This window comes from Acinetobacter seifertii (assembly GCF_000368065.1).
In the GTDB taxonomy this organism is placed as follows: domain Bacteria; phylum Pseudomonadota; class Gammaproteobacteria; order Pseudomonadales; family Moraxellaceae; genus Acinetobacter; species Acinetobacter seifertii.
The window spans coordinates 152,733-210,403 of record NZ_KB851204.1 but is presented as its reverse complement, the minus strand read 5'-3'; the positions used below and the strand labels follow the sequence as shown (position 1 = coordinate 210,403).

The following is a 57,671-nucleotide window of genomic DNA, read 5'->3' as shown; positions in this document are numbered from 1 at the left end:
GGACTGACGGAACAAGTAGTAGCCACGATTCAAGACTATGACAAAATTTGGATTGGCATGGCACCTGAAGGCACACGTAAGAAAGCAAAAAAAATGAAGAGTGGTTTTTATCATATTGCTGCAAAAGCCAATATTCCGATTGTGATGTTTTCTTTTGATTATGATCGTAAAACTATTCACTGCCTAGGACACTTAAATCCAAGTGGTAACTATGATGAAGATCTACAAAAGATTTTTGAACGTTATAAAGGAAAAATATCACCGAAAAATCGTAATTGGCTTGCGGAGCCTTTACAAAATCTTGTGAAAAAAACCTAGCAAAAGTTGAACGAATCTGGTCTGATGAGCCATCTTAATTTATCTTGCCATAGATTGTTTTTAAAGATGAAAATTGCTCAATTTGCCAGTATCGGATTTATCTCTTTAGCCCTATTCGGCTGTGATAAGTTCAGCAAAACACCAACACCGACCACTTCAGTTAAAGCACGCGAACCAGTAATCGCACTTGCCTTAGGTGGCGGTGGAGCAAAAGGATTTTCACATATTGGTGTTATCAAGGTTTTAGAATCACATGGTATTAAGCCTAAAATTGTTACGGGTACAAGTGCCGGCAGTTTTGTAGGAAGTATCTATGCCAGCGGACAAACACCTTATCAGCTCCAAAATCTTGCACTTAAACTGCAAGAATCTGATATTCGTGATTTAACGCTTAATCGCCAAGGTATTATTCTTGGGCAAAAGCTACAGGACTACGTGAACCGTAACGTTGGCAACAAGCCGATTGAGAAGTTCCCAATTCGTTTTGCCGCGGTAGCAACTCGCCTTGATAATGGTCAAAAAGCTGATTTCATTAAAGGTAATGCAGGTCAAGCCGTACGCGCGTCTTGTAGTATTCCAAACGTATTTGTACCTGCAACTATTGGTAATCAAAAATATGTAGATGGCGGATTAGTTAGCCCAATTCCTGTAAAAACAGCACGTGATATGGGTGCAGATATTGTGATTGCGGTTGATATTTCAGCACGTCCAGCAGGAAATCGCCCAGCGAATATGTGGGGATTACTTGATCAAACCATTAATATTATGGGTCAACAAAGTATTAATGAAGAGTTAAAGCTAGCAAACGTAGTCATCCAACCTAAAGTCGGACACCTAGGTACACTCGATTTAAAATCAAGCAATGAAGCTATTTTAGAGGGTGAGAAAGCTGCTCAAGGTCAAATTCGTCAAATTGAAACTGCAATTGCGAATTTCAAAAAATCTCCAGCCGCATTTAAGCCAGCACCACGTCCTAAATTTTAATTGAGGTGGTTTTTTTCTATCCACACCTACCATCATCTGCTACAGTGGTAAAAGTGATATGAGATCACTTTTACCCATCATAAAGATATATAAAAGAGCAGATCTATGGAGTTTGTTGTAGAACCTTGGCACTGGTTTGTATTGGGTATCTTACTTATTCTTTCTGAGCTGATTATCCCTGCTTTTGCCGCTCTCTGGTTTGGTATTGCAGCCATCATGGTTTGCTTTCTCTATTGGCTATTTCCAGATATTAGCCTCACAACACAAATTGTATTGTGGATTATTTTATCGGTGCTGTGCACTATTCTTTGGTTCAAATTTATTAAACCATTGTCGATTGATAAAACTAAAGCGGGTTTACCTCGTGAAGCCACCATTGGGCAAATTGGTATGGTGATTCAAACCGAACTCGCTCATGACCAAATTATTGTTCGTTTCCCTATGCCTATTTTAGGGGCCGATGAATGGAACTGTCGAAGCACCACCCCTGTGAAAGTCGGTGATCGGGTTCGAGTCATTGATATTTCGGGTAATGACTTAATTGTCCAGCCCCACAGTACTTCATAAACATTAAAGATAAAGAGAGGTTATTTTCATGCCAGTTGGTACCATTATTGTTTTAGCCTTTTTGGCTTTTGTAGCAGTTACCATTTTTAAAGGAGTACGTATTGTTCCTCAAGGTTATAAATGGATTGTTCAGCGTTTAGGCAAATATCATTCTACACTTAATCCAGGGCTTAACTTCGTTATTCCTTATATTGACGAAGTGGCATATAAAGTCACCACTAAAGATATTGTGCTTGATATTCCATCTCAAGAAGTGATTACGCGTGATAATGCTGTATTACTTATGAATGCAGTAGCATATATCAATTTGACTACTCCCGAAAAAGCAGTGTACGGCATTGAAAACTATACATGGGCCATTCAAAACCTTGTACAGACTTCACTACGTTCTATTGTTGGTGAAATGGATCTAGATGATGCACTGTCTTCACGAGATCATATTAAAGCTAAACTCAAAGCTGCGATTTCTGATGATATTTCGGATTGGGGTATCACTTTAAAAACCGTAGAAATTCAAGACATTCAGCCATCTTCAACCATGCAAGCTGCCATGGAAGCGCAAGCTGCTGCTGAACGTCAACGTCGTGCTACAGTGACTAGAGCTGACGGTGAGAAACAAGCTGCTATTTTAGAAGCTGATGGGCGTTTAGAAGCATCCCGCCGTGATGCAGAAGCACAAGTTGTCTTAGCAGAAGCATCTCAAAAAGCGATTGAAATGGTAACAAGCGCAGTGGGCGATAAAGAAACACCTGTCGCTTACCTGTTAGGTGAACAGTACGTTAAAGCAATGCAAGAGATGGCAAAATCAAGCAATGCCAAAACTGTTGTGTTACCTGCCGATGTTTTAAATACAATTCGTGGCATTATGGGAAAGCATAATTAATTTAATTGCTTCAAATAAGTCATTGAAATACAAACGGCGACCATCAAGTCGCCGTTTTTATATTGAGTATTATTGGTTGTTTAATCTTTTCTGATCTTTCAAAGGGAGCTTTTTTACAACCAAGTCATAAGAATCGCGAATCAAATCTTGAAGTAAATCACGTGTTAAGTTTTTATGCGGATTAATAGAGATCCAGTGTTTTTTATTCATGTGATACCCCGGAATAATAAAAGGATAAAGCTCCTGATATTCCTGACTTTTATATGGATCACATTTAACAGTAATCATTTTTGTGCCCGTTCCTTCCCCTACTAACAAAAACACCTTTTCTAAAATTTTAAAGACGTCGCATTCTGGACCAAAGGGTTGGCTTTGCTCACTAAAAGGAAGATTACACGCAATCTCTATTGCAACTTGATGGAGCTGATCACCATTCATTCTTATCTCCTTTATTCATTCAATATGAATACAAGCAGGATTATTAATTTGATTTTATATTAGTTGGTACGGGCTAAAAGGAATTGTGAAATCTCAACTAACTCTTTTGCATTTTCACCAAAATGCGCTAAAGCCTCAAAAGCTTGGTCATGCAACTCTTTTGCATAAACCTGTGCTTGCTCAAGTCCCATTAAAGCAGGATAAGTCGACTTTTGTACTTGTTCATCCTTACCCGCAGTTTTACCTAAAGTTTCAGTGCTTGAGGTAATGTCCAAAATATCGTCTTGCACCTGAAAAGCCAGTCCAATCGCTTGTCCATACTGGCGCAATTTCGGAATTGCTTGATCCGTTCCAGAGAAAATTGTCACTGCACCCATCATAATGGCAGCCTGAATAAGCGCTCCCGTTTTATTACGATGGATATTTTCTAGTTCGTCTTGAGAAATTTGTTTAGCTTCAGCTTGTAGGTCTAAAACCTGTCCACAAACCATTTTAGAGCTGGCTGTTGCTAAAATTTGAATTTGCTTTAATACAATTGCAGCATCAGTTCCCTGCCCTTGCTCATCAAATAAACGGCTACCTAAAACCTCAAAAGCCATTGATTGTAAAATATCGCCTGCAAGTAAAGCGGTATCTTCACCAAATGCTACATGACACGTTGGCTGACCACGACGAAGCAAGTCATTGTCCATACAAGGCAAGTCATCATGCGCTAGCGAGTAACAATGAATAAGTTCAACTGCAACTGCAGCACGGCGAGCCGCAGCAAAATTTGGATTATCTTGTAAAGAAGCTGTGGCGTAACACAAAGCCGGACGAACACGTTTTCCACCAAGCATAACGGCATGGTGTACTGCGCTTTTTAAAGGTTCAGGAATTGAAAATGCAGCGAGTGTTGTCAATAAATCTTGTTGAATACGTTGTTGAGCTTGTTTTAAAACATCCGCATTAACTTGAGAGAGTGATGACACAGTCGCCTCGTAAAATCAGTAGAGAAATTTTATTAAATGTTATGAAACATTCGTGTACTACATCATACACGATTCGCTGTAAAAAGTGCGTGATGTGTTATGGATGCCACATGCAAAAGAGCCTCTCTATAGTAGAGAGGCTCCTTCATTTAAATAACTTTTAGAAACTATCGCCCGGAACTCGAACCCAGCCTTCCATTAAGACACGTGCACTACGACTCATAATGGCTTTTTTTACCACCCATTGGCCATTTGCAAGTTCAGCTTGAGCACCAACACGTAATGTTCCAGAAGGATGTCCAAAACGCACTGCTTCACGCTCGCCACCACCAGCTGCTAAATTTACCAATGTACCCGGAATGGCAGCAGCCGTACCAATTGCTACTGCTGCTGTTCCCATCATGGCATGGTGAAGTTTACCCATCGACAAAGCACGAACCAGTAAGTCGACATCATTTTCTGAAACGTTTTTACCGCTTGAAGCTGTATAATTTTTCGGTTTAGAAACAAAAGCAATTTTTGGTGTGTGCTGACGCGCAGCTGCTTCTGAAATATCTTTAATTAAACCCATTTGTACAGCCCCATATGCACGAATTTTTTCAAAACGTGCCAATGCTGCTGCATCACCATTAATATGATCTTGCAACTCTGTACCTTGATAACCCAAATCTTCTGCATTTAAGAAAATGGTTGGAATACCTGCATTAATAAATGTTGCTTGAAAACTGCCAATCTCAGGTACATCTAGTTGGTCGACCACATTTCCTGTTGGGAACATATCGCCGCCTTCTTCACCATCATCGGCAGGGTCTAGAAACTCAATTTGAACTTCAGCAGCAGGGAAAGTCACTCCATCCAGTTCGAAGTCACCAGTTTCTTGAACTTGACCATTGCTAATAGGTACATGCGCAATAATGGTTTTTTGAATATTTTTTTGCCAAATTCGAACAGTACAGAGACCATTTTCAGGAATTCGATTTGCATCAACCAAACCATTTGAAATCGCAAATGAGCCAACCGCAGCAGTTAAATTACCGCAGTTACCGCTCCAGTCCACAAAAGGCTGATCTATTGAAACCTGTCCAAACAAATAGTCGACATCATGATCTGGCTGGGTACTTTTAGCCAAAATAACAGTTTTACTTGTACTTGAAGTCGCTCCACCCATTCCATCAATTTGTTTACCATAAGGGTCTGGACTACCAATGACACGTAGTAAGAGTTGATCTCTTGCTTGACCTGCCACCTGAGCTCTTTCCGGCAAATCATCAACTTTAAAAAATACACCTTTACTGGTTCCACCACGCATGTAAGTTGCTGGAATTTTAATTTGCGGTACTGAGCTCATATCAACTGTTATCCTTACTATTGTGTTTTTATATCTCGAAACAAACAGACTTGTTTAGTCATTCGCTTCATCTTAAATCGTTTTGTGATCTAGAGATAGCGTTATGCTTTTATACATCAATCGTATTGACGCAGACTTATTTTGAGAATTTAGATTCATGCTCGCAATGACCGAATTAAGCAAAATCATGAAAAAAAGAGTCTATCAAAAAATATATTTTTAGAATATTTTCCAATCATTTTTGCATTATTAAAAGCAAGTTAATGATTTTAAATATTTTTTATTGTTACTTTTCAGTCACCGCTTGTTAATTTGTAGTCTAGGCTAAAATAAATCCATCTATTAGAATAATTTACTTATTCATAGTGAGTGAAGACCTTTGACCAACGAATCTTCTACACTGCAACGAGGACTAAAAAATCGACATATCCAATTAATTGCTATGGGTGGAGCAATTGGTACCGGATTATTTTTAGGCTCGGCGCAAGTGATTCAATCTGCGGGACCATCCATTATTTTAGGATATGCCATTGGCGGCTTAATCGCATTTTTGATTATGCGTCATTTGGGAGAAATGATTGTTGAAGAACCTGTTGCAGGATCGTTCAGCCATTTTGCTTATAAATATTGGGGGAAATTTCCCGGATTTTTAGCTGGATGGAATTATTGGATACTCTACGTTCTGGTCGCGATGAGCGAACTTACTGCGGTAGCCAAATATATTAATTATTGGTGGCCTCATATTCCAGCGTGGACGTCTGTCTTATTTTTCTTTGTCGTGATTACGGCAATTAACCTAACAAACGTCAAATTTTATGGTGAGTCCGAATTCTGGCTCGCTATTATTAAAGTTGTTGCGGTTATCTCAATGATTATTTTTGGACTTTACTTGCTATTTACAGCAGATGTAGGTTCAAGCATTTCATTTAGCAACCTTTGGACACATGGTGGATTCTTTCCAAATGGCTTTAGTGGCCTGTTCTACATGTTGGCTTTCTTGATGTTCGCCTTTGGTGGTATTGAACTGATTGGTATGGCTGCGGCAGAAGCAAAAGATCCGAAAAAAACCATTCCAAAAGCAATTAACCAAGTTGTTTTCCGTATCTTGATTTTCTATATCGGTTCATTGGCAATTTTACTTTCATTAGTGCCATGGAACCAATTAGATCTTGGCGGTCTCGATAAAAGTCCATTTGTTATGATCTTTAGTCAAATGGGTATTGGTTGGGCTGCACACTTACTTAACTTTATTATTTTAACCGCTGCCCTCTCTGTTTATAACAGCGGGATGTTTGCCAATAGCCGTATGCTTTACGGTTTAGCTCAACAAGGTAATGCGCCAAAAATCTTCAAGAAAGTAAACAAACAAGGTGTACCTGTACCAGCAGTTTTGTTGTCTGCATTACTTATTTTTGGCTGTGTTCTGTTAAATTATTTTGTACCTGAAGATGCTTTAAGCCACTTAATGTACATTGTAGTTGGCGCATTGGTGTTGAACTGGGCGATGATCAGTATGACTCACCTTAAGTTTAAATCAGCAATGAAAAAACTCGGTCAAAAAACTCACTTCCCTGCACTTTGGGCACCATTTAGTAACTATTTGGTTTTAGGTTTCATTGCTGTTGTACTCTACATTATGTGGAGCCAAGGCTTTAAAGAGTCTGTAATGATGATTCCGATCTGGATTGTTCTTATGTTTATTTTGTTTAAAGTACTCAATGCTAAAGAACAATAATCTGAACATTTGTACTTAAAACATGAAAAAAGCCATTGTCTCGACAATGGCTTTTTTATTTAAGGCTCTAAGATTAAAACCATATTTGAATGTCTATTTAGAGCCACTGTTTCGTATCATCAGCGACAGGTGTACCATGAATAACATGCATAATCATTGCATGCGCAATACTGCCTTTAAATGGAATTTCAGGTAATTGATCAAGTTTGAAAAATTGTGCATCACTGAGCTCTTTCTCCTGAATTTCAATTTCGCCCGCTTCATATTCAGCTTTAAAAGCCAACATTAAGTTACTCGGAAATGGCCATGGTTGACTCGCCAAATACTGAATATTCTTAATGTGCAATCCAACTTCTTCTAATGTTTCACGTCGCACAGCATCTTCTAGTGTTTCCCCTACCTCGACAAAGCCAGCGATTAAACTGTACATCTGGGTTGTATTTCTGGCATTTTTAGCCAGCAAAATCTCGTTCTCTCCACGTGTAATAATAGTAATCACACAAGGGTTAACTCTAGGATATTGACTAAAATTACATGCAGGACAAGTCATAGAATATTCAGTCTTATGCTGCTGGGTTTTATGTCCGCAACGACTACAAAACTGATGATTACGACGCCACTCTAGTAACTGAAAAGCACGACTCGCCTGTTCAAACTGCGATTTAGTCCAATACTGCAAGAGTTGGCGGATAGGTATGAACTGATATCCATTTGGTATAGGTTCACCTTCTTGGAAATCTCTTGCTATTACTTGAGGGTCTGCTTGTATATGTAAATCATGTTCCTGCTGTTGAAGGCAAGGCAAATTAAAATTCGCATCAACCAAAAGTTGTTGCTGCTGAAAAATATAAGCAATAGGAAGGTTGTTGGTATCCATTTATATACTCGAGTGAAGAACCTTTCGACGGCCTCTATAGCTCCTTCAAAAGGATCAGACTTAAAACATATTTTTCAAAAATCTTACGCATACTGGCAAACATCTTCAATTTATTTAATTTGTATCTTTTTGATTAAAATCACATTTTATTCACGCATGCTATGCTTTTAAGTTATATCTATGACTTTATAGCTAACTGACCAGTGATGAACTTAGAAGCACTGCTTCACATAAAATTGATCTCTAAAAATTTAGACTAGTTTTAGTCCCATCTCATGAAGCAAAAATATGCGATTTGGTTTAATTCTGGGTGATCAATTAAATCACCAACTCGCAACGCTCAAGTATTTAAACCCAAATGAAGACGTTATCTTGATGGCTGAAGTACTTGAGGAAACATCTTATGTTGCTCATCATCCACAAAAAATAGCGCTGATTTTTAGTGCAATGCGACACTTTGCAAAAGAATTAAAAGCACAGGGCTGGAAAATCCTTTATCACACATTTAAGCGCGAAAGTCATATAAAAAAGTTAGTCGACTTTATTGCTTTGCAGCAGCAACACTTCTTCGCGAATGCTCTCGTCGTTACCCAATGTGGTGAGTATCGCTTACAGCATGAAATCGATACTTCATGGTCTAACTCACTAAAACTACCTGTTATTTGTTTAGAAGATGATCGTTTCTTTTGTACCGTAGAACAATTCAAGCAATGGGCAAACAAATATAAAACGCTAAGGATGGAATACTTTTACCGAGAAATGCGCAAGCAAACTCACTATTTAATGCATGACCAACAACCCGTAGGCGGGCAATGGAACTTTGATCAAGCCAATCGAAAAGCGTGGTCAGGCAATCCACCTTTGCCACCAAAATTAACCTTTGAGCATGATCAAATTGATATAGATGTTATTCAACTGGTCAAGAAAGAATTTTCTCAACATATCGGCAATATCGATTCCTTTCAATGGGCAACAACCCGTCAAAATGCCTTACTTGCTTTAGACCATTTTATTTCTAACAGCTTGCCCCACTTTGGCGATTATCAAGATGCTATGGTTTATGGTTCAGACTTTATGTTTCATAGCCTGCTCTCGCCTTATTTAAATTGTGGATTGTTATTACCAAAAGAGGTATGTGACGCTGCCCAAACAGCGTATTACAACGGACAGGCTCCCTTAAATGCAGTAGAAGGATTTATTCGTCAGATTTTAGGATGGCGGGAATATGTGCGTGGAATCTATTGGTTGTCTATGCCTGGCTATAGCGATCAAAATACCCTTCATGCCACCACGCCGCTGCCACAATATTACTGGACAGGTGATACAAAAATGGCATGTATGGCCGAGTGTTTCAGAAATACCTTTGAACATGGCTATGCTCACCATATTCAGCGTTTAATGATTACAGGCAACTTTGCACTTTTAGCAGGTGTAAATCCATCTGAAATTTGCGAATGGTATTTAGCTGTCTATGTCGATGCTTATGAATGGGTTGAGTTACCGAATACATTAGGCATGGCCATGTATGCAGATGGCGGCACCATGGCAAGTAAACCCTATGCTGCATCAGGTAATTACATACATAAAATGTCAAATTATTGTCAGCACTGTACATATAACGTCAAAACCAAAACTGAACCAGACAGTTGTCCATTTAACAGCTTGTATTGGTATTTTATGAGCCAGCATGAGGCCATATTTCGTCAAAATCCCAGAATGGCGATGGTCTACAAAAACCTTGATCGTATGAAAGATAAAGCTTCTGTTATGCAGCATGCAAAGTTACTTATTCATCAACTTGATGAGCTTTAAGATCATGAAAAAACAGCATCTAGCCCAGAAAATATGTGTCTATTGTCAACGCCCTTTTGACTGGCGAAAGAAATGGGAACGTTGCTGGGAAGAAGTAAAATATTGCTCTGAAAGATGTAAACGACAAGCCCGCTCAAATAAGTAAATATTTCACGCGATTGTTTTAACTGATTCAACACTACTCTTCATGTTGAATCAGTTGTCTTTCAATTGATTATATTTGATGCTCTTAAGCATATTTATACTGGCGAGAACAGTAAGCTCTTTCAACTTCTGGTGAACGTAATTGCTGATGCTTGGTTTTACGCCCTGCCATACGCTTGCGCCAGAGTTTAAAACTGCTCGATTTTAAGTTGTATCTCATTAAACGAATAACTTCACTTTCACGCAAGCCATACTCTCGCTCAATTGCTTCAAATGGGGTTCGATCTTCCCATGCCATTTCAATAATTCTAGATAAGTCCTGTTCATCAATTTTTTTCATGTTATGCCCTTTTAAATTATGCTGTAACCAAATCTGATTCTTTAACAAAGAACCTTTCTGAAATAGCTTCACTTACCCGATTGCTTGCCTTGAATGTTTTCGTGTTTTGCTTCAGATCATAGAAAGGCAAACATGAATTTTTTGTGATTTTTTAGCTTTATAAACTCTATTTTTTATATAAGACATAAACAGTTCTAAAACCTTTGAGTGGTTTAACTTTTTATTAACCACTATGGTAAAATTTTTAATACCTAAAACATGAAAAAAAAGCCATTGCCTTGGCAATAGCTTTTTCGTTTATAATCATTAAATTATGCGCCCTTAGCTTAACTGGATAGAGCAGTTGCCTCCTAAGCGACCGACGTGGGTTCGAGTCCCGCAGGGCGCACATATAATATAAATAGTCTAGTTGAAGACCATATATAAGATAATAATGAACATTTATCTTTTTGTAGAAAAAGATAATAGATAAGGAGTATCAATTATATCTTCTATAAAATTTTCAATATTCCTTAAATTCACTTTTGGCAATACAACCATATTTTCATAAAAAAAATATTGATTTGAATTTAAGTCATCTTCTATTGTTTGATTTAATCTGATTGGATCATAAAAATTGAAAGTATATATTTTATCAAATATCTTAATATCTACTGCAAAACATCCTTTCGACTCAATCTCCCAAGCATACTCAGAAAAATCATCGGATAAATTTAGAATATAATTTCTCATATAGTTCCAATTTTTAAATTTTCATATATAAATTTAATCACAGTAACTTAGATTTAAAATCCATTTTTTAGTTTCCAAGAGATCTTGTTGAATCTTTCTTTGATCATTTAAATATCTATTATCTATAAAATATTTAACTTGACATAAATTATTTTTATCATAAAGAGTTAAATCCTTTTCTGAGATTCTCCTCATATCTTGTGCAATAAGTAATAAAGGAACATATATATCCACATCTTTTTGTTTTTGTAACTCTTTAATTATATAGACATAATTAGCTAGATTCACAACAGTTGATACATTAAAACCTTGCTGAAAATAATACTCGTTATTGATTTCTGCAGCTCTACAACCACTAAGAAAAACAATCAAACATACTAAAAAAGCTCTCATATTATTTCCTTTATCTAAATAAAACCTGATAGCTTTATTTTAAAATACTTTTATTTCACATCTTTTATATAAAAATTTAGAACTATTTAGTTCCCATATCATAACCGTCACATTATATTTACCCCTAAGGCACAAGTACACTGTAGTGATGTCTATAGATGATAAACTATAGACCCAGAGTTCTGAACAATACTCGATTCAACAGCTCTTACTATTTACAACTATTTTATCCTCATTTAAATAATATAACCCACGTAATTATAGGCTATAATATTAATTTCATCTTCACCCATATTAAACTTCTATAACCCATTAATATTAAATAATTTTAACCTTTATCCTTAATGTAAACTCTATTAAGTAATGGAGAAACGCCCAATTTCTCTTCTACTACCCAATTACAAGTATCTTCATCTTTTAATTTATCAAGAATATAAATGGATACTATCTCATTTCCAGCTTTGTAAAGCTCTTCACTAATAATTTTTTCTCTTTCATTAGTAAAAACTATATCTTGAAAAATTTCTTTATTCGTTCCATTTACTTTAATTGTAATCATTATATTCCCCTCTATAAAAGGATTTTCTTCATTAATCCCAACTATTACTCCTTTTACACAATAAGTTTCTATATTGCCATTTTTGATATTTTCCCACCATTCAGCTGTTGCATATAAACCTTTGTCACCCTTAAGCCCCATAGTTGTTCCCTTATCCAACGTAGTTTTCTGTATATTTTTGATATAATTTTTATCCATCAAGATTGAAGAAGATGATCTTAAATCAAATACCAACTTATACCCTTGCTCAAGTAGATTTATATCTTCCATTTTTATCATTTTAATATTCTCCTATTTCTTACTTATTATGCTGATTTTGCATCATTTATCATTTTCAAATTTACACCTAATACATTATTTATTATAAAAAAAATAGGACTTAATAAAAGCCCTATTTTTTTAACCAGTATGTTTAATCCTTCACTTCAGCCAACAACGTTTCAGCTGCAAGTTTTCCTAAATTATTAGAAGCAAGCGGACTATCGCCTGTTAATAATTTACGATCTCTATGACATTGACCTGTAATGCCAGTGTTCAGAATCTTCACACCGAGTTTTTCAAGGTTCTCACCGACTAACCACGGTAAAGCTCCCGGCATATAACCGATATCAATATTTGCCCCCTTATCTAAGGAATCAGGGAATACACAAATTTGATAATCTTTAAAAATGTAATTCTCAGGTTGTTCATCTACTGCCGCAGCAAGCAGCGAAGCTGGACCATGACATAAAGTAATTATAAATTTGTCTTGTTCAACTGCCCATTTCAGAACTTTTTTGACATCCAAGCTATGTGGAATCTTAGCTAAAACACCATGCCCACCCGGAATAAATATAGCCGCATATGGAGAGTTTTCCCCCACTGCATTTTCTAAAATATCGCCAAGTTTTAGCGGATTTTTTAATTTATCTGCATATTTCTGGAAAGTATCTAATACTACCTGCTCTTGCTTTGGCATTGCCCACATTTCAAGTTTGGCTGGATTACCGGAAAGTGTCGCAACATCAATTTCAAAACCAGCATTATCTAAATGAAACATCGGCAAAAGCATTTCTACTGGATGGTTTCCGGTAGAAAAGAACTTACCGTTTTGCATCTGGATATAACGCTCATCAGTTGCAATCATTAAGACCTTTTTATTACCTGTATACGGCGTTGGGTAGGTCGTACCGTCGTAATCTGTTTTAGGAGAAGTATATTGGCTCAGTGAGTATGGTGATGGGAAGAATGCATTATCTTCTGCCAAATCTGGAGTCGGATTTTTATCATTTGATGCTGGGGTATTCATTGTTACCATCCTTTAGAATTGAAGAACGAAATAACAGCTTTAAGCCAGTTATTATTTCTTAGTACATGTATATTTAGATCAACAAACTGGTGCAACACGCCAATAGAATTTGGCAATTTTTATATAGAAATAGGCACAATTAATAATTATAAATTTCAGTTTAGGCAAACATGACGTTCACCTAAACTATCACAGATTAAATTAAGTATTAATCTCTAAAACGATCTTTCCAATATGGTCACCTTGTTCCATACATGCATGGGCACTTTGTACATCTGAAAAATCATAAGTTTTATAGATTTGCGGTAAGCACTTGCCTTGCGCTAATAACGGCCACACATGTTCATGTAATGACTGAGCAATCTGGGCTTTTTCTTGGCTATTACGTGCTCGCATGGTTGAGCCAGTAATGGTTGCACGTTTTAAAATCAGTTTCTGCAAATCAAATTCTTTTGCAATTCGACCGCCCATAAAACCAATAATCACAAGTCGACCATCACGTTTTAATAGATTTAAGTTTTTCGAGAAATATGAACCACCCACAATATCCAAAATCACATCAACACCTGGGTCTTGGGTGTGTTTCAAAATTTCTTGCTCAAAATCTTGGGTTTTATAGTTAATTGCAGTCGTTAAGTTAGAGAGTGCTGCAACTTTATCTTCACTTCCAACTGTAGCAAAAGTTTTAATCCCTAAAGCATGGCAAATCGCTAAAGCTGTGGTCCCAATACCACTTGCACCACCATGAATCAGTGCTGTTTCGTTTTCTTTTAAACGGCCGATATCAAACAGGTTTGCCCAAACTGTAAAGAATGTTTCCGGAATCGCAGCAGCTTGGGTAAATGTTAGATTTTCAGGTATTGGCAATACTTGCGTTGCAGTGACAGCACAGTATTCTGCATAACCACCACCGTTGGTTAAAGCACAAACCTTGTCTCCAACTTTGAACTGTTGCACCTGTTCACCTACAGCAACCACGACCCCAGCGACTTCAAGACCCGGAATTTGCGTAACACCTTTAGGCATTGGGTATAAACCCATACGCTGCAATACGTCTGGACGGTTAATTCCAGCAGCTTTTACCTCAATTAACACTTCATCTGCTTGAGGAACAGGAACATCTGAATCTTGAAGTTTTAAGACCTCAGGTCCGCCAGGAACCGTAATTTCAACAATTTTCATGGTTGTTGGAAGACTCATTGATATGCTCCATGTTTGGTTTATATTTTAAATGTATTGATTTACTTTAATTCATTGAAGATTTAGGTGGAACTCCAAACAGCCGTTTAAACTCTCGACTAAACTGTGAAGCACTTACATACCCAACCTGATAGGCGGCTTCAGCAACACCCATTTGATTATTTAAGATTAAATCACGTGCCTTATGTAATCGAGTAATCTTAATGTACTGTAATGGAGAATAGTTCGTGACTTTCTTAAACGCTTGATGAAAAAGAGAGACACTCATTCCTGCTTGTTTAGCAAGTTCCTGAACCGTTAAATTATGATAGTAATCTCTTTGAATAATTTCACAAATTGTATAAATCACACTATTTCGACTTATCATAGCCGAAAGATTTTCGATTAAATCGCGACTACCTGCCTGCAAAACCCGATAAATGAGTTCTCGTTTTATCTGTTCTCCCAATATCGCAGTATCTTGTTTAGAACGAAGTAAATTCAACAAGCGTAAAGCAACCTCAGATATTACCGTGTTCATGTCTATAATATTTAAACCACAACTGAGCTTTATATCTCTTTTTTCAAGCTCATCTATAGATGGCTGCTGGTCTTTATCCATTTTAGTGGCTAAATCAGCCATCATTTGCGTTTCAAACTTAATCGCAATTGCCAGCATCGGTTCATTTTCAACCAACGTATCGCAGTCAAAAGGAATAGCTATCGAGATGAGTAAACACTGGCCTTGTTGAAACTGAAAAGTATCTTTCCCGATATAACCACGCTTTACGCCTTGTATGACTAAAACAATTGAAGGCTCTTGTAATACAGCAACAGGTTGTGTGGAATGATCTACCCTCATAAGGGTGATGTTTGAAATATAGGTAGGATACAGCCCTTCTTGAGGAGCCAAATATAAAAAAGCCTCTACCAATCTTTTCATCAAATCATTCTGTTGCATTGCTTTATTTTTTACGGGCTATTTAAGATTTACTATATCAATCAAACTAAAAGGGAAAAGTATTTCTTGGTAGTACTTTGTATAAATAAGCAAGTTAAAGCTATTTTTAGGCATAAAAAAACCTAGAAGATTCTAGGTTTTTTTATTCAATCTGATGATTAAGCAGATAAGTTAAAGAACATTGCTGCAATCAAAATAATGACACCGAGCACAATACGGTACCAAGCAAATACGCGTAGCGTATGGCGTTCAACAAAAAGTACTAGTGCCTTTACTACAAATAAAGCTGCAATAAATGCTGCAACAAAACCAACACCAATATTAATCATATTGTCTGAGGTCAACACATCAGCATTTTTAATTAAGTCAAATGTCGCTGCACCTAACATGGTCGGCATTGCAAGGAAGAATGAAAATTCTGTTGCGGCTTTACGTGATAAACCTGCAAACATCCCGCCTACAATTGTCGCACCTGAACGAGATGTTCCCGGAATCATCGCAACACATTGAGCAAGACCAACTAAAAATGCCTGCTTAAACGTGATTTTTGTTGCATCTAATGTTTTATGCTCAAACTGTTTAGATTCAACCCAGAAAATAATCAGTGCGCCAACAATGAGGGCAATCGCAACCACAATTGGGCTAAACAAAACGCTTTTAATAAAATCGACGGCTAAAACACCAATAATCACTGCTGGGAAAAAAGCAATTAATACACTAAAAGCAAAATGACGCGACTCTACATCGCCACTAAAGAAGCCTTTAATCAAGTTAATAATTTTTTGTCGATATAACCAGCATACTGCCAAAATAGCACCTAACTGGATCACTACTTCGAATACACGACCACCATCTGAATGGAAATCGATAATATGACCAAATAAAATCAAATGGCCAGTACTGGAAATTGGTAAAAATTCAGTTAAACCTTCAACAAATCCTAGAAATAGTGCTTTTATAACTTCAAAATTTTCCATCACTTGCTCAAAAAGTTAATCACTAGAAAGGTCTAAAAAGTTGTTTTATATCATGGATAAACCAATACTTTGGCCTAATTCATGTTCAATATCAGATCATTTCTAGCATTTTGGTTATTGCCTTTAATTAAAGGCCGATTATTTAAAGTGCAATAATGTATCACATCATTATGACAAACTTAGGTTAACTATCGTAAAAAGATAAAATCTAATCAAAAACAAATCATCTTCTAGTTATACATAAAAGTTCTTACACTCAAGCAAGCCAAGAAACCATCTTAAAACATCAAACAAACATGATATTATTTCAAGCATATGTCATTTATATTTAAAATTTAAACAAAATGAAAAATACTAAAATCAACGCACGTCATCTGATTATCGATCTCTTTCTTTCCTCTGCTTACCCTCAACTTACGATTAAACAAATTTTGGTGGCTGCCAAACTGTTTAACTTAAGTGAAAACGGTATTCGAGTTGCGACAACCCGTTTATTAAATGAAGGTATGATTGAAAGCGTAGAACGCGGAATCTATCAACTTTCACCTTCTACGAAAGATTGGGCAAAAGTAATTCTCAATCGTAAAAATGGTATTAAACAAACTAAAGAATGGCAGCAACATTATCTTGCTGTTTTTACAGGCACACTGGGCCGTATAGACCGAACTGCTCTTAAAAAACGTGAACGTGTGCTGCGTCAATTTGGTTTTAAAGAATTAGAAACGGGTATTTACATCCGCCCAGACAATTTAGCTTATAGTTTTGAAAAAACCTGTGAGGAGCTTGTTTTAGCTGGGCTAGAGAAAGAAGCAAAAATTTGTATTATTCACTATTTCGAACCCTCAACGCTTAAGCAAATTTTTTCTTTATGGGATACCAAACAACTCGAAAAAAATTATGAAATGTATAGTCGAGATATCACACACTGGCTTGAGAACTATACTCATCTCTCCTTAAATGATGCTGCAGTTAAAGCCCTTCTTTTAGGTAGGGAAACGATTGCATTACTCATGAATGATCCCCTATTACCAGCTCCATTTGTAAATGAGTCTGCGCGTAATCAATTTGCTCAGGATGTACAGCAGCTAGACGCGATTGGCCAAAAACTTTGGAAAAAAATATATGAACAAGAATTAAACCTATAGTCATCTGATTTATTTTTTTACAAACAAATATTTCACTTTTTAAATTTTTATAACTATATTTGTAATATAAAATATAGATACCAAACTCTAATTTGGGAGAATAACAATGAATACACAGGTAAGTGTTACGGACCTATTTAGCAGAGAAGAAATACAAGAGCTTACCGAACCTTCAGATGCCTATGGTGCTTGGGCTGTTGCCAGTACATGGGCTGTTATTGGTGGAACATTCGCCAGCTTAATCATGATGTGGGATTACTTACCGAGTTGGGGTAAATTATTAGCATGTATGCTTGCCTTAGCAATCTTGGCGGGTCGTCAGTTATGTCTTGCAATTCTAATGCACGACGCGTCTCACAAAAGTCTGTTCAAAAATAAGAAAATAAATGATTTCGTCGGTGAATGGCTATGCGCCCGCCCCATCTGGAATGATCTTCAAAAATATCGTATACACCATGTTCGTCACCATGCAAAAACGTCTACTCCAGATGACCCAGATCTTTCTTTAGTTGCTGGTTTTCCTGTCAGTAAAAAATCTCTAACTCGTAAATTCTTACGGGACTTAACAGGTATGACTGGCTTAAAGTTTAGCTTAGGTCGAGTTTTAATGGATCTGGATGTCATGAAATGGACTGTTGCCAATGACCAAATTTGGTTAGACCGCAGTCATAAAAATTTCGTTGACTATGCAAAGAGTATTGCAAAAAACAGTACGGGCGCTATTGCAACCAATCTGGCACTTTATGGTGTTCTAAAAGCATTTGGTCAGCAACGTTTTTATTGGTTATGGCCTCTGGCTTATTTAACCCCATTCCCACTTTTTTTACGTATTCGCTCTATGGCAGAACATGCTGGAATGCAAACCAGCAATACTGCTTTAACCAATACTCGAACAACCAAAGCTGGGTGGATCGCGAGAAGTTTTGTTGCACCAATCCACGTAAACTACCATATGGAACATCATTTAATGGCTTCAGTGCCATATTTTAAATTACCGCGTATGCACAAAGTATTAAGAGAACGAGGTCATGTTCCAGTCCCACCTAGCTATTTTGAAGTGATTCATTCACTTTCATCAAAACAAGAATCATCAACTTAATGCTTATTTAGAAGACCACTTTCAAATTTGTGGTCTTCTTTATTATTCACGTATATCTAATTTTTTTAGTTTTAACTGAGTTTGATAATACTTCGGTGTCACTCCCATCCAGCGTTTAAATGCGCGAGTGAAATGGGATGTATCTGCATAACCTAAACTTAAAGCCACAGCTTCAATTGATATTGCACTATTTTCTAAAAGATCTTGTGCTTGCTGCTTTCGAGTTAGATCAACTAATACTGAAAAACTTGTATTTTCGGTTGCCAAATACCGCTGTAGGCTCCGCTCTGACATATTCATCATGTGAGCGACTTGCTTAACTTTTAACATTTCCCCCTGACTATTGATCAATAATTTTTTAATTAGGTGGCTAATTTCTACTTTCCATCCGCTGCGTAACTTCAATTTATCGATATCTTTTTTACACTGTGCTTTTAGTAAAGGTGTAAGCATCGGGTCGGCAGTTAGGATAGGCTGCGATAAATATTCTTTTGGAAAAATCCAGAAATTCTGTTTTTCATTAAATAAACAATCTACACCCAATTCGTCTTTTAGTTTTGAAAAACCGACGGGTTCAGACATATTTAACTTAACGGTACCTAAAAATGATAATCCTGTTAGATGCTTCGCGATTTGAACAAAACCTAATAATAAAAAAATACTAGCATTTGGACTCAACTGAAAAGCTTTCAAAGGCTGGCGTATAGACCAGTAAATATAATCTTGTTCTTGTTTTAACTCTGGCTTAAAGGGACTGTTCTAAATTTTGTGTAAGTACTTAATTTTCATTTATCCTTCAGAGGATAATTACAAAAGGTACTTCACATGGATGAAGCAACAATCAAAAGTATGGCTGCCGAATTGGCTAAAGGTCTAAAAACACCAGAAGACTTAAACCAAATGACAGCAGTCTTTAAAAAATTCATGATTGAAACTGCACTCAATACTGAACTTTCAGACCATCTCGGTTATGAAAAGCATCAGCCCAAGAAAGGCTCAAATAGCCGTAATGGGTTTAGTTCTAAAACCATTACAACTCAAGATGGACAACTGGCTTTAGATATTCCCCGTGATCGAGAAGGTTCATTTGAGCCACAAATTATCAAAAAGCACCAAACACGCATCACCAGTATGGATGACCAAATCCTCTCACTGTATGCAAAAGGAATGACTAATAGGGAAATTGTAGCCTTCTTCAAAGAAATGTACGATGCCGATGTGTCAGCATCTCTCATCAGCAAAGTTACCGATGCTGTGATTGAGCAAGTGACTGAGTGGCAAAATAGAGCCTTAGATAGCCTTTATCCTGTTGTCTATCTTGACTGTATTGTTGTCAAAGTCCGTCAGCACTCCAATGTGATTAACAAGTCCGTATACCTTGCTTTAGGCATCAATATGGATGGGCAAAAAGAATTACTGGGTATGTGGATTGCTCAGACAGAAGGTGCCAAATTCTGGCTGTCAGTCATGACAGAGCTAAAAAATCGAGGAGTACAGGACATTCTTGTTGCCTGTGTAGATGGATTAAAAGGCTTCCCTGACGCGATAGCCTCTGTTTACCCTCATACTGATATTCAACTGTGTATCGTGCATGTTGTACGCAATAGCCTGAGATTTGTAAGCTGGAAAGACTACAAAGCTGTTACGTCGGGTCTGAAAGCGATTTATCAGGCAAGTACAGAGGAAAATGCTTTAAAATCCCTAGACATCTTCTGTGATCAATGGAATCACCAGTATCCCAAAATTGGAGAATCCTGGCGGGCCAATTGGGAAAATATCCGAACGATCTTTAGCTATCCAGCCGAAATACGTCATGCAATTTATACAACAAATGCGATTGAGTCGTTGAATAGCGTAATACGCCATTCAACGAAGAAAAGGAAAATCTTTTCATCTGATGACTCAGTAAAGAAGGTCATTTACTTAGCAACATCAAATGCTGCGAAGAAATGGACGATGCCAATTCAAAATTGGCGTTTAGCAATGAATTGGTTTACGATTCAGTTCGATGATCGATTAAAAGATCATTTATAAAAAATGGAACTTACACAAAATAATTTACAGGCTCGGCTTAAATGCATCACAACGTGATCCAATAAATTGTTCAAGTGTTTTTAGGGCTTCTTCTAAATTTGCACAAACCATGGCCGCCATACCTACCGAACCATAACAAGATGCTTTCATTTCCAAAGCCAAATAACCCGCTAATGCTGGCTCATGAATGAGTTCAATAGCATGTTCAAAAAGTTTGTTTAAAGCATTAAATTCAACATACCAATAGGGTTTGGTTAATTGTTCTAATGTTATGCCACTTCCATCTAGAAGCTGATCACCCGAGATATTCCATTGCTTAACTATATCGACTAATAAATTAATATAAGTTCCAGGTAATTCTGGATTCATGCATGGTCCACTAGCAATCATAATTGTGGCGTCAAATGGTAAAAACTGTCAGTTCATGAACTATGCCACGTTTTTAAATTGATGCATAGTTGTTCAAAATGGAATCCAGTGAATCGCACTAGACAGCACAATTTCTGAAAAGAATACAGGTCCCCTTATGAATATTTTGATCGTTCATGCGCATCCAGAGCCACAGTCTTTTACAGCTTCATTAAAAACGACAGCTCAGCAAACATTTAAAAAGTTGGGTCATCGTGTAGAAGTTTCTGACTTGTATGCAATGCAGTTCAACCCTGTAGCTTCCAAAGAGGATTTTTTAGAACTCAATCAACCTGACTATTTCAATTACGCATTAGAACAACGTAATGCCACCAAGAAAAACCTTTTAGTACCTGATATTCAAGCGGAAATTGAAAAAGTAAAACGAGCAGATTTGATTATTTTAAACTTTCCTCTTTACTGGACTTCTGTCCCGGCAATTTTAAAAGGATGGATTGATCGCGTATTCGTTTCAGGACTTTTTTATGGCGGAAAACGGTTTTATAACCACGGTGGTATGGCGGGTAAAAAAGCGATGCTCTGTCTAACATTAGGCGGTAGAACGCATATGTTTGGCGAGAACTCTATTCACGGACCAATAGAGCATTATCTATCACCTATTCAACGCGGTACCTTGGCTTATAGCGGTTTTGAAGTTCTTCCACCATTCATTGCCTATCATGTACCTTATATTAGCCAAGAAGCACGAAAAACCATTCTTGAGGACTATATAACGTACCTTACCCACCTCGACCAGCTTGAACCTTTAAAGTTTCCCAAACTTGAACAATTTGATGAAAAGTTATATCCCCTTTAACGGTTTGTTTTAACTCTAAATCGGAAGAATTGTATTCATACTTTTAATTTGGTTCATTCTTTGTATTTTAGACGGTTAAACTTATCTGCTGGAAACACCCCAAAATTGATCAAATGGTAAAAAAATAAATACTGACTTATGCACTATTATGAATAATATAAAATGGAATCAATAATATACACATGTAGATAAACTAGACTTATCCTGTAAAAATGATAACTAATACTCACTTCATGATCAATCAACTCATATTTTTACAAAAAAATCTTTGACCATTTTTCTTGGATTTTTGACAAAAATGTCATAAATACATGGCTTATTACTAATAGATTAAAAATATAAATATCAATTATTTAAAATAGTTTAATAATGTAAAAATTTCTCCACATTTCATTCTTTATTGACTTTTTTTGTATAAAAAATGAGTACTCCCCAGTTCATATAACAGATTTACTCTTAGTGTAATTATGCTATTTTTGTTACATGGAGTTATCAAAGCTTTGAAACTTGTAATTAAAAGCTTTGAAGGCAACACAGTTTAAACGGTTTAACTCTGTTACTTTTAAAAAAATGTCTTGAAGTTCAAGGAAAGATTAAAATGAAATTAAAACATCTGAGCACTGCAATGATTTTGGCAACGCTGCCTGCAACTGGGGTTTTCGCAGCAGCTTTGGATCGCTCTGGACAGTCAATGTCTGCATTCTTACAACCAGGTAACTACTTTGAAGCGGGTATTTCTGTTTTAGACCCAACTGTAGAGGGTAAAGAAGCAGGATCAAGCGCAACTCGTCGCGATATTGGTGATATGGCTAATGATTATTATTTTCCAAATGCCGCACTAAAATTACAACTCAACGATAAATTTTCTTTTGGTTTACTCTACGACCAACCATTTGGAGCTAATGCTGAATATAGTGGTCAAAATGTATTTGTCTCTGACCCATCTAATACTATTTTAGCTCCAGCAGCCCTAGATAGTATCCGCACAAACACTATTAATACAGCTTTTAATAATTTAACAGCAAATCAACGTGTTGGTGCAGCACTTCAAGCACAAGGTGTTAACTTATCTACTCCAGCAGGTCAAGCACAATTTGCTGCAACTCTAAATGCATACAATAATGACCCAACAACTAAAGCTGTTATTGATGCAGGTGTAAAACAAGGTGTTGCTGCACAAGTAGATGCAGGTTTGAAGCAAGTGAATGGTTTACTTGGAACTGGTGCTACAAAAGTTAAAGTTGATACTCAAAACTTATCTTTTGTATTTGGTTTCCAACCGACTCAAAACTGGAACATCTATGCAGGTGGTGTCTATCAGACAATTAAAGGCAATGTAAGTTTACGCGGACAAGCTTATAGTATTTATAATGGCTACGATGCTGACATTAAAGAAACAGGTGGAGCTGGTTGGTTAGCTGGTGTTGCTTATCAAATTCCTGAAATTGCCCTTAAAGCTTCTGTGACTTATCGTTCTGAAATCGATCACGATGTAAATATTCGCGAAAAAATCCCTACCCTTCCAGCTTTATCACTTTTAGGACAAGATGCCGCAGCTGCTGCAATTGCAAATAGCTCAGCTGACACAAAAATCACGACACCTCAATCAGTAAACTTTGATTTCCAGACAGGTATCATGGCTAATACTGTTGCGTTTGCTAACGTACGTTGGGTGAACTGGAAAGATTTCGCGATTCAACCATACAAATTTGGCCAACTTTCACAAGTTGTTGGACCTCTTGTTGGACGTCCAAATGGCTTTAACTTAGTTGAATATGCTGATGATCAATGGACGGTGAATGCTGGTGTAGGTCGTAAGCTTAATGAAAAATGGGCAGGTAATGTCTCTGTAGGTTGGGACTCTGGTGCAGGAAACCCTGTAACCACATTAGGCCCAACGGAAGGTTACTGGAACGTAGGTTTAGGTGTTCAATATAGCCCTACTCCACAAACTTTCATTGCCGGTGGTGTAAAATACTTCTGGTTGGGTGATGCTAAAGCACAAACTGGTGCACAAGCTGGTACCGATCAATATGTTGCAGAGTTCTCAGACAACAACGCGATCGCTTATGGCTTAAAACTTGGTTATAAATTCTAAGCCCAAAAATTATCACATATAAAAAAGGCGCTTAAAGCGCCTTTTTTATTGTCCATTCTTAAGCAGGAATATTACGCTGCGAAACTGAACGGATTGCTTCTTTTAATGCATCATAGCCATGAATTGCTGGGAACTGAGGGAACTCAGCAATCACATTTGCAGGTGCATCAAATAAGAAGCCATGATCAGCTTCACCAAGCATGGTTGTGTCGTTATATGAATCCCCTGCCGCGATTACACGGAAATTTAAACCGTGAAGTGCTTTAACAGACTCACGTTTTTGATCTGGTTGACGTAGTTTATAAGCAGTGATCATTCCTTCGTCATCTGTCTCTAACTTATGACAGAAAATTGTTGGCCACCCTAATTGCTTCATTAGAGGATGAGCAAACTCATAGAAGGTATCTGACAAAATCACAAGTTGGAAATGAGTACTTACCCATTCAACAAACTCTTTGGCACCTGGTAATGGCCCCATCTCAGCAATCACTTCTTGAATGTCATTTAGGCCTAAACCATGTTGTTTTAAGATATTCAGACGCTGAGTCATTAAAACATCATAATCCGGAATATCACGAGTTGTTGCTTCTAGTTCTTTAATCCCTGTTTTTTTTGCGAAATTGATCCAGATTTCAGGAACTAAAACCCCTTCAAGATCTAGGCATACGATTTCCATGAATGCTTCCAACGTTGGTTAAAAATTGCTGTATCATACCATTAAGATTTTCAGTTTTGCGTTGTTATTGATCAAATCAATTTTATTCATAAGGATTGAAATTAAAGTGCTAAGCAATTTATTTACTATCCTTTAGAATATTTTTCATAACTCAATGCGCCCAAGCCTTTTGCCAGGAACACCCATGACCGTTATTCCGACTATTGATATTGTTGATGCTCTCGCAGCTGAATATGCAGCTAAAAGCCCACGCGAGATCTTAGAACTTGCATTAAGCCAACAAGGTGAAATCGCAATTTCATTCTCAGGTGCAGAAGACGTCGTCTTAATTGATATGGCTTCACGTTTAGGCAAACCTTTCCGTGTTTTTAGCCTTGATACCGGACGCTTGCATGCTGAAACATATCAATTTATTGAAACTGTTCGTAAGCATTACAATATTAATATCGAAATTTGCTTTCCTGAATCTGAAGCTGTGCAAAGCATGGTGAATGAAAAAGGCTTATTTAGCTTCTTTAAAGATGGGCACCAAGAATGCTGTGGTATTCGAAAAGTTCAGCCTTTGCGTAAAAAACTTGCAACCTTAGATGGCTGGATTACAGGCCAGCGTAAAGATCAAAGTCCGGGTACACGTACCGAAATTCCTGTCGTACAAGCTGACGTAGGTTTCTCTGGTCCAGACAAACAACTCATTAAATATAATCCGCTTGCGAACTGGTCTAGCGCTGAAGTATGGAGTTATATCCGTATGATGGAAATTCCATATAATCCTTTACATGAGCGTGGTTTTGTTTCTATTGGTTGTGAACCATGTACTCGTGCGGTACTTCCAAACCAGCATGAACGCGAAGGCCGCTGGTGGTGGGAAGAAGCAACGCAAAAAGAATGTGGCTTACATGCAGGCAACTTAAAAAAATAGTCTGGTATAAAAAAACCACTGATGAATCAGTGGTTTTTTTTACAGTTATATCTCGTACACAAAGTCATATTTAATCTGTAATAAACGCTATATACTAAATTTTACGGTTCTATAATTCTAATAAGAGCTCAGTTAAGGGCTTCTTAGAAAAAAGCATGAGGCACAACAAGTTATGCGTCCATTACACCCTATTGATTTTATTTTTCTATCACTAGAAAAAAGACAACAACCGATGCATGTTGGCGGATTGTTTTTATTTGAAATTCCTGAAAATGCCCCTGAAACTTTTGTTCGTGATTTAGTAGAAGAAATTCGCCAATCAAAAAGTATTCCTGTCCCTCCCTTCAATAACCGTTTAAATGGTTTATTTTGGGATGAAGACGAAGAGTTCGATATTGATCACCATTTCCGCCATATTGCTCTGCCTCATCCTGGTCGAATCCGTGAGTTACTGGTTTATATTTCGCAGCAGCATAGTTCTTTAATTGACCGAGCAAAACCGCTTTGGACGTGCGACATTATTGAAGGAATCGAAGGTAATCGTTTCGCGATGTACTTTAAGATTCATCATGCCATGGTAGATGGCGTTGCGGGTATGCGTTTAATTGAAAAGTCTCTATCTAAGACCCCACAAGAAAAACATGTAGTTCCCCTTTGGTGTGTAGAAAGTAAAAGAACAAAGCGCTTAAAAGTGCCAAAACCAAGTACCAGTAAAATCAAAAGTATTTTGGGAGGCATCAAGTCACAACTTGAAGTTACACCTAAAGTCATGCATGAGTTATCACAAACCATTTTTAAAGAGATGGGGAAAAATCCCGACTATGTATCGACTTTTCAAGCTCCAGTTTCAATTTTAAATCAGCGTGTAAGTGCTTCACGTCGCTTTGCAGCTCAATCATTTGAATTAAGTCGTCTTAGAAAGATTTCTAAAGCCCTTGGTGTGACCATCAATGATGTTGTGCTTGCTGTATGTTCAGGTGCGTTACGTGAATACCTGATTAGTCATAACAGTTTGCCTAAAAAGCCTCTTATTGCCATGGTCCCTGCTTCACTGCGCACAGATGACTCTAATGTGAGTAATCGCATTACGATGATTCTAGCGAATTTGGGGACTCATAAAGATCAGCCTTTAGAACGACTCGAAATTATTCGTCGTAGTATGCAAAATTCGAAGCAACGCTTTAGCCGCATGACTGCAAATGAGATTTTAAACTATAGTGCTGTGGTTTATGGTCCGGCAGGTCTAAACATCATGTCTGGGATGCTTCCTAAGCGCCAAGCGTTTAATTTAGTGATTTCTAATGTACCAGGTCCACGTGAGCCACTTTATTGGAATGGTGCGAAATTAGATGCGCTTTACCCAGCTTCTATTGTCATGGACGGGCAAGCACTCAATATTACGATGACGAGCTATCTAGATAAGCTTGAAGTAGGTTTAACAGCATGTCGAAATGCTTTACCTAAAATGCAAAACCTTCTGACTCATCTTGAAAACGAGATTCAACGTTTTGAAGAGATTATTGAAGAGAAACAACTAAAACATCATTCGGTTGGTTAAGAAAAACTAAGGGGCTTTGAAATGGCCCCTTATTTTTTAATTGTGCGGCACTGATTAAGTAACTGATGACATACTGAACGAATCATTGCAGTTGTGATCGGTACTTCTTTACCTTGGTCATTCAACATATAGCAGCTATTTACTGGCGTGCTTTCTAAAACATGTTTAAGACCGTTGCTAATTAAGTTTTCACTTACATTCATGGGTTATACCTCTTATTGTTTGCTAAGACGTTTTAAATAGGGAGAACGTCTAGGGCTACTGTATGTAAGTAGTATTTAAAATTCATGAATGAAAGTAAAATTTCAGTTGTAACAAGGATTAAGCGATATCTTGTTACAACTTTAACTTAAAATGATATCGTATTGCTCTTGCGTATATAAATTTTCAACCTGAAATTTAATAACTCTGTTGATAAAATGCTCTAAATCAGCCACTGCTGGGGCTTCTGCAGTTAATAATCGGTCAATCACCGATGGATGCGCAACAACAGTAAAGCCACTCGTAGACTCGAAAGCACGGGTATAACGTAATATCTCACGAAATATTTCGTAACATACTGTCTCTGCTGTTTTGACAAAACCACGTCCTTGACACGTTGGACACGACTCACATAACAAGTGCTCGAGTGATTCTCGCGTCCGTTTACGCGTCATTTCTACCAAACCAAGTTCAGATACCTGAGTAATTTTGGTTTTCGCATGATCGCGTTCAAGCATTTTTTCAAATTGACGCATCACCTCTTCACGGTGAATGGCTTCTTGCATGTCAATAAAATCAATAATGATGATACCGCCCAGATTTCTAAGTCTGAGCTGACGTGCAATAACCTGAGTCGCTTCCATATTCGTCTTAAAGACTGTGTCTTCCAGACTACGACCACCGACATAAGAACCAGTATTCACATCAATGGTCGTCATGGCTTCAGTCTGGTCAATCATTAGATAACCACCAGACTTTAGAGCAACACGGGTTTGTAACGCTTTTTGAATATCTTCTTCAACGTTATAAAGATCGAATAATGGGCGTTCACCTGGATAATGAATCAGGCGACTTTGCATATTCGGTACAAACTCATCTACAAATTCACGGAGTTTTCCATGAATCTCTCTCGAGTCGACATAAATTTTTGCAGTTTCTTCACTTGCTAAATCACGAATAATTCGTTGTGGTAGCGGTAATTCTTCAAAAATTAAGGAAGGTACTGCAACGTCAACTTGCTTACGCTGAATGTATTCCCATAACTTACTGAGGTAACACATATCCTGCGCAATCTCAGCATCATCTACGCCTTCAGCAGCAGTACGTACAATCACACTCCCCGGTAGATTGTGCTCTGCCTGAATACCTTCGATGATATTACGTAAGCGCTCACGTTCTTCTTCTGACTCAATACGCTGAGAAACCCCGATATGATTACCATATGGCATGAGAACTAAATAGCGAGAAGGAATTGAAAGATCAGTACTCAGGCGGGCACCTTTTGTACCCAGCATATCTTTCATAACCTGAACGGTAAGCGTTTGTCCTGGATGAAGTAATTCAAAAACGTTAGGAGTTGGTTGAGAACGAGGCCAAACCATATCATTAATATGTAAAAAGGCTGTTCTAGATAAACCGATATCAACAAAAGCCGCTTGCATACCAGGCAGTACACGAACAACTTTACCTTTGTAGATATTACCGACCAAACCACGTTTAACTGTACGTTCTACATACAGCTCATTAACAGTTCCATTTTCGATTAATGCCACCCGACACTCCATAGGCGTGACATTAATAAGTAGTTCTTCTGACATACATAAACTCAAAGCATTATAAAATTTTTATTAAAGAGTCAGAGAGACTGTTAACGTAGCTTTGTCCACTATTCATCGACAATGCAATTCAATCAAGAATTATCAACAACCCCTTATGTCTTCACTCTTTTGAATAACTGTGAAAATTCGTACAAAGGAAGTCCTACCACATTACTATAACTTCCTTGAATTTTGGGAATATATTGCGAAGCAATTCCTTGAATTGCATACGCACCGGCCTTCCCTACAGGTTCTCCTGTGGCCCAATAGTCTTCCATATCTTGTGTAGTTAAGGCCGCAAATTCAACTTGTGTTTGCACCACCTGACTCAAGATTTGTTGCTGTGTCGCAATACAAATTCCGGAAAACACATCATGCCAACGACCAGATAATTGTTTCCAAATTTCAAAAGCATGCTGTTTTGAGTCAGGTTTACCAATAATCTGACCATCAAGCCCAAGACTTGTATCGGCCGCAATAACCACGGCATCTGGAAAAATATTTAATACGGCTTGGGCTTTTTCTCTAGCTAAACGCTCAACATATTGATAAACCAGCTCACCGTCATGAACAGATTCATCAATATCAGGGCTATAAATTTCAAAATCTAAACCCAACTGCTGCAACAGCTCTCTCCGACGCGGAGAACTGGAAGCTAAAACTAAATGCGCCATTTTGCTAAACAATAATAAACTACTGGCCAAGTTAGAACACTGGTCATTAATGGTTGCCAATGGCGAGCAATTGAGAAGTGAGTACCTCCCATGGTTTGGGTCACCCACATAAAGGCTAAATGAGCAATAATAACCAAAGTGGCAATTGTCCATAAATTACCGAAAGTCAAAATACGACGCTCGCGTATTAAAAACCGGGTAACAAAGGTAACAATAACAAAGCTCAGTGCATTTAGTCCTAATGGAGCATCAAGTAGTAAGTCTGTAAAAAGCCCCATACCAAATGCAAACCATACTCCACACCATGTTGGTTGGCAAACGACCCAAAACAACATGATCATAAGCATGAACAATGGTCGCCAGCCAGAAATATCGTAGGATAATGGGTAAACCATGAGTACTGAACCCACGATTACAGAGAGTATAATTACCCATAATGGATCATTACGCTTCTCACGTTTCAATTTAGCGATCGGCATATGGCTGCTCCTTCGCTAATGAGTCTGAGAAAAGTACAATAACATGATGCCCTGTTGCGAGCTGAGCAGCTGGAGTAATATCAATTTCCGCAAATTCACCTGAATTATGACGGCGTATTTTAGCTACTGTACCCACTGCGTAACCTGCTGGAAAATGCTCACCTAAGCCAGAACTCAGGACTTTATCGCCAACCTGAATATTTGCACTGGTTGGAACATATTCCATTTTCAAGCGACCTAAATCGCCAGTACCAGAAACAATCGCCCGCATACCTGTACGCTCTAGACGAACAGATAGTGAATGCTCTTTATCAGAAAGTAACATCACACGTGAACTATGAGGGTACACATTAATAATTTGCCCCATAATCCCTTTATCATCTAGAACCGTTTGACCAACCTTAAGATGATCCATTGAACCCCGGTTAATAATGATGATATGACGGAGCGGATCGGCATCTGTTCCAATTACTTCAGCAATTTCCATACGACCATCAATAATTAATGGTGTATCAAGTAAGCCGCGTAATCGGGTATTTTCAGCAGACAGCTCTGACAGCTTCTGCAAACGAACCTGAGCCTGTAACAGCTCAGCCTGCATTGCAGTGTTTTCACGGCGCAGTTGTGTTTCAGATTTAGTTTGTTGATTCAGCCATTCTCTCGACAGTACCGGATAACTTGCAAGCGCATAAATTGGGTTATATGCAGCGTACAAGACATCCCTTGCTGGCTGAATTACATAAGGCATACGCCAATCAAAGAAAAGCACAACCAAGCATGTAATGACCGCAATAATGAACGAGCGGAAAGATGGCGGCTGTCTTGAAAAAATATTCGGTTGCACCGCCTAATCCTTAAACTTAACCGACGAAAAGCATGTCATGGTTCGGGTTGTCGAAGAATTCTAATACTTTACCACCACCACGGGTTACACAAGTAAGAGGATCTTCAGCCACAACAACTGGTAAACCAGTTTCTTGAGCTAATAATTTGTCGAGGTTGCGAAGTAACGCACCACCACCTGTCAACACAATACCGCGCTCAGCAATATCTGAAGAAAGTTCAGGAGGAGTTTGTTCAAGAGCTGATTTCACCGCGCTTACAATGCTTTGTAATGGGTCAGAAATCGCTTGAGTAATTTCGTCAGAAGTTACGGTAATTGCACGAGGCACACCTTCTGCAAGGTTACGACCACGTACTTCAATTTCTAATGTCGTACCATCAGAAACAGCCATACCTACTTCTTTCTTAATAATTTCAGCTGTGGTTTCACCAATTACGCAACCGTGAGCTTTACGAACATAATTAATGATTTGCTCATCAAATACATCGCCACCAATACGTAAAGAATCAGCATAGACACAACCTTGCAATGAAATAATTGCAATTTCAGTTGTACCACCACCAACATCCACAACCATAGAACCACATGCTTGTTCAACTGGCATACCCGCACCAATTGCAGCCGCCATCGGCTCTTCAATTAAGCGCACATCACGGGCACCCGCATTAAATACGGCTTCACGAATCGCACGACGCTCGACCAAAGTTGATTTACATGGTACACATACAACTACACGAGGTGCAGGTGGGAACAAACGTTTTTCGTGAACTTTACCAATGAACTGATTCAGCATGGTTTCAGTCACTTCAAAGTCTGCAATTACACCGTCTTTCATTGGACGAATTGCAGAAATATTTGCAGGCGTACGGCCTAACATTTGTTTCGCATCCAGCCCTACAGCAGCAACAATTTTTTGTGAACCACTGTGACGAATTGCCACAACTGTTGGTTCATTTAATATAATGCCGCGGCCTGGTGCATAAATAAGTGTATTTGCTGTACCTAAATCAATGGCTAGATCCGGCGAAAACAAGCCAATTAGTCGTTTTAGAATCACGGTTCGTTCTCAGTTAAACTTTCATGTGGATGCAAGGTGGCAACTTTAAACTAAATGTGATGATTTGAACAAGTCAATCGCTTATTATAACGCACGATATTTTGAAAATTTTTAATACTGATTAGGTGATGTTATGTCTACATCGGATGCACAGCATTCAGCAGATTTAAATGCACAAACAGTTTCAGCAATCGCCAATCTTGCTCGATTGTCGCTCAATGATACGCAATCTGCTGAATATGCTCAAAGTCTAAATAAAATTTTAGGCATGATGGAAACCTTAAAAGGCATTGATACGGAAGGCGTAGAACCTTTGAAGAGTCCTTTTGACAATCCTCAACCTTTACGTGCTGATGTGGTAACTGAAAGTAATCATCGAGATGAATACCAAGCTGTTGCACCTGCAACTCAAGATGGTTTGTATCTTGTCCCTCGCGTGATTGAATAACTTTTAGTCAATTAATCCATCTTCCCAATTTTGAATGTAAAGAAATTTTACTCATGACTGATTTACATCGCTTATCAATTCGTGAACTTGCTGAAGGCTTAAGCCAAGCGAAGTTTTCATCTCGCGAATTGACTGAACACTATTTAAAACGTATTGCTAAAATTGACCCACTGGTAAAAAGCTACGTGACGGTTACACCTGAACAAGCGCTTGCTGAAGCCGACGCAGCCGATGCAGCTTTAAAAGCGGGTAATGCAACTGCTTTAACGGGTATTCCACTTGCTCATAAAGATATCTTTTGTACCAAAGGCATTAAAACCACTGCTGGTTCAAAAATTCTAGACAACTTCATCTCTCCTTACGATGCAACTGTTGTTGAAAAAACTAAAACAGCTGGTCTTGTCACTTTAGGTAAAGTGAACATGGATGAGTTTGCGATGGGTTCAACCTCTGAAAGCTCATATGTTGGTGCAACAAGCAACCCTTGGGCACTTGACCATGTACCTGGTGGTTCATCAGGTGGCTCTGCTGCGGCTGTAGCAGCTGATTTAGCACCTTTTGCTACAGGTACCGATACAGGTGGCTCAATTCGTCAACCTGCCTCTTTCTGTGGTTTAACAGGCTTAAAACCGACCTATGGTCGTGTATCTCGTTTCGGGATCATTGCTTATGCATCATCTTTAGACCAAGCGGGTCCAATGGCACGCTCTGCTGAAGACTGTGCTTACCTCATGAATGTAATGGCAGGTCACGATGCAAAAGACTCAACTTCGGTTAAAAAGGAAGTTGATGACTACGTTGCAAATTTAAATGGCACATCTGTAAAGGGTTTACGCATTGGTATTCCTAAACAGTACTTTAACGTTGCAGGCTTAGATGCTGACGTTAAAGCACGTGTTGAAGAGTCTTTGAAAAAGCTTGAAGAAATGGGTGCAACCCTTGTTGAGATCGATCTCAACATGACTGAAGCTTATGTACCGACGTATTACCTGATTGCGCCAGCGGAAGCATCTTCTAACTTGTCACGTTACGATGGCGTTCGTTACGGCTACCGCTGTGAAAACCCAGCAGACTTGATGGATCTTTATAAGCGTTCTCGTTCAGAAGGCTTTGGTCCAGAAGTTCAACGTCGTATTTTGATTGGTACATACGCGCTTTCTGCAGGTTATTACGATGCTTACTATGTGAAAGCACAAAAAGTACGTCGTTTAATTCAACAAGACTTTTTAAAAGCATTTGAAAATGTGGATGTGATTGCGGCTCCTGCTGCTCCAACAACTGCATATAAAATTGGTGCGAACTTAAGTCCAACTGAAATGTATTTAGGCGATATCTATACACTTGCAGTGAACTTAGCAGGCTTACCAGCGATTAATGCTCCTGTTGGTTTTGATAAAGACAGCTTACCTGTAGGCTTACAATTAATTGGTAACTACTGGTCAGAATCGCAATTATTGTCGATTGTTCATCAATACCAACAAAATACCGATTTCCATACTCAACGTGCGGCAATTGCTGAGGAGAATGCATAATGGCTGAAGCTCAAAAGTTGAAATTGATTGACGGTTGGGAAGTCGTTATTGGTATCGAGATTCACACTCAGCTTGCAACCAATTCTAAAATTTTCTCTGGTTCATCGACTGAATTTGGTCAAGACCCAAACACACAAGCGAGCCTTGTAGACTTGGCTATGCCGGGTGTATTGCCTGTTTTGAATGAAAAAGTAGTTGATCTTGCTATTCGCTTTGGTTTGGGTATCGATGCTTACATCGACCAAGCATCTGTGTTTGCACGTAAAAACTACTTCTACCCTGACTCTCCAAAAGGCTATCAAATTAGCCAAATGGATAACCCGATTGTGGGCTTGGGTCACATTGACATTCAACTTGAAGATGGTACGACTAAACGTATTGGTGTAACTCGTGCCCACCTTGAAGAAGATGCTGGTAAATCTGTGCACGACCAATTTGAAGGCATGTCTGGCATTGACTTAAACCGTGCTGGTACACCTTTACTTGAAATCGTTTCTGAACCAGACATGCGTTCAGTTGAAGAAGCGGTTGCTTATATCAAAGCGATTCACACATTAGTACGTTGGTTAGGTATCTCTGACGGTAACATGGCGGAAGGTTCATTCCGTGCAGACTGTAACGTGTCTTTACGCCGTCCGGGCCAACCATTTGGTACACGCTGTGAGCTTAAAAACCTCAACTCATTCCGTTTCATTGAGCAAGCGATCAATGTTGAAATTGAACGCCAAATGGAAATTTTGGAATGGGGCGGTGAGATTGACCAAGAAACTCGTTTGTTTGATCCAAACAAAATGGAAACGCGTTCAATGCGTTCTAAAGAAGAAGCAAACGATTACCGCTACTTCCCAGATCCAGACTTATTACCAGTAATTATTGCAGATGAGCAAATCGAAGCTGCTCGCGCTGCACTTCCAGAGCTTCCTGCTGCACGTCGTGCACGCTTTATCGCAGACTTTGGTGTAACTGAGTACGATGCTCACGTACTTACGCTCTCACGCGAAATGGCAGACTTTTATGAAGCTGTTGTGGCTGCTGCTGGCGGTGCGAAACAAGGTAAAGTGTCTGCAAACTGGGTAATGGGCGAATTCTCAGGTGCTTTAAACAAAGCAGGCCTAGATTTGGCTGACTCACCTGTTTCTGCTGAACAGCTTGGTGGCATGATTGCTCGTATTGTTGACAACACCATTAGCGGTAAAATTGCTAAACAAGTCTTTGGCTTTATGTGGGAATCGGAAGGTAAATCTGCCGATGACATTATTGCGGAAAAAGGCTTAAAGCAAGAAACCGACACTGGTGCAATTGAAGCAATTATTAAAGAAGTACTTGCAGCCAATGAAAAAATGGTTGAAGAGTACAAGTCTGGTAAAGAAAAAGCCTTTAACGGTCTTGTTGGTCAAGTCATGAAAGCGTCTAAGGGTAAAGCTAACCCTGCTCAAGTAAATGAATTAATGAAAAAATTGATTGGTTAAACTAATCTATTTTTTAGAGAAACCCGCTTTAGAGCGGGTTTTTATCTATTTCAAAAACTCAATCAATCCAAAATAATTTTTAAACTAAAACCATTCTGATAGGTTATCCATGACAAATAAATTACTTATTACGACTTCTTTATTGTTAATAAACTCGACACTTTTTGCTCAAACAGTTCAAGTCCCAAAGAGTGAAGTAGCATCTATTTTTAAAGCTGCAAATTTCAAAAAAACAAAACATGGCTGGAAAGGTAACTGTGATACTGGTGAAATTATTATTTATAAAGATTTAAATGGTGATGGTCATAAAGATGCAGTTATTCAAGATAGTAGCACTATGTGTTATGGCAATACGGGTGTTGGCTATTATATAGTTTCACAGCAAAAAGATGGTCAATGGAAAAAACTATTTAGCGACTCTGGCATTCCCACCTTTTTGAAAACTAAAGGCAAAGATGGCTGGCCTGATATTGAAAATGGGGGAACAGGCTTCTGTTTTCCTATTTATCGATGGAATGGTAAGGAATACACTCTTAACCGTCGTGAATATGAAGGTAAAGCTTGTGAGTTATAAAAAGCAGACCCCATAAATTTAAAAGCCTCTATTTATCGAGGCTTTTTTTATATCACTTACGAAACACTCTTCGACTAAAGAATGGGCTTTTTTCTAAAGAATTGCTCAGTGACTGTGCTAATTTAAATTAAAAATTGAAATCACTTATATTTTAAAAAGAGGGATAAATCATGTCTAAAAAGATTTTAATGTTAGTCGGTGACTATGCTGAAGATTATGAAACTATGGTTCCATTTCAGTTCTTAACAGGTTTAGGTTATGCCGTACATGCTGTTTGCCCGAATAAAAAGAACGGTGACCATATTGCGACAGCTATTCATGATTTTGAAGGCGAACAAACTTATAGCGAAAAACGAGGCCACAACTTTGCAATTAACTATGATTTTGATGCCGTTAATACCGAAGACTATGTAGGCCTAGTCATTCCGGGTGGTCGTGCACCAGAATATTTACGTATGAATGATCGCGTTGTCGAAATTGTACGGGAGTTCGATCGAGTGAAAAAACCAATTGCAGCTGTATGTCACGGCGCTCAGTTACTCGCAGCGGCTGACATTTTAAAAGGCCGCCTCTGTTCTGCTTATCCAGCATGTGCTGTCGAAGTAAAACTCGCAGGTGGTCAATATGCAGATATTGCTGTGACTGAAGCCGTTACAGATGGACATTTGGTGACAGCACCAGCTTGGCCTGCACATCCAGCTTGGTTAGCTCAATTTGTGAAAGTTTTAGGCGCTACGATTACGATCTAAATAAATCACTTTATCCCGTATACAATAAAGCCTGCACTTAAATAGCAGGCTTTATTGTTAAAATAGAAAACTAGATTTTTATCTTGTAATTCCCAGCTTATTCCAAATCTCTGGTGTTAAAAACGTTGTCACCAATTTGTTTAGGTCGATATAGCGTAATGTGCCCTGCAACTGTTGTTTAACGGCTGGGTCTTTAACAATATCTTCACCAGCACTCTGACCTAACTGTTGGAAAGCTTCTCCAACTGCCTTAACACCTTCTGCCTTAATCACAGCTTTAGTTTGGGTAGAACATTGCTCTACAATCACGCGTTGTAAAACCTGAGCCAGTTTTTGGTCTAACTGGTCTTTTTGCTCAGGTGTTACATTACTAAATGCTTTTAAATCGGGATGAGCTGCTAAAGCCGTAAATGTCCACTGAAGCACTGTAGTTTTATCTGAAGCTGTTGTAGCTTTAACCAGACAATCACTGAGCTGATCGACCGTTGGACCCGCCATTGCAATTTGTGTGGTGCCTAGTACAGCCGCCGCCACACATATTGAACGACTCAGATGTGAAAACTTATGGCGAGCAATAGCGTAAAGATGACGTGACATAGGTCTAGCTCCAATAAACAATCTGTTCTTTTTATCACAGAGTCACCAAAGTTACCTGTTATGACTCTGTAACCGCAAAGTAGTTATTTCACCACAGACTCTATTCGATCAAGCTCCCACACCCCACCTGCTGCCAAGCCTTTACACATCCCTGTCCACATATCCTTAGTATGCACAAAGCTCTTGCCATCCCACACCCATTCTTCACTTGCCCAGCAGTCTCCTATGCCTCGTCCCTTTTGAGAACTGCTGATCATACCGCTATCGAAATCTGAAGCAGACTCGGTCACAAAAGTTGCTTTACCATTTAAAGACTCATCGAGCACCCAAGCCCCATAGCCTTCGTTATAAGCTCCTCGCCAACACAATGTAGTCGCCAGAACTTTCTTATTGGTTAATTTATATAGGTCAATTTCTTGTGGTTCAGCTCCATCACTATTACCGCCATACACTCCCTCGCAAAAGCCGTCTTCTTTCGGATTCGGTTTAGCTGCCATCAGACTACGGTATATTGCTTGGTACTGTTTACTTTTTGGCTGTAAAGTTAAGTAAGGTTTGGTTGCCGTCTTAATACGTTTTACAACTAGTTTTGTCTCAGGCATCAGCACTTGATTTTCATTGGCACTGCCCTTTTTGACTAAAGCACCAACGGTCCCGATACGCTTCTGAAAATCATCCATTTTTAATAACACAGCGGTCATTCCTTCATCGGAAATTTTCCATTCATGTTGCGCATTTTTAAATGTAATTTCAGTTTTTTGCTTAGATTGCTGTAGTAGAGCATTGGTTTGTAAGCTACTTAGTTTACCCATAATTGGCAGCTCAGTGCCATCTACAACCACAAGCCCTAAATCTTTGCCATTGATATAAAAATGGATATTTTTAAGCTGATTTGCAGGCATGCTTTGTTCATAGTCAGACAAAGCAAACTCAACTTGCACAGGTTGTTTTGGCCCTGCTTTACGCGTTATTAAAATTGAAGCTGGATTATCACCATTGTCTTCATTTTGATAGCCAGCAGCCTTACAAGTACCCGTATTACTACAATAGATTTCCCACTCTTGATGAGAAAATGAAATGCCTTTAATGTCTTGAGCAAAACTATAAGAACTTATTGCCGCTAAGCAGCAAATTGAAAGTATATTTTTCATTTTCCATATCTCTATAAGTCTGTTTTTATTATGAAGTTAAAAACAGTATTCAATTTTGAATTACCTTATAGTTTAAAAGAATATGTTAGATTTATATAAGATTTTAAATTGATTACTTTCTAAAAATGAAAAAATTAAATTTTTTATTATGCACAGTATTGGTAAGTCTCACTTCAACTGCTTATGCAGAAGTAAAAAGCTTTACTCCTCATTTTCCAAATTTTTATAGCTCTGCTGCAACACGCAAAGCAGATAATCAGTTCTATAAGCTTGGAGAAGCAAATTTTTTAAACGGCGTTACAGTCCCTTTTTATGGAGTAACGGCACAAAACCCTATAGAAGATGGTTTACTTAAAAGTTTTAAAACCTGTACGCCTAAAAGCTGCCATTTTAATTTTAAACTCGATGCTCAACATGCAAAACAACTCAAGCTTCTTGCATTACCTGAAACAGGATTGGTGCTGGTTCCACGTAACTGGCAAGATGTACAAGCAAATGCAGGTGCGAATGGAACTGGTTTTGCTTTAGTAATGAGTCCAGATCAAAAACAAGCGATAGAGCTTTATGACTCTTCTTTTTGCGTTGGGTGTGGATTACCAAATGCAACGCTGTATTTTCCTGAACTGTTAAAAGAAAGTGTTGAAGATGATTTTGGCGGATTCAAAGACTCTAAAAAATTCATCAACATTGTTCATCCCTCAAAAAAAGTGGCTTTTTTTAGTTATCAAATTCCACAAGTGAACAATAAAACCCATGGTATTGCTAAATATTATGATGAAGACACTTTTAACTATAAAGAGATTCAAGTCACCTTAGATAAATCGCAGCAGTCTTTAGTTGGCCCTATCCTTAATTTTTATAATGCAACGCACTAATCCAATACTTATAAAAAAACCCGCTTTCGCGGGTTTTCTTAATCACCAAATAGTTACCCGCTTCTCTGGTGGTAAATACATCTGATCATCTTCGTTTATTTTAAAAGCCTCATAAAATGGTTTTTGATTCATTAAAGCTCCATTGCCACGTACTTTATCAGGAGAGTGAGGATCTGTTTTTAAATAGATAATCGCTTGAGCTTCGCGGGTTTTCGCACGCCAAACTTGAGCCCATCCCATATAAAAACGTTGCTCCCCAGTCTGTCTATCAATTACAGGAGCTGGCTTACCGCCTAGTGCAATTTGGTAAGCCTTATAGGCAATTGCTAACCCAGAGTTATCTGCAATGTTTTCACCTAATGTCAATTCACCATTAACATGATAACCAGCAATCGGTTCATAACGGTTATATTGTTCAATCAACGCTTGTGTTTTAGCTTTAAAATGCTGATGATCTTCAGCATTCCACCAGTTTCTCATATTGCCCAATTCATCAAACTGACTACCCTGATCATCAAAGCTATGACTAATTTCATGGCCAATCACAGCACCTATACCACCATAGTTCACTGCATCATCTGCCTTTATATTAAAAAAAGGTGGTTGTAATATCGCTGCTGGAAATACAATTTCATTCAATGATGGATTGTAATAAGCATTCACCGTTTGTGGTTTCATATACCATTCATCACGATCAACCGGCTTACCTAATTTATTAAGTTCATATTGGTATCTAAACTCACTTGCGCGAATTATATTCCCAACTAAATCATTTTTAGCGATGTGCAGGTCAGAATAATCACGCCACTTTTTTGGATACCCGATTTTTATTGACATGTGAGAAAGCTTTTTACGAGCTTGTATTTTCGTTGCAGGACTCATCCAGTCCAACTCTGTAATGCTTTGGTCATAAGCACGAATCAGATTTTGCACCAATAATTCCATCTGTTGTTTTTTCTCAGCAGGAAAGTATTTTTCAACATAAAGTTTGCCGATACCATCTCCCAGCACCTTATCAACAAGCTGTACACCACGCTTCCAACGCGCTTCTTGTTCAGTAATATCTCGAAGTGTCTTGTTATAAAAATCAAATTTATTATCTACAAAAGCGCTATTTAGTAATGGAGAAAAATTATTTATCAAATGCAATTTAAAATAAGCTTTCCATATATCTAAGGGTGTATCTTGAATAATTGTATTTAAGCCCTGAAAGTAGTCTGGCTGATTTACCTGAATAGTATCAATTTTTCCTTTTAATTCAGTTGCTGTTAGATAACCTTGCCAATCAAATACAGGTGTTAGTTTATATAAATCTTTGATTTTGTATTTATTGTAGCGTTTTGCAAGATTACGATTTTGTACATTACTCCATTGTATTTTTGCCAACTGAGTTTCAAGTCTTAAAATTTCCTGAGCATGTTGTGCTGCTTGCGAGTCTCCAACAAGTGTTAAAGTTTTTTCAATATACTTTAAATACTGTGCACGAGTTTCAATAAATTTTTTATCATCTTTCAAATAATAATCACGGTCAGGTAGACCCAAACCACCTTGCTCCAATCCAGCCACCATTTCAGTAGATTGTTTCATATCCTGTTCAATGCTTAGACGGATTGGGCTATTGACATCAATACGAGCAAAATGTGCCATTAAAATTGCAATTTGATTCTTATTTTTCAATTTATCAATTTGATTTATCTCTTTTTTTAGAGGACTAACACCTTGCTTTTCAATACTTTTTTCATCCATAAAGCTAGCATATAGAGTAGCTATTTTCTGCTCTAAACTACCATCCACCCACTTTTGACCAGATAGCTCTTCTACAATTCCATGTACTTGGCTGATTGATAACTCACGGAGCTGATTAAAAGCTCCCCAACTTGCTTTATCAGCTGGGATTTCAGTATTTTTTAACCAAATACCATTTACATGTGAATAAAAATCGTTCTTTTCATTAATAGAGGAATCAATATATTGTTGATCTATACCTGATATTTTTTTGATTTGAGAATTTGTTACTAATTCCGCACGTACCAAATTAGCAGAAGTCATAAGTGCAATCGTAAGGGCACTTTTAAGTAAAATAGATTTCAAAGACTTAACCTCATATTCAAATATTTAATGATCTAAAACAATGACTTAAAATGATTATTTTTTATTAATTAAGCGAATAGCGAAATTAAAATCAATATAGAAGCAAATTTTATACCGTGAAAATATAATATTTCAAAAAATGTATTTTATTATATAAATCAAAATTATAAATAAAAAGATATACATAACAGATTATTTTAAAGGTGCCCTGACTTGAATCAAGGCATCTTAAAGAACGATGATTGCTTTTTAATTTAAAGTCTCCTCAAATGTTCTTAAACGCTTATAAATTGAAAGCAGTTCAATAATCGTTTTCCATGAACTAATTAAGTATTGGAAGGATTCACGGACCTTATCGAATACACCACCGATTTGGTTAATCAAGCCTAACGTCATCTTCCCACTCGCAATTGCAGGGAATAAAACAACTAGACTATATAAAATGTCTAACTGCTTATACCAAGTTGCGACCAAGTTAAAGTAAGCATAATGAAAATAGAGTCTGAAGTAGTTTTTACGAACTCTGCTAAATAGTTCTTTTAAAGTAGCTGGTCTTGCACGTTCCGCATGATCTTCACCATAAACCAATTCTTTACGATAAGCTGCTTCTACTTTTTGATTGTTAAATTGTAGACCAGGTAATTTAATACCAACAACCATTAATAAAATAGTACCGAAAGCAGCCCATACAATTGCAGCCCATACTAGAGAATGTTCTAGTTCACCAACAATTGGTAAAACAGGAACGTGTTTAGAGAGCTGAAATAAAATAGGTAAAAATGCGATTAAAATCATCACAGCTTTTACCAGTTCAACACCTAGGTCCTCCATAATAGTCGCGAAACGCATCGTATCTTCTTGTACACGCTGCGAAGCACCTTCAATATGGCGAAGCTTTTCCCAATGTTCCGTGTAGTACTCATTCATTGCCGTACGCCAACGAAATACATAGTGACTTGTAAAAAAAGCATTAATAACAGCTAAGGTTACAGCGACCATTGCAATATAAAGAAAAACTAGAGTTTCACTGTATAGTGCAGAGAGATCTCCACCTCCACTAGAAAGCATTTTCTGAATTAAGTCCCAAAACGGTACATACCATGCATTAATGGCAACACTGACCTGAACACCAAACCAGATGTTAAACAGAATAAAAGCAGAACCCCAAATGGACCATCTTTGCCAAGGATTATTAGAAACAATTTTCCAAAAACCAGCAAACAATGCTGTGGAGACTAAAAACCAGACATAAAACCATAAGAAAGTTGGAGACCAAAAACGGCTAACACCAACAGGTAATTGAGCTTGATGATAGCCTTGAGCAAAGCCGATAAAAGTTCCCCATGTGTTTCCACCTGTGTACCAGAGCACCATATTTAATGCGATCCAAATAACCGCCGATATAAAAAAATACCGTGGTGACGGAAAAAATGATTTGAACATTGAGTGTTGTTATCCCTATATTTCTTCAAATTTGCAATGAAGAGAATACTAAAACCTAAACCTTAAAATTGTGAAGGGCAAAGTTTAGAGAATTGTCAGTTTTTCCCATTTCATTGAAGGATTTGATCGTTTTTTTGTAAATTCATCCTTTTTGCAATTTAATCCATTTAAATTGCTTCGTATATGACTCCCTTAAGAGCCATATACGGCTTTTATATCATAGTGATATCTGTGTTTAAATCTCTTCTTTACGAACAATATAACCTTCAAGCTGCATAGCCTGAATTAAAGGTTCCAGATCTGGAGCACTTTTTAACTCGACATCAACACTGACCGCACTTTCTTTGGCACGACTTGTGGCAGCAAAGCGTTCATGGCGCAGTTCGTAAATGTTACCGCCTTGCTCAGCAATAATTGCTGTTAAACGCGCTAAAGCACCTGGATTATCTGGTAATTCGACACGAATACGAACCATACGCCCCGTACGCGTCAAGTGACGCTGTAATACGGAAACCATCACTCGTGTATCAATATTGCCTCCAGATAAAACAACCCCGACTTTATGACCTAAAAATAGATCTGGTCGAGACATAATTGCAGCAATACCTGTCGCCCCTGCTCCTTCACATACTGTTTTCTCAATATTAAGTAACAGCGCAATTGCTTCTTCAATCATGTCTTCAGTGACAACAACAATGTCATCAACGTATTCTTTAGCGACTTGGGTCGTCAGCTCACCCGGAGTTTTAACCGCAATGCCTTCAGCTACGGTTGAACCTAATGAAACTGCAATTTGATAGTTACAAAGCAATTTCGCCATGCTTGGGTATACAACTGACTGAACCCCGATGACCTTAATTTTAGGGTTTATCGATTTTGCTGCAATCGCAATACCAGAAATGAGACCACCACCGCCAATTGGTACTACTAAAATGTCTAGTTCAGGAACAGCTGCAAGCATTTCGAGCGCAATGGTTCCCTGACCAGCAATAATTTCAGCATCGTCAAAAGGATGAATAATGGTTAAAGATTCTTCTTGAGCGACACGGTGCATTTCAACAGCAGCTTCAGAAAAGTCTTGACCATGCAAAATAACGCGTGCGCCGTATTCACGTACTCGTTGTACCTTCACATTAGGCGTCGATTTAGGCATGACAATAGTGGCTGTTACGCCTGTACGCTGAGCATGATAAGCAACCCCTTGTGCATGATTACCTGCTGAAGCAGCGATTACACCATGTTGCTTTTCTTGTTCGGATAAACTCAAGAGTTTATTCAATGCGCCTCTTTCTTTAAAAGAAGCCGTAAATTGTAGATTTTCAAATTTCAGCCACATTTCTGCCCCTAGGGTTTTAGAAATGGTTTCTGAAAAAACAAAGGGGGTTTTAACCACTAAACCATCTAAACGCTCTGCAGCGGCATGTATATCTTCTAATGTTGGAAACTCTTGTTTTACCTGTTGCTGAATCATCTAATTAGTCGGCCTCAATATGTTACAAATCAATTATTTTTTTGAAAAATAGCATGAATTTCTCACATCTGTCATGAGGAGTTTTCAGCATAGCTCCACTATACAAAAATTTTTATCAGCACATACAAATCTTTTATTTTTCAACAAAAAAGCCCGAACAGGGCTTTTATTTAGTTTTCATATACTTGCTTTTGATTTATTTGGACTGGGCACTTAAACCATCGGTAGAAAGATTCTGTTCAGCTATTTTTTCATCAATTGCAAACTGAATATCAGACAGTTTTGCATTTGCTGCATCTATACCTGCTTTCATGGTAGCTTCGCGGCCTTTCACATCAAAAATATGTGCTTTTTCTCTTAAATCTGGTTGAATCACGACATCTGCATATTGAAGTTCTTCAGCAGCTAAACGCCCTTGCATAATATTAATATTCTGGTTGAAGAGCCCCCATACATTCGAAGTTTCTGTATAAATCGGTTGGGCCAAAATATCGACAGCAATAATAACATCAGCACCTAAATCACGTGCAACTTCAACAGGTACCGGACTGACTAAACCACCATCTACATATTCAGATTTACCAATTTTAGTCGGTATAAACATACTTGGAATGGATGCAGAGGCTCTTACAGCTTGACCAGTATTACCGTAATTAAATACGGTTTTGGTACCATGCTTAAGCTCTGTTGCAACCACGTACATTGGTATTTTCATTTTTTCGAGTGGTAAGTTATTTACTTGTTGATTTACGTAGTCTTCAACTTTTTTACCCTCAAAAAAACCTTTTAAACCGATACTAATATCACGCACGTCGCCTGCTTTCATTTTCAATGCAGTATCACGCAATTCATCGGGTGTTTTTCCACTCGCATAAATTGCCCCAACAATACTGCCTGCACTGGTTCCTACAATAAAATCAGGACGAATACCATGCTGTTCTAAAACTTCAATCACGCCAATGTGCGCATATCCACGTGCACCACCACTACCTAACACTAGCGCGACAACTGGCTTTTTCTGCTGTTTCTTAATTTTTGCAAAGGGTTGGTCAACAAAACGAGAGTATGCCTCTGCCGTCTGTGGTTTTAAGGCAGATAAGTGTGAGGTGGTCTGGCAGCCAGCCAACACCATAGAAAGTCCGATAATCCACAATTTAAGCTGTTTCATGACCCATCTTTGCACTATGACGTTAAATTTCGAACTGCAAGTTTAGTTGCTCGTTCTGTGAAAAGCTGTATTGAATTTATTTAATTTGTCATGTTTAAAATTTATACTCAAGTGTTTTTATGGTGTATAAAAAAAGCCCCTTATTTCTAAGAGGCTTTTTTGAAAATTACCAAATATCTGAATCGACTTTTTTCTTCAGCTCTGGATATTTATTAATTTTAAACTCTGGTTCTTTAATACCTTGTTTTAATTGCTCACGGTAGTCTTTCAACAAAGTACGTGCCACTGGTGTTAATAGTAAAATTGCAATTAAGTTAATCGTCGCCATGATACCCATAAACAAGTCAGCCATTGACCAAACGAGTGGAACACTACCAATTGCACCGAAATACACCATTACCAATACAAAAATACGGAAGATGAACATGACTTTCGGATTGTTATTAATAAACTGCACATTACCTTCAGCGTAGGCATAGTTACCTAGTACAGCTGAATAACAGAACAAGAATAATAGAACTGCAAGGAAGTCCGATCCCCAATGCCCAACTTGAGTTTCTAAAGCACGTTGAGTTAATTCAACACCAACGAAGCCCGCATCATGGTAAACACCAGAAACCAAAATGATAATTGCAGTACTTGTACATACAATGAAAGTATCTACAAACACACCAAGCATTTGTACTAAGCCTTGGTTTACAGGATGTTTTACATCAGACGCAGCAGCAGCATTTGGCGCAGAACCCATACCAGCTTCGTTTGAGAACAAACCACGCTTAATACCTTGCATCATTGCCATTGATACGGCAGCACCAAAGAAGCCACCTGCCGCAGACTTAAAATGGAAAGCTTCAGTCACAATCAGCTTTAAAATATCAGGCAAAATTGCATAGTTGCTTAATGCAATATATAGCGCAACAGATAGGTAAAGACCTGCTTTTAAAGGTACGAACATTTCTGCAAATTTAGCGATACGTTTGATACCACCAAAAATTGCCAATGCAACCATAACGACAAGCGCAATACCAACCCAAGAGATTTCTAAATCAACACCACCTAAATGAGCAATAAGATTGGCCTTGTCCCAACCCCATGCATGTGAAGATGCATTAGCAATTGCATTGATTTGAACTGAGTTAAATACAAAACCGTAAGTAAAGATTAATGCCAGTGCGAAAACTACACCGAAGGTTTTACTACGTAAACCTTGAGTAATATAGTAAGCCGGTCCACCACGGAACTGCTTGCTCTTGCTATCTCGAACTTTAAATAACTGAGCAAGTGTAGACTCAATAAAAGCCGAGCTCATACCAAGAACAGCTGTTACCCACATCCAGAACACTGCACCAGGACCACCAATTGCGATCGCGATTGCTACACCAGCAATGTTACCTACCCCAACACGGCTCGCAAGACCTGTTACAAATGCCTGAAAAGGTGTAAGACCATGTTCGTCTTCGCCTTCAGTACGACTGCTTTTCATAACACGAATACTTTGCAAGAACATGCGAATTTGCACTGCTCCAGTTAAGACCGTATAAAAAATACCGACAGCCAGCAAGAAAATAACTAGGAAATCCCATAAAGGGTCATTAAAAAATTTTACCCACGACATCAATGTCGCATTGAGTTGTTCATTCATACTCGGTCCGCTTACGTTCTTGCTAATGCGCTATTAGCACAAGCCAAAATACTGCAATAAACAAAAAAGCCCCTCAAAATTGGGACTTTTTCAGTACATTTAAGAAAAAACTTTTAATGTCAATTGAATAGCAATTATCGTCACAAGTTTAAGCAACATGATGCCCAGCACTAAGCCTTTGAAGGTTGCATGAGAGAAAGCACTCTTCAAATAAAATGAATTCATCGCATTACTGAACATAGTCCCATTGGGATGAACAGCATGCATCGACTCGGCTACAAACTTGGAAACTAACAAATGACCACCGCTAAATCAGCTCGCTTAATGATTCACATCAATTAATCGAGTTATAAAAAATCTGGATTTAAGCCATAAGCATATTTACATATACTTTTGAGCGAATGTCTAAACTGCATATAAATTTCAAAGACTGTAACAAGCCAGCGCTATAACGCGACTATCTGCGCCCCGATCCTTGCTACTCAAGAAGCGTGCGTTGAGATGCGTACCAAGCTGTTGTATTTTTTTTAGCCTAGTCGTTGCGTGAGTTAAGTTCATTTTCATGGTCGCAATGGTAATCGCCAATCCTTGTTTCATGAACTGCTTGTTGATGAGCGGTAAACTCATGTAAAGCTCCTTATACCTCGTGTATTTCTCCACTTCTGCATAAAAATCTTTTTGTAAAAGTATTTATTATGCAGCCACTACTTTTCCTAACGTGAGTATGGAGAAATCATACCTGCGTAAAAAAGTCGGTATTATGCAGAAATTTAAACTTTTGTGTATGTTTTTCATTAAAACTTTATATGAAAATTGGTTATTTTTTATATAAAGTCATCCGTTTTGTACTGTTTTTAAACATATTCTACCTTTTTTCTAATTGAATATTTTTCGCTCACCCAAGCTTAATCTTTGTTTTTTATAATCGACAAACTCGCACTATTTTGTGCATTTAAGTCAAAAGTGGCATATTCGAATTATAATTAATCAGCCATTATGTCTAAACGAATCGCATCATCATACATATAAGGATATCTCTTTTCTAATATTTTTTGCTTATAAATGCAGCAACTTCAAGATGTGAAATGAAGCATCAAAACGTATTGGATTTTAGAGAATAAGATCAGGAGTAATCATGAGTTTGGAACAAGTCCATCTTGTTGACGAGGCTATCACCTCTCGACATTCTGTACGTGCCTTTTTAGACACTCCAGTACCACAGCAAATCATTAAAGACATTTTAACAGTCGCAAGTCGCGCTCCTTCCGGAACGAATACTCAACCGTGGAAAGTCTATGTTGTGACGGGGCAAAAACGTGATGAAATGGTAGAGCGTGTCTGTGCAGCAGAGATAGAGATTTCCAAAAATCCTGAACTTGCAGAACAATATAAAGAAACTTTTGCCTATTACCCTGAAAAATGGGTTTCACCTTTTATTGACCGTCGCCGTGAAAATGGTTGGGGACTCTACGGTCTATTGGACATTAAAAAGGGAGAAAGAGAAAAAATGGCTGCTCAACAGTTACGTAATTTCAAACTGTTTGATGCACCAGTTGGACTTTTCTTTACAGTCAATAAAGCGATGGGAATTGGTTCAAAAATGGATATCGCAATGATGATCCAGAATGTCATGGTAGCTGCTAAGGCCCGCGGTTTAGATACATGTCCACAGGCAGCTTGGAACCATTTCCACCCGATAGTTTTAGATATTTTAGGGGCCGCAGACGATGAAGATCTAGTATGTGCGATTGCATTAGGTCATGCAGATCCCGCACATATTGTAAATACTTTTATTACTCCTAGAGAACCTGTAGAGAATTTTGCAGTCTTTCTAGATTAAAAGTTTATGTAAACCTCTCTTAAATTATGAGAGAGGTTTGCTTTTTGCCTGCTGCGTCGCTTTTAAAACAACAATGAAGCCACTTAAAGTAAATAGCACCATCATTATTCCCATATTGAGTGATGCAGACCAAACAAGAAAGTTAAGAAGCAAGCCACCTAATAATCCACAAGCAAATTGCATACTACCCATAATTGCACTTGCTGTTCCAGCACGAGCACCTTGCTTAGACATTGCAAGTGCCATAGCATTTGGTCCTGTTAATCCAATTCCTGAAATCGCTAAAAATAGTCCTAACATTACAAGCCATAAAGGTGCCATAGGGATTAAACCAGCAATTAATACAATGCTAGCCCCAGTTACTTGTACCATTGAACCTGCTTTTAAACGCTTGGTAATTTCAACACGTGTTGTTAAATGCTTGTTTAACGATGACATCAGCATAATACCAAAAGCATTGAGACCAAATACATAAGCAAACTCTTGCTGATTTAGGCCATATTGGTCCATAAAAACAGCTGGAGCAGAACTGATATAACAGAATAACGCTGCACCTGTTAAGCATCCTGCGAACATAGGTAAACGGAAACTCGCATCTTTGAAAATAGCACCATATAAGGTAGCCACTTGATATAAAGATAGTTTCAGTCTTTTATCAATTGCCAAAGTTTCTTTGAAAAAGAAATGTACACATAGCCAACATATCGCGCCCACAATTGAAAGCGTAATGAAAATCGCTTGCCACGGAAACCAGATTAAAATCCAAGCTCCAATCATGGGTGCCAAAATAGGTGCTAAACCCATCACGATCATCATGCTAGAAAAAGCTTGTGCCGAACCTTGCACATCTAACCGATCGCGTATAGCGGCGCGAGCCATAACCACACCAACACAACCACCTAAAGCTTGTAAAATACGCGCTGCAATCAGACCCCATTCATTTTTAGCAAGCACGCACAATAAACTTGCAACAGCATAAAGTGCGAGACCAAAATAAAGCGGTTTCTTTCTTCCAATACGGTCGCTTAATGGGCCATACACCAGCTGTCCAATGGCTAGACCAAAAAAATAAGCTGGTAGTGTGTTTGCCACCATTTGCGTACTTACCCCAAAGTCGTGAGCCATTTGAGGCAACGCAGGTAAGTACATATCAATAGATAAAGGCCCTAAAGCCGTGAGTAACGCGAGCAACATAATCCAGCCAATAGAATATTGACGCTGGGCTGTTTGTTCAGACATAACGATATTTCATTTTTCACTCATTTGCATACAGACAAGCTTACACTGTCTATCGTATGATTTGTGCAACATTGATGTAGAAATACACAAATCCTTTATCACTCAGGTTGATCAGCAAGGACTTCATTTGAAATCTTGGTTTAAACGCCTAAAAAGAGCGACTTATAACACATCATTTATGTATAACGTGCGGATGCTGATTGCCTTTTCAGGAACTGCGTTCGTGCCTTATTTTCTAGGCCATCAACTAGCAACTATTCCTCTCACATTAGGTGTGGTCGCAGCTGGTTTAAGCGATATTGATGATCGCTTTTCAGTGCGTATCATGAATTTAATTTATACCTATATTGGTTTCTTCATTACCGCAGCTTCCGTACAATTACTTTTCCCTTATCCAATGCTTTTTGCATTAGGACTGATCGCCTCTTGTATTGGCTGGATTTTACTTGGCTCATTAGGTCGTCGCTACGCAACAATTTCTTATGGATGTCTGGTTGTTTCGGTTTATACCATGCTAGGAGTCCATTTATTTGACCAGTGGTATATACAGCCAGCGCTTTTGGTCGTAGGTGCAGCTTGGTACGGTCTTATTGCAACAATTAGCTTTTTATTGTTTCCAGTGCGACAGCTTCAAGACAAACTGGCAGCCTCTTATGGCTCACTAGGTGATTTTCTATTTGCCAAGTCTAATTTGTTTGATGTTGATATGACTCCTGCGAGTTATCAGCAGAGCATGATTGATCTATCATTAGAAAATGGCAAATTGATAACAATTTTTAATGATCTCAAAACTGCCCTTTTAACCCGTTTAAAGGGTGACCGTGGACAAAAAGATACTCGTCGTAGCCTACATTATTACTTTGTCGCACAAGACATTCATGAACGAGCGGACTCTGCCCATATCGACTATCAAAAGTTAGCAAAGATTTTTGAGCACAGTGATATTTTATTTAGATTTCAGCGTATTTTGGCGATTCAGGGTAAAGCTTGCCAAGAATTAAATGAATGTATTTTACAACGTAAACCATATATTCATAACAAACGCTTTAAGCAGAGTTTTGAGAACTTGCGCTTATCTTTAGTAAAACTAAGAAATGATCAACAATATGACTTACTCTGGGTCAACGCACTTTTTGCCTTATACCGAAATTTAAAGTCGATTGACTCACAACTACTGAACTTAGAAACGGAACAACATATTCAGTCTGACAAAGTGAAGCAGGCTGAGAATCAACTCAAAGATGATGATTTAAAAGGTTGGAATGATATTGTTGTTCGAATCAAACAAAACATAACACCCGAATCTGTACTGTTCCGTCATGCCATTCGAGTATCGATTGTTCTTTTCATTGGATACGTATTTATTCAAACTACTCGAATCGAATATGGTTACTGGATTATGTTGACTGCGTTATTTGTTAGCCAACCTAACTTTAACGCGACCAAGCGTCGCTTACGTTTACGTATAGTCGGAACATTAGTCGGAATTATTGTCGGCCTTAGCGTGGTATTCCTTGTACCTTCTGTCGAAGGACAATTAGTTATGCTGGTCTTAAGCGGCGTACTATTTTTCGAGTTACGCAGTAAGCAATACGCCCAAGCAACCGCTTTCATCACAATTTTGGCATTAATTAACTTTAACTTAGATGGCTCAGCAGTCGCTGCGGCTATTCCTAGATTTGTAGATACCTTAATTGGATGTGCTTTAGCGTGGTTCGGTGTCACCTTCATTTGGCCTGACTGGAAATTCCGTCGCCTACCCCGCAGCATTCGACGTTCCTTACAAGCACAATGTAATTATTTAGCGGAAGTGGTAAAGCAATATCACGAAGGACATAACCATGCACTCAATTATCGTATTGTTCGCCGTGCCGCCCATAACACCGACGCTGAGGTCGCTTCACTAATTTCAACTTTAGCGACAGAGCCGGACTTTGACCCTACCCGCAAGTCAGATATATTTGAATTTTTATGTCTCAATCATACATTTTTAAGTTATATCGCAGCACTTGGAGCACATCGGGAAAAGATTCAAGATCAAGCAGTTCTTAAAGTTCTAGATCAAGCGTTAGACGATATACAAGGTGCGTTATTAAGAGATGAAATGCCTGATTTGACAGCACAGAATATGCTTAAAACAATACGTCAACGTTTAAGCCAAAATGATGAGGAAGACCAAAAGTCACTCATTATTTTACAGCAGTTATCACTGATGCTCAGTGTTTTAAATCGATTTAGTATGTTGAAACAACGACTAAGTCATGATCAAGATAATGATGCCAGCGAACTTGCTTCATTATAAAATTGACTCGGAATTTAGTATGAAATTGGCATAATATCCTTTCCTGACTTATGCCAATTAATGCTAAACTTAAAACAGTTTACAATTTGTTATTTGCACTATGACCGCGAAAACTTTATATGCTTATACGCTTCAGCCTGTTCCTTACGAGGTAACAGAAGCTGAACAACGTAATGCACAGCTTCTTATCTGGCGCAGCACCAATAAAATCAGCACAAAAATCTGGGCAATTATGGGCGTAATTTTAGCCCTTGCGATTTTAGGTCTTATTTTTATTAAGAACTACTCTACAGTGATTTGCTGGGTTGCCATTGTTGGTGTAGTACTTTATTACCTTGGCCGTAAATATGGCTTGGAATGGTATGTTAAGCGTAAGATGAATGAGTTTCCTGTACAGGAAATCAAGGGCATTCGTTTAGGTGTACAACCGCACGGTATCGTAATGCGCCAGCAAATGGGCTTACAAGAAGGTGTTGGAACGATTGGATGGAAAAACATCTATGAATGGTACAACACTCCTGACTTCATTTTAGTTAACTTTAAAGTGAAAGACCCTAAAGGCCAAGAACAACAAGGTGCATATATCTTGCCTAAACGTATGGATACTAAAAACTTTTCTTTTAATACAATTCGTAAGCATTTGAAAGAAACTGTAGGTGAGCCAAAAACTCTCTAATTTCTTCTCAATAAAAAAGCCTCCTGCCTCGGAGGCTTTTTTATTATTCGAAAAATAAATGATAATGAAAATTAATATTATCTAGAAAATCCATATTATCTACTCAATCTTCGGCTATAATTGGTTACAAGATCTCCATCATGTTTATATTTTTCGACCATGTTTAAAAAGTTTTTATTTCAAATTCATTGGTTTCTGGGTATTAGTGCTGGCCTCATCTTATCAATTATGGGAGTTACAGGCGCGATCTTTTCTTATGACCAACAAATTTTAAAATGGGTAAATACAGATAGTTATGTAGTTCAAGCAGAAAGCTCACCCAAGCTCACCCCTGCTCAGCTTTATGAACATTTCGCAACCACCCAGCCTGAAATTAAAATTAATAGCATTACCATAGCCAAAGATCCTACCGCTTCATCTGTTGTAAACATTGAAAAAGAAGGTGAACGTCGTGGCTATAATATGATGGTCAACCCTTACACAGCACAGGTACTGCCTAATGTTAAAGGTCGTGAGTTACTTTTATTCATACAACAAATTCACCGCAACTTAACTGCTGGAGAATTCGGTAAACAAATTACCGGTGCTTGTGCCCTCATGCTCATTTATTTTGTCTTGAGCGGATTATATTTACGTTGGCCAAAGAAACACTCTGCACGTCAATGGCTTGCTGTTAAACCCAAACTTAAAGGTCGAAATTTTATTTGGGATTTACATGCTGTTGTAGGCACATGGGTAATTGCTTTTTATCTTCTTTTTGCATGTACAGGTTTATATTGGTCATATGACTGGTGGCGTAGCGGTATGTTCAAAGTATTAGGTGTAGAACAACCAAAAATGCAAGGACATGGTGGAGCTGGACGCAATAAAGACAAATCCTCTGAAGCTAAATTAGATAACGCTCAACTGATTACTGCTCTCAACCAGACCTGGAGCGGTTTTAATAATAAAATCGAACGCGACTATTCAACTCTAACACTGAACCTACCGAAAAAAGACGATGGAAAAGTTGAATTAAGTTTTGTAGATGCAACACCACAACACGAGCGTGCACGCAACCAAGCTGTCTATAACTATAAAACTGCCAATATTGAAAAGATGGAGCTTTATGAAGATAAAAAGCTTAATCAAAAAATCATGAGCAGCATGTTACCTGTACATCGTGGCAGCTTCTTTGGGCCAGTTTATCAATTTGTAGCAATGCTTGCGTCTTTAGCAATGCCTTTGTTCTTTATTACTGGATGGATGCTTTATCTAAAGCGCCGTAAACAGAAAAAACTAACCCAAGCAGCTCGCCAATCTTTAGCTGGCTACTACATCGACCAAAATGCTAAACCTTGGTTAATTACTTATGCTAGCCAAACTGGTGTCGCAGAACAACTCGCGTGGAGTACCGCAACCAGCTTACAAGAAGCACATCAACCTGTGCAGGTTAAATCTATACAAGAGTTAACTGAAGCTGATTTACAACAGTATGAACAGATTCTTTTTGTGATTAGTACTTATGGTACTGGAGAAGCACCAGACTTAGCTTCTAGTTTTGCTAAAAAGCTATTAAAAACAAAATTAGAACTTCAACATCTTAACTATGCCGTTTTAGCTTTAGGTTCTAAAGAATACCCCGACACTTATTGTAGTTTTGGTCACACAGTAGCTATATGGCTTAAAAATAATGGAGCAAAAGCCTATTTTGAGACGATTGAAGTAGATAATGCAAATCCAACACATATTCAAAACTGGAATCAGGCTCTTGTAAAAGCAACTAAACTAGATTTGCATGCTGTTAATCTTGAAAAAGTATTTGATAGTTGGACATTACAGCAACGTGACTTACTCAACCCTAATAGTCTAGGTCAACCTGCTTATAATATTGAGCTGACTGCCAAACATGAAGCTGTATGGCAAGCAGGAGATATTGCTGAAATACAACCGGGAAATAGTCCTGAACGTATTAATGCATTCTTACAGGAGCATCATGTACTTAAAAATGCACTTGTAGACTCACTACAAATCTCTATTGAGAAAGCACTTTGGAATAAAGACTTAACCAGCGAAATTGAACCATTTGCTAATCTGGAGCATTTATTAGAACAGCTCCCTACTCTACCAACTCGAGAGTACTCGATTGCGAGCATTCCTTCTCAACAAGTCCTTCGTTTAGTTGTTCGCCAGCAGTCCGATGAATCTGGCGATTTAGGCTTAGGATCTGGCTGGCTAACTCGACACACAGAAATTAATCAGAGTATTGCACTGCGTATTCGTACCAATGAATCTTTCCATTTAATTGATGATAATCGTCCAATTATTTGTATGGGGAATGGAACAGGAATTGCAGGTTTAATGAGTTTGCTTCATGCTCGAACTCGTCATAACTATACAGACAACTGGCTTATTTTTGGTGAACGCCAACGTGCTCATGATTTCTTCTATGCATCAACCATTGAAGCTTGGCAAACAATGGGAATGTTAAAACGACTTGATTTAGCCTTTTCACGTGATCAAGAACAACGTATGTACGTTCAAGACTTAATAAGACAAAATGCAGAAGAATTGGCCAACTGGATTGAACGCGGCGCAGTTCTTTATGTTTGTGGAAGTATTGAAGGAATGGCTAGCGGAGTCGATCAAGCACTCATTGATATTTTAGGTGAAGAAAAAGTCGATGAGCTAAGACAACAAGGTCGTTATCGTCGCGATGTTTATTAAATATTGATAAATAATAAAGCCGAGTAATAGCTAAAATGCTTTACTCGGCTTTTTATTGCAATCAGCATTGAATTCAGAATGATTTTGCATACACTGTCTGCAATTTAAATTGCAGCTTTAAACACAATGCAAGTCAGTAAGTGGATTCGAATTTTCTTAGCCATCATTGGTTCGATTTTATTTTTAAACGGCTTATTTCTAGCTTTTCTAAATAAAATTCATGTAGGCACCATTGTTCCTTTAGTCTTAGGGGCATTTTTTTGCCTCTATGCATTATTTTATTATCATCTGGAACGTTTTTTCTTTTACCACTATCGCCTGCATTCAGTTTGGCGTTTTGGGTGGTTATGCTTCTGGATCTGGCTCATTGGCTTAGGCTATTTTTTTAATTTTATTAAAAATAATAAAGATACAGGCCAAAACATTCCAGCGGTGAAAGCAATTATTGTTTTAGGAAGTGGTGTCGAAAATGGACAGCCTTCTGCCATACTTGCAAAACGCCTCGATACAGCAGCCCCTGTTGCCCTTTCACAACCTCAAGCAAAAGTTGTTTTAACAGGTGGTTTAGATTTTTCAGAAAAAGAAACCGAAGCATCAGTCATGTCTCGCTACTTGGAACAACGTTTTCATATAACAAAAGAACGAATGATTCTTGAAGACAAAAGTACAAGTACTGAGCTTAACCTTAGAAACAGTAAACCACTACTTGAGCAAGCTCATATTAGTATTGATCAACCAATTGCGATTGTTACAAGTGACTTCCATACCCCACGAGCTGCAGCTATTGCAAAGAAACAAGGCTATACACAGGTTTATACAGTTGCTGCTGAAACGCCTTTGGTCACACGCTATAACGCTTGGCTACGTGAATACTTTGCGTATGCGAGCGGCTGGATTCTAAACGAGTATTAATCTTGATTCAGAAAGCTGCTATTGCTTTACGGCATAGCAGCTTTAGTTAAACCAGATAGTAATCATAATTTAAAGTAATTAAATCTGAACTTAAAAAATTAAGTATAGAAAGGATAGGTTTTGACTAACAATAGAAGAGATAAAATAGATAGATAGATAGATAAGAAATAGGAATAGCAGAAACGCCAAAAAAACTAAATAAATTAGTGCATATTTTTTTAAAACTTAAAAAATTATGGTGGGCGCTGACGGGATCGAACCGCCGACATTCTGCTTGTAAGGCAGACGCTCTACCAACTGAGCTAAGCGCCCTGATTAAAAAGACAACCAATGTAGCCTTTTTAGATTACATCCTCTAGATCAGGTAATCAAGAGAATGGCGCAGCGGACGGGGCTCGAACCCGCGACCCCCGGCGTGACAGGCCGGTATTCTAACCAACTGAACTACCGCTGCACTTGCAATACTTTAAATAAATAAAGTATGGTCACAAATTATGGTGGGCGCTGACGGGATCGAACCGCCGACATTCTGCTTGTAAGGCAGACGCTCTACCAACTGAGCTAAGCGCCCTGCAAAAGCGTTTTATAAAAGTGGCGCAGCGGACGGGGCTCGAACCCGCGACCCCCGGCGTGACAGGCCGGTATTCTAACCAACTGAACTACCGCTGCACTT

The 57,671-nt window shown here is 38.2% G+C and carries 54 protein-coding genes, 5 tRNA genes and 2 pseudogenes (1 of these 61 only partly in view); 26 read left to right on the top strand and 35 right to left on the bottom strand.

The features are described 5' to 3' along the window. The 4 genes from F985_RS23585 to F985_RS23570 all read left to right on the top strand — a co-directional run. On the top strand, positions 1-318 hold the 3' portion of the coding sequence (locus tag F985_RS23585) for a lysophospholipid acyltransferase family protein (RefSeq protein WP_004705842.1). It extends 309 nt beyond the left edge of the window; only the last 318 of its 627 coding nucleotides appear in the window; its start codon lies off the left edge, out of view; the stop codon is at positions 316-318. Between the two features lie 66 nt (positions 319-384). Beyond that, positions 385-1,302: a patatin-like phospholipase family protein gene (locus F985_RS23580; protein ID WP_004705841.1), complete on the top strand. Its 918-nt coding sequence runs from the start codon at positions 385-387 to the stop codon at positions 1,300-1,302. Positions 1,303-1,407: 105 nt separating this feature from the next. After that, entirely contained in the window at positions 1,408-1,869 is a 462-nt protein-coding gene (locus tag F985_RS23575) for an NfeD family protein (RefSeq protein ID WP_004705839.1), read from the top strand. A gap of 28 nt (positions 1,870-1,897) precedes the next feature. Further along, positions 1,898-2,752, top strand: coding sequence for an SPFH domain-containing protein (locus F985_RS23570; RefSeq protein ID WP_004705838.1), 855 nt, complete (start codon positions 1,898-1,900; stop codon positions 2,750-2,752). Positions 2,753-2,821: 69 nt separating this feature from the next. Here F985_RS23570 and F985_RS23565 read toward each other — a convergent pair whose 3' ends face one another. The 3 genes from F985_RS23565 to prpF all read right to left on the bottom strand — a co-directional run bounded on the left by F985_RS23565 (position 2,822) and on the right by prpF (position 5,509). Then, positions 2,822-3,190: an MmcQ/YjbR family DNA-binding protein gene (locus F985_RS23565; protein ID WP_004705837.1), complete on the bottom strand. Its 369-nt coding sequence runs from the start codon at positions 3,188-3,190 to the stop codon at positions 2,822-2,824. Between the two features lie 59 nt (positions 3,191-3,249). Continuing rightward, positions 3,250-4,161, bottom strand: a complete 912-nt coding sequence (locus F985_RS23560) for a polyprenyl synthetase family protein (RefSeq protein WP_000097114.1) — start codon at positions 4,159-4,161, stop codon at positions 3,250-3,252. A gap of 160 nt (positions 4,162-4,321) precedes the next feature. After that, positions 4,322-5,509, bottom strand: a complete 1,188-nt coding sequence (prpF, locus tag F985_RS23555) for a 2-methylaconitate cis-trans isomerase PrpF (RefSeq protein WP_004705836.1) — start codon at positions 5,507-5,509, stop codon at positions 4,322-4,324. 379 nt (positions 5,510-5,888) lie between these two features. On the opposite strand from prpF, the gene F985_RS23550 reads away from it, so the two are divergent. Then, positions 5,889-7,244, top strand: coding sequence for an amino acid permease (locus tag F985_RS23550; RefSeq protein ID WP_004705835.1), 1,356 nt, complete (start codon positions 5,889-5,891; stop codon positions 7,242-7,244). Between the two features lie 97 nt (positions 7,245-7,341). Here F985_RS23550 and nudC read toward each other — a convergent pair whose 3' ends face one another. After that, positions 7,342-8,121, bottom strand: coding sequence for an NAD(+) diphosphatase (nudC, locus tag F985_RS23545; protein WP_004705834.1), 780 nt, complete (start codon positions 8,119-8,121; stop codon positions 7,342-7,344). A 288-nt stretch (positions 8,122-8,409) separates the two neighbouring features. Here nudC and F985_RS23540 point away from each other — a divergent pair, with 288 nt between their 5' ends. Further along, positions 8,410-9,933: a cryptochrome/photolyase family protein gene (locus F985_RS23540; RefSeq protein ID WP_004705832.1), complete on the top strand. Its 1,524-nt coding sequence runs from the start codon at positions 8,410-8,412 to the stop codon at positions 9,931-9,933. Then, complete coding sequence (locus F985_RS25520; protein WP_308738285.1) at positions 9,896-10,078, top strand: DUF2256 domain-containing protein; 183 nt, start codon at positions 9,896-9,898, stop codon at positions 10,076-10,078. Before F985_RS23540 ends, F985_RS25520 begins: the two co-directional genes overlap by 38 nt. An 84-nt stretch (positions 10,079-10,162) precedes the next feature. Here F985_RS25520 and F985_RS23535 read toward each other — a convergent pair whose 3' ends face one another. Then, on the bottom strand, positions 10,163-10,417 hold the full coding sequence (locus tag F985_RS23535; protein WP_004705831.1) for a TIGR03643 family protein: 255 nt from the start codon (positions 10,415-10,417) through the stop codon (positions 10,163-10,165). A gap of 315 nt (positions 10,418-10,732) precedes the next feature. Here F985_RS23535 and F985_RS23530 point away from each other — a divergent pair. Beyond that, a tRNA-Arg gene (locus F985_RS23530) sits at positions 10,733-10,805 on the top strand. A gap of 53 nt (positions 10,806-10,858) precedes the next feature. On the opposite strand, the gene F985_RS23525 is transcribed toward F985_RS23530, so the two are convergent. From F985_RS23525 to F985_RS23495, 7 genes are all read right to left on the bottom strand, one after another. Continuing rightward, the gene (locus F985_RS23525) at positions 10,859-11,149 is read right to left on the bottom strand and encodes a hypothetical protein (RefSeq protein WP_004705830.1); all 291 of its coding nucleotides are present in this window, start codon (positions 11,147-11,149) and stop codon (positions 10,859-10,861) included. A 33-nt stretch (positions 11,150-11,182) separates the two neighbouring features. After that, complete coding sequence (locus F985_RS23520; RefSeq protein ID WP_004705829.1) at positions 11,183-11,542, bottom strand: hypothetical protein; 360 nt, start codon at positions 11,540-11,542, stop codon at positions 11,183-11,185. Positions 11,543-11,870: 328 nt separating this feature from the next. Then, positions 11,871-12,380, bottom strand: a complete 510-nt coding sequence (locus F985_RS23515; protein WP_004705828.1) for a hypothetical protein — start codon at positions 12,378-12,380, stop codon at positions 11,871-11,873. Between the two features lie 133 nt (positions 12,381-12,513). After that, the gene (hchA, locus tag F985_RS23510; protein ID WP_004705826.1) at positions 12,514-13,389 is read right to left on the bottom strand and encodes a glyoxalase III HchA; all 876 of its coding nucleotides are present in this window, start codon (positions 13,387-13,389) and stop codon (positions 12,514-12,516) included. A 201-nt stretch (positions 13,390-13,590) separates the two neighbouring features. Next, entirely contained in the window at positions 13,591-14,589 is a 999-nt protein-coding gene (locus tag F985_RS23505; RefSeq protein WP_004705825.1) for an NAD(P)H-quinone oxidoreductase, read from the bottom strand. A gap of 46 nt (positions 14,590-14,635) precedes the next feature. Further along, a complete protein-coding gene (locus tag F985_RS23500) occupies positions 14,636-15,529 on the bottom strand; it encodes an AraC family transcriptional regulator (RefSeq protein ID WP_004705824.1) in 894 nt (297 codons plus the stop codon). 158 nt (positions 15,530-15,687) lie between these two features. Beyond that, positions 15,688-16,506 (bottom strand): undecaprenyl-diphosphate phosphatase, encoded by an 819-nt coding sequence (locus F985_RS23495; RefSeq protein WP_004705823.1) that lies wholly within the window; start codon positions 16,504-16,506, stop codon positions 15,688-15,690. Between the two features lie 344 nt (positions 16,507-16,850). Between F985_RS23495 and F985_RS23490 the strand changes: the two genes are divergently transcribed. Together F985_RS23490 and F985_RS23485 are read left to right on the top strand one after the other, a co-directional pair. After that, positions 16,851-17,651, top strand: coding sequence for a PaaX family transcriptional regulator C-terminal domain-containing protein (locus tag F985_RS23490; protein ID WP_004705821.1), 801 nt, complete (start codon positions 16,851-16,853; stop codon positions 17,649-17,651). A 106-nt stretch (positions 17,652-17,757) separates the two neighbouring features. Beyond that, positions 17,758-18,750 carry a fatty acid desaturase family protein gene (locus tag F985_RS23485; RefSeq protein ID WP_004705820.1) on the top strand — a complete coding sequence of 331 codons (993 nt, stop codon included), beginning with the start codon at positions 17,758-17,760 and terminating at the stop codon, positions 18,748-18,750. Between the two features lie 42 nt (positions 18,751-18,792). On the opposite strand, the pseudogene F985_RS23480 reads toward F985_RS23485, so the two are convergent. Continuing rightward, positions 18,793-19,500, bottom strand: a pseudogene (locus F985_RS23480) (helix-turn-helix domain-containing protein); the annotation flags it as partial. 75 nt (positions 19,501-19,575) lie between these two features. On the opposite strand from F985_RS23480, the gene F985_RS23475 reads away from it, so the two are divergent. After that, entirely contained in the window at positions 19,576-20,784 is a 1,209-nt protein-coding gene (locus F985_RS23475) for an IS256-like element ISAba26 family transposase (protein WP_000343018.1), read from the top strand. Positions 20,785-20,811: 27 nt separating this feature from the next. On the opposite strand, the pseudogene F985_RS23470 reads toward F985_RS23475, so the two are convergent. Continuing rightward, positions 20,812-21,153, bottom strand: a pseudogene (locus F985_RS23470) (AraC family transcriptional regulator ligand-binding domain-containing protein); the annotation flags it as partial. Between the two features lie 157 nt (positions 21,154-21,310). On the opposite strand from F985_RS23470, the gene F985_RS23465 reads away from it, so the two are divergent. Further along, positions 21,311-22,009, top strand: a complete 699-nt coding sequence (locus tag F985_RS23465) for an NAD(P)H-dependent oxidoreductase (RefSeq protein WP_004705817.1) — start codon at positions 21,311-21,313, stop codon at positions 22,007-22,009. Between the two features lie 598 nt (positions 22,010-22,607). Continuing rightward, positions 22,608-24,107 carry an outer membrane protein transport protein gene (locus F985_RS23460; protein ID WP_004705816.1) on the top strand — a complete coding sequence of 500 codons (1,500 nt, stop codon included), beginning with the start codon at positions 22,608-22,610 and terminating at the stop codon, positions 24,105-24,107. Positions 24,108-24,165: 58 nt separating this feature from the next. Here the strand turns inward: F985_RS23460 and thrH are convergent, their stop codons facing one another. After that, the gene (gene thrH, locus F985_RS23455) at positions 24,166-24,783 is read right to left on the bottom strand and encodes a bifunctional phosphoserine phosphatase/homoserine phosphotransferase ThrH (protein ID WP_000406999.1); all 618 of its coding nucleotides are present in this window, start codon (positions 24,781-24,783) and stop codon (positions 24,166-24,168) included. Positions 24,784-24,967: 184 nt separating this feature from the next. On the opposite strand from thrH, the gene F985_RS23450 reads away from it, so the two are divergent. Both F985_RS23450 and F985_RS23445 read left to right on the top strand, forming a co-directional pair. Further along, positions 24,968-25,702, top strand: a complete 735-nt coding sequence (locus F985_RS23450; RefSeq protein WP_004705815.1) for a phosphoadenylyl-sulfate reductase — start codon at positions 24,968-24,970, stop codon at positions 25,700-25,702. Positions 25,703-25,874: 172 nt separating this feature from the next. Next, positions 25,875-27,260 carry a WS/DGAT/MGAT family O-acyltransferase gene (locus F985_RS23445; RefSeq protein WP_004705813.1) on the top strand — a complete coding sequence of 462 codons (1,386 nt, stop codon included), beginning with the start codon at positions 25,875-25,877 and terminating at the stop codon, positions 27,258-27,260. Positions 27,261-27,289: 29 nt separating this feature from the next. On the opposite strand, the gene F985_RS23440 is transcribed toward F985_RS23445, so the two are convergent. The 6 genes from F985_RS23440 to F985_RS23415 all read right to left on the bottom strand — a co-directional run bounded on the left by F985_RS23440 (position 27,290) and on the right by F985_RS23415 (position 32,113). Continuing rightward, positions 27,290-27,463 (bottom strand): PA1571 family protein, encoded by a 174-nt coding sequence (locus F985_RS23440; protein ID WP_002116397.1) that lies wholly within the window; start codon positions 27,461-27,463, stop codon positions 27,290-27,292. A gap of 141 nt (positions 27,464-27,604) precedes the next feature. Next, positions 27,605-29,059: a ribonuclease G gene (rng, locus tag F985_RS23435; RefSeq protein WP_004705812.1), complete on the bottom strand. Its 1,455-nt coding sequence runs from the start codon at positions 29,057-29,059 to the stop codon at positions 27,605-27,607. Between the two features lie 113 nt (positions 29,060-29,172). Next, a complete protein-coding gene (locus tag F985_RS23430) occupies positions 29,173-29,733 on the bottom strand; it encodes a Maf-like protein (protein WP_004705811.1) in 561 nt (186 codons plus the stop codon). Then, positions 29,721-30,212, bottom strand: coding sequence for a rod shape-determining protein MreD (gene mreD, locus F985_RS23425; protein WP_004705810.1), 492 nt, complete (start codon positions 30,210-30,212; stop codon positions 29,721-29,723). Before mreD ends, F985_RS23430 begins: the two co-directional genes overlap by 13 nt. Continuing rightward, complete coding sequence (gene mreC, locus F985_RS23420; protein ID WP_004705808.1) at positions 30,199-31,056, bottom strand: rod shape-determining protein MreC; 858 nt, start codon at positions 31,054-31,056, stop codon at positions 30,199-30,201. The genes mreD and mreC overlap by 14 nt, the downstream gene beginning before the upstream one ends. Before the next feature lie 16 nt (positions 31,057-31,072). Continuing rightward, on the bottom strand, positions 31,073-32,113 hold the full coding sequence (locus F985_RS23415; RefSeq protein WP_000601379.1) for a rod shape-determining protein: 1,041 nt from the start codon (positions 32,111-32,113) through the stop codon (positions 31,073-31,075). A gap of 133 nt (positions 32,114-32,246) precedes the next feature. Between F985_RS23415 and gatC the strand changes: the two genes are divergently transcribed. The 5 genes from gatC to F985_RS23390 all read left to right on the top strand — a co-directional run bounded on the left by gatC (position 32,247) and on the right by F985_RS23390 (position 36,885). Continuing rightward, positions 32,247-32,561: an Asp-tRNA(Asn)/Glu-tRNA(Gln) amidotransferase subunit GatC gene (gene gatC, locus F985_RS23410; RefSeq protein WP_000107699.1), complete on the top strand. Its 315-nt coding sequence runs from the start codon at positions 32,247-32,249 to the stop codon at positions 32,559-32,561. A gap of 53 nt (positions 32,562-32,614) precedes the next feature. Continuing rightward, complete coding sequence (gatA, locus tag F985_RS23405) at positions 32,615-34,093, top strand: Asp-tRNA(Asn)/Glu-tRNA(Gln) amidotransferase subunit GatA (RefSeq protein ID WP_004705807.1); 1,479 nt, start codon at positions 32,615-32,617, stop codon at positions 34,091-34,093. After that, positions 34,093-35,562 (top strand): Asp-tRNA(Asn)/Glu-tRNA(Gln) amidotransferase subunit GatB, encoded by a 1,470-nt coding sequence (gatB, locus tag F985_RS23400; protein WP_004705806.1) that lies wholly within the window; start codon positions 34,093-34,095, stop codon positions 35,560-35,562. The genes gatA and gatB overlap by 1 nt, the downstream gene beginning before the upstream one ends. 109 nt (positions 35,563-35,671) lie before the next feature. Then, positions 35,672-36,136, top strand: coding sequence for a hypothetical protein (locus F985_RS23395; RefSeq protein ID WP_004705805.1), 465 nt, complete (start codon positions 35,672-35,674; stop codon positions 36,134-36,136). A gap of 170 nt (positions 36,137-36,306) precedes the next feature. After that, positions 36,307-36,885, top strand: a complete 579-nt coding sequence (locus F985_RS23390) for a DJ-1/PfpI family protein (protein ID WP_004705803.1) — start codon at positions 36,307-36,309, stop codon at positions 36,883-36,885. Between the two features lie 78 nt (positions 36,886-36,963). Here F985_RS23390 and F985_RS23385 read toward each other — a convergent pair whose 3' ends face one another. Together F985_RS23385 and F985_RS23380 are read right to left on the bottom strand one after the other, a co-directional pair. Next, positions 36,964-37,482 carry a hypothetical protein gene (locus F985_RS23385; RefSeq protein ID WP_004705802.1) on the bottom strand — a complete coding sequence of 173 codons (519 nt, stop codon included), beginning with the start codon at positions 37,480-37,482 and terminating at the stop codon, positions 36,964-36,966. 83 nt (positions 37,483-37,565) lie between these two features. Next, on the bottom strand, positions 37,566-38,633 hold the full coding sequence (locus F985_RS23380; protein WP_004705801.1) for a DUF1176 domain-containing protein: 1,068 nt from the start codon (positions 38,631-38,633) through the stop codon (positions 37,566-37,568). A 125-nt stretch (positions 38,634-38,758) separates the two neighbouring features. Here F985_RS23380 and F985_RS23375 point away from each other — a divergent pair, with 125 nt between their 5' ends. Further along, positions 38,759-39,508 (top strand): DUF4850 domain-containing protein, encoded by a 750-nt coding sequence (locus F985_RS23375; protein WP_004705800.1) that lies wholly within the window; start codon positions 38,759-38,761, stop codon positions 39,506-39,508. A 42-nt stretch (positions 39,509-39,550) separates the two neighbouring features. Here the strand turns inward: F985_RS23375 and F985_RS23370 are convergent, their stop codons facing one another. The 7 genes from F985_RS23370 to F985_RS23345 form a co-directional block, all read right to left on the bottom strand. Beyond that, on the bottom strand, positions 39,551-41,599 hold the full coding sequence (locus F985_RS23370; RefSeq protein ID WP_004705799.1) for a M13 family metallopeptidase: 2,049 nt from the start codon (positions 41,597-41,599) through the stop codon (positions 39,551-39,553). A 249-nt stretch (positions 41,600-41,848) separates the two neighbouring features. Beyond that, the gene (sbmA, locus tag F985_RS23365; protein WP_025469259.1) at positions 41,849-43,042 is read right to left on the bottom strand and encodes a peptide antibiotic transporter SbmA; all 1,194 of its coding nucleotides are present in this window, start codon (positions 43,040-43,042) and stop codon (positions 41,849-41,851) included. Positions 43,043-43,277: 235 nt separating this feature from the next. Then, positions 43,278-44,513: a threonine ammonia-lyase gene (locus F985_RS23360; protein WP_004705797.1), complete on the bottom strand. Its 1,236-nt coding sequence runs from the start codon at positions 44,511-44,513 to the stop codon at positions 43,278-43,280. 196 nt (positions 44,514-44,709) lie between these two features. Then, positions 44,710-45,681 carry a patatin-like phospholipase family protein gene (locus tag F985_RS23355; protein WP_025469258.1) on the bottom strand — a complete coding sequence of 324 codons (972 nt, stop codon included), beginning with the start codon at positions 45,679-45,681 and terminating at the stop codon, positions 44,710-44,712. Between the two features lie 166 nt (positions 45,682-45,847). Beyond that, positions 45,848-47,323, bottom strand: a complete 1,476-nt coding sequence (locus tag F985_RS23350) for an alanine/glycine:cation symporter family protein (protein WP_004705795.1) — start codon at positions 47,321-47,323, stop codon at positions 45,848-45,850. A 99-nt stretch (positions 47,324-47,422) separates the two neighbouring features. Continuing rightward, the gene (locus F985_RS25515; RefSeq protein WP_077162500.1) at positions 47,423-47,563 is read right to left on the bottom strand and encodes a hypothetical protein; all 141 of its coding nucleotides are present in this window, start codon (positions 47,561-47,563) and stop codon (positions 47,423-47,425) included. 183 nt (positions 47,564-47,746) lie between these two features. After that, complete coding sequence (locus F985_RS23345; protein WP_004705793.1) at positions 47,747-47,950, bottom strand: hypothetical protein; 204 nt, start codon at positions 47,948-47,950, stop codon at positions 47,747-47,749. 508 nt (positions 47,951-48,458) lie between these two features. On the opposite strand from F985_RS23345, the gene F985_RS23340 reads away from it, so the two are divergent. Beyond that, positions 48,459-49,163: a nitroreductase gene (locus F985_RS23340; RefSeq protein ID WP_004705792.1), complete on the top strand. Its 705-nt coding sequence runs from the start codon at positions 48,459-48,461 to the stop codon at positions 49,161-49,163. Positions 49,164-49,187: 24 nt separating this feature from the next. On the opposite strand, the gene F985_RS23335 is transcribed toward F985_RS23340, so the two are convergent. Then, positions 49,188-50,402, bottom strand: coding sequence for a multidrug effflux MFS transporter (locus F985_RS23335; protein WP_004705791.1), 1,215 nt, complete (start codon positions 50,400-50,402; stop codon positions 49,188-49,190). Positions 50,403-50,529: 127 nt separating this feature from the next. Here F985_RS23335 and yccS point away from each other — a divergent pair, with 127 nt between their 5' ends. From yccS to F985_RS23315, 4 genes are all read left to right on the top strand, one after another. Then, entirely contained in the window at positions 50,530-52,704 is a 2,175-nt protein-coding gene (gene yccS / locus F985_RS23330; RefSeq protein ID WP_025469257.1) for a YccS family putative transporter, read from the top strand. A gap of 100 nt (positions 52,705-52,804) precedes the next feature. Then, on the top strand, positions 52,805-53,380 hold the full coding sequence (locus tag F985_RS23325; protein WP_004705789.1) for an SdpI family protein: 576 nt from the start codon (positions 52,805-52,807) through the stop codon (positions 53,378-53,380). Between the two features lie 159 nt (positions 53,381-53,539). Then, complete coding sequence (locus F985_RS23320) at positions 53,540-56,086, top strand: PepSY domain-containing protein (RefSeq protein ID WP_004705788.1); 2,547 nt, start codon at positions 53,540-53,542, stop codon at positions 56,084-56,086. 126 nt (positions 56,087-56,212) lie between these two features. After that, on the top strand, positions 56,213-56,998 hold the full coding sequence (locus F985_RS23315) for a YdcF family protein (RefSeq protein ID WP_004705787.1): 786 nt from the start codon (positions 56,213-56,215) through the stop codon (positions 56,996-56,998). Positions 56,999-57,234: 236 nt separating this feature from the next. Here the strand turns inward: F985_RS23315 and F985_RS23310 are convergent. The 4 genes from F985_RS23310 to F985_RS23295 all read right to left on the bottom strand — a co-directional run bounded on the left by F985_RS23310 (position 57,235) and on the right by F985_RS23295 (position 57,667). Then, positions 57,235-57,310: transfer RNA gene (locus F985_RS23310), tRNA-Val, on the bottom strand. 65 nt (positions 57,311-57,375) lie between these two features. Continuing rightward, positions 57,376-57,452, bottom strand: a tRNA-Asp gene (locus tag F985_RS23305). 41 nt (positions 57,453-57,493) lie between these two features. Further along, positions 57,494-57,569 (bottom strand) — tRNA-Val (locus F985_RS23300). 21 nt (positions 57,570-57,590) lie between these two features. After that, positions 57,591-57,667 (bottom strand) — tRNA-Asp (locus tag F985_RS23295). Between the last annotated feature and the right edge of the window lie 4 nt (positions 57,668-57,671).

What these genes read in the sequence shown, in the direction of transcription:
- F985_RS23580 (WP_004705841.1), top strand. Translation starts at nt 385, where the DNA reads ATGAAAATTGCTCAATTTGCCAGTATCGGATTTATCTCTTTAGCCCTA.
- F985_RS23575 (WP_004705839.1), top strand. Translation starts at nt 1,408, where the DNA reads ATGGAGTTTGTTGTAGAACCTTGGCACTGGTTTGTATTGGGTATCTTA.
- F985_RS23570 (WP_004705838.1), top strand. Translation starts at nt 1,898, where the DNA reads ATGCCAGTTGGTACCATTATTGTTTTAGCCTTTTTGGCTTTTGTAGCA.
- F985_RS23565 (WP_004705837.1), bottom strand. Translation starts at nt 3,190, where the DNA reads ATGAATGGTGATCAGCTCCATCAAGTTGCAATAGAGATTGCGTGTAAT.
- prpF (WP_004705836.1), bottom strand. Translation starts at nt 5,509, where the DNA reads ATGAGCTCAGTACCGCAAATTAAAATTCCAGCAACTTACATGCGTGGT.
- nudC (WP_004705834.1), bottom strand. Translation starts at nt 8,121, where the DNA reads ATGGATACCAACAACCTTCCTATTGCTTATATTTTTCAGCAGCAACAA.
- F985_RS23540 (WP_004705832.1), top strand. Translation starts at nt 8,410, where the DNA reads ATGCGATTTGGTTTAATTCTGGGTGATCAATTAAATCACCAACTCGCA.
- F985_RS25520 (WP_308738285.1), top strand. Translation starts at nt 9,896, where the DNA reads ATGCAAAGTTACTTATTCATCAACTTGATGAGCTTTAAGATCATGAAA.
- F985_RS23535 (WP_004705831.1), bottom strand. Translation starts at nt 10,417, where the DNA reads ATGAAAAAAATTGATGAACAGGACTTATCTAGAATTATTGAAATGGCA.
- F985_RS23525 (WP_004705830.1), bottom strand. Translation starts at nt 11,149, where the DNA reads ATGAGAAATTATATTCTAAATTTATCCGATGATTTTTCTGAGTATGCT.
- F985_RS23520 (WP_004705829.1), bottom strand. Translation starts at nt 11,542, where the DNA reads ATGAGAGCTTTTTTAGTATGTTTGATTGTTTTTCTTAGTGGTTGTAGA.
- F985_RS23515 (WP_004705828.1), bottom strand. Translation starts at nt 12,380, where the DNA reads ATGATAAAAATGGAAGATATAAATCTACTTGAGCAAGGGTATAAGTTG.
- hchA (WP_004705826.1), bottom strand. Translation starts at nt 13,389, where the DNA reads ATGAATACCCCAGCATCAAATGATAAAAATCCGACTCCAGATTTGGCA.
- F985_RS23505 (WP_004705825.1), bottom strand. Translation starts at nt 14,589, where the DNA reads ATGAGTCTTCCAACAACCATGAAAATTGTTGAAATTACGGTTCCTGGC.
- F985_RS23500 (WP_004705824.1), bottom strand. Translation starts at nt 15,529, where the DNA reads ATGCAACAGAATGATTTGATGAAAAGATTGGTAGAGGCTTTTTTATAT.
- F985_RS23495 (WP_004705823.1), bottom strand. Translation starts at nt 16,506, where the DNA reads ATGGAAAATTTTGAAGTTATAAAAGCACTATTTCTAGGATTTGTTGAA.
- F985_RS23490 (WP_004705821.1), top strand. Translation starts at nt 16,851, where the DNA reads ATGAAAAATACTAAAATCAACGCACGTCATCTGATTATCGATCTCTTT.
- F985_RS23485 (WP_004705820.1), top strand. Translation starts at nt 17,758, where the DNA reads ATGAATACACAGGTAAGTGTTACGGACCTATTTAGCAGAGAAGAAATA.
- F985_RS23475 (WP_000343018.1), top strand. Translation starts at nt 19,576, where the DNA reads ATGGATGAAGCAACAATCAAAAGTATGGCTGCCGAATTGGCTAAAGGT.
- F985_RS23465 (WP_004705817.1), top strand. Translation starts at nt 21,311, where the DNA reads ATGAATATTTTGATCGTTCATGCGCATCCAGAGCCACAGTCTTTTACA.
- F985_RS23460 (WP_004705816.1), top strand. Translation starts at nt 22,608, where the DNA reads ATGAAATTAAAACATCTGAGCACTGCAATGATTTTGGCAACGCTGCCT.
- thrH (WP_000406999.1), bottom strand. Translation starts at nt 24,783, where the DNA reads ATGGAAATCGTATGCCTAGATCTTGAAGGGGTTTTAGTTCCTGAAATC.
- F985_RS23450 (WP_004705815.1), top strand. Translation starts at nt 24,968, where the DNA reads ATGACCGTTATTCCGACTATTGATATTGTTGATGCTCTCGCAGCTGAA.
- F985_RS23445 (WP_004705813.1), top strand. Translation starts at nt 25,875, where the DNA reads ATGCGTCCATTACACCCTATTGATTTTATTTTTCTATCACTAGAAAAA.
- F985_RS23440 (WP_002116397.1), bottom strand. Translation starts at nt 27,463, where the DNA reads ATGAATGTAAGTGAAAACTTAATTAGCAACGGTCTTAAACATGTTTTA.
- rng (WP_004705812.1), bottom strand. Translation starts at nt 29,059, where the DNA reads ATGTCAGAAGAACTACTTATTAATGTCACGCCTATGGAGTGTCGGGTG.
- F985_RS23430 (WP_004705811.1), bottom strand. Translation starts at nt 29,733, where the DNA reads ATGGCGCATTTAGTTTTAGCTTCCAGTTCTCCGCGTCGGAGAGAGCTG.
- mreD (WP_004705810.1), bottom strand. Translation starts at nt 30,212, where the DNA reads ATGCCGATCGCTAAATTGAAACGTGAGAAGCGTAATGATCCATTATGG.
- gatC (WP_000107699.1), top strand. Translation starts at nt 32,247, where the DNA reads ATGTCTACATCGGATGCACAGCATTCAGCAGATTTAAATGCACAAACA.
- gatA (WP_004705807.1), top strand. Translation starts at nt 32,615, where the DNA reads ATGACTGATTTACATCGCTTATCAATTCGTGAACTTGCTGAAGGCTTA.
- gatB (WP_004705806.1), top strand. Translation starts at nt 34,093, where the DNA reads ATGGCTGAAGCTCAAAAGTTGAAATTGATTGACGGTTGGGAAGTCGTT.
- F985_RS23395 (WP_004705805.1), top strand. Translation starts at nt 35,672, where the DNA reads ATGACAAATAAATTACTTATTACGACTTCTTTATTGTTAATAAACTCG.
- F985_RS23390 (WP_004705803.1), top strand. Translation starts at nt 36,307, where the DNA reads ATGTCTAAAAAGATTTTAATGTTAGTCGGTGACTATGCTGAAGATTAT.
- F985_RS23385 (WP_004705802.1), bottom strand. Translation starts at nt 37,482, where the DNA reads ATGTCACGTCATCTTTACGCTATTGCTCGCCATAAGTTTTCACATCTG.
- F985_RS23380 (WP_004705801.1), bottom strand. Translation starts at nt 38,633, where the DNA reads ATGAAAAATATACTTTCAATTTGCTGCTTAGCGGCAATAAGTTCTTAT.
- F985_RS23375 (WP_004705800.1), top strand. Translation starts at nt 38,759, where the DNA reads ATGAAAAAATTAAATTTTTTATTATGCACAGTATTGGTAAGTCTCACT.
- sbmA (WP_025469259.1), bottom strand. Translation starts at nt 43,042, where the DNA reads ATGTTCAAATCATTTTTTCCGTCACCACGGTATTTTTTTATATCGGCG.
- F985_RS23360 (WP_004705797.1), bottom strand. Translation starts at nt 44,513, where the DNA reads ATGATTCAGCAACAGGTAAAACAAGAGTTTCCAACATTAGAAGATATA.
- F985_RS23355 (WP_025469258.1), bottom strand. Translation starts at nt 45,681, where the DNA reads ATGAAACAGCTTAAATTGTGGATTATCGGACTTTCTATGGTGTTGGCT.
- F985_RS23350 (WP_004705795.1), bottom strand. Translation starts at nt 47,323, where the DNA reads ATGAATGAACAACTCAATGCGACATTGATGTCGTGGGTAAAATTTTTT.
- F985_RS25515 (WP_077162500.1), bottom strand. Translation starts at nt 47,563, where the DNA reads ATGTTCAGTAATGCGATGAATTCATTTTATTTGAAGAGTGCTTTCTCT.
- F985_RS23345 (WP_004705793.1), bottom strand. Translation starts at nt 47,950, where the DNA reads ATGAGTTTACCGCTCATCAACAAGCAGTTCATGAAACAAGGATTGGCG.
- F985_RS23340 (WP_004705792.1), top strand. Translation starts at nt 48,459, where the DNA reads ATGAGTTTGGAACAAGTCCATCTTGTTGACGAGGCTATCACCTCTCGA.
- F985_RS23335 (WP_004705791.1), bottom strand. Translation starts at nt 50,402, where the DNA reads ATGTCTGAACAAACAGCCCAGCGTCAATATTCTATTGGCTGGATTATG.
- F985_RS23325 (WP_004705789.1), top strand. Translation starts at nt 52,805, where the DNA reads ATGACCGCGAAAACTTTATATGCTTATACGCTTCAGCCTGTTCCTTAC.
- F985_RS23320 (WP_004705788.1), top strand. Translation starts at nt 53,540, where the DNA reads ATGTTTAAAAAGTTTTTATTTCAAATTCATTGGTTTCTGGGTATTAGT.
- F985_RS23315 (WP_004705787.1), top strand. Translation starts at nt 56,213, where the DNA reads ATGCAAGTCAGTAAGTGGATTCGAATTTTCTTAGCCATCATTGGTTCG.